This window comes from Actinacidiphila sp. bgisy167 (assembly GCF_057707665.1).
The window spans coordinates 1-57,671 of record NZ_JBYIQP010000017.1 but is presented as its reverse complement, the minus strand read 5'-3'; the positions used below and the strand labels follow the sequence as shown (position 1 = coordinate 57,671).

Annotated in this window: 44 protein-coding genes and 4 pseudogenes (1 of these 48 running past the window's edge); 20 read left to right on the top strand and 28 right to left on the bottom strand. The window is 71.2% G+C overall.

From position 1 onward, the window contains the following. Nucleotides 1-1,358, top strand: partial view of a serine/threonine-protein kinase gene (locus tag AC3ET4_RS09540; RefSeq protein WP_431948001.1) — the 3' portion only. Its footprint begins 244 nt before the window's first position; the window shows 1,358 of its 1,602 coding nt (coding positions 245-1,602); its start codon lies beyond the left edge, outside the window; the stop codon is at nt 1,356-1,358. Between the two features lie 773 nt (nt 1,359-2,131). Then, nucleotides 2,132-2,263 (top strand): annotated as a pseudogene (locus AC3ET4_RS09535) (hypothetical protein); the annotation flags it as partial. 183 nt (nt 2,264-2,446) lie between these two features. Here the strand turns inward: AC3ET4_RS09535 and AC3ET4_RS09530 are convergent. From AC3ET4_RS09530 to AC3ET4_RS09490, 9 genes are all read right to left on the bottom strand, one after another. Continuing rightward, complete coding sequence (locus AC3ET4_RS09530) at nt 2,447-3,076, bottom strand: YigZ family protein (RefSeq protein WP_431947999.1); 630 nt, start codon at nt 3,074-3,076, stop codon at nt 2,447-2,449. 232 nt (nt 3,077-3,308) lie between these two features. Continuing rightward, the gene (locus tag AC3ET4_RS09525) at nt 3,309-4,130 is read right to left on the bottom strand and encodes an alpha/beta fold hydrolase (protein WP_431947997.1); all 822 of its coding nucleotides are present in this window, start codon (nt 4,128-4,130) and stop codon (nt 3,309-3,311) included. A 19-nt stretch (nt 4,131-4,149) separates the two neighbouring features. Next, on the bottom strand, nt 4,150-4,719 hold the full coding sequence (locus tag AC3ET4_RS09520; protein ID WP_375118237.1) for a DJ-1/PfpI family protein: 570 nt from the start codon (nt 4,717-4,719) through the stop codon (nt 4,150-4,152). Further along, the gene (locus AC3ET4_RS09515) at nt 4,625-4,960 is read right to left on the bottom strand and encodes an FCD domain-containing protein (protein ID WP_431947995.1); all 336 of its coding nucleotides are present in this window, start codon (nt 4,958-4,960) and stop codon (nt 4,625-4,627) included. The genes AC3ET4_RS09520 and AC3ET4_RS09515 overlap by 95 nt, the downstream gene beginning before the upstream one ends. A gap of 600 nt (nt 4,961-5,560) precedes the next feature. Beyond that, nucleotides 5,561-7,486 carry a ThuA domain-containing protein gene (locus tag AC3ET4_RS09510; RefSeq protein ID WP_488175922.1) on the bottom strand — a complete coding sequence of 642 codons (1,926 nt, stop codon included), beginning with the start codon at nt 7,484-7,486 and terminating at the stop codon, nt 5,561-5,563. Between the two features lie 200 nt (nt 7,487-7,686). Next, entirely contained in the window at nt 7,687-11,613 is a 3,927-nt protein-coding gene (locus AC3ET4_RS09505) for a ThuA domain-containing protein (RefSeq protein ID WP_431947991.1), read from the bottom strand. Between the two features lie 212 nt (nt 11,614-11,825). Then, nucleotides 11,826-12,053, bottom strand: coding sequence for a hypothetical protein (locus tag AC3ET4_RS09500; RefSeq protein ID WP_431947989.1), 228 nt, complete (start codon nt 12,051-12,053; stop codon nt 11,826-11,828). A gap of 144 nt (nt 12,054-12,197) precedes the next feature. Further along, nucleotides 12,198-12,767 carry a DJ-1/PfpI family protein gene (locus tag AC3ET4_RS09495; protein ID WP_431947987.1) on the bottom strand — a complete coding sequence of 190 codons (570 nt, stop codon included), beginning with the start codon at nt 12,765-12,767 and terminating at the stop codon, nt 12,198-12,200. A gap of 89 nt (nt 12,768-12,856) precedes the next feature. Further along, nucleotides 12,857-13,591, bottom strand: coding sequence for a GntR family transcriptional regulator (locus tag AC3ET4_RS09490; protein ID WP_431947985.1), 735 nt, complete (start codon nt 13,589-13,591; stop codon nt 12,857-12,859). A gap of 393 nt (nt 13,592-13,984) precedes the next feature. Between AC3ET4_RS09490 and AC3ET4_RS09485 the strand changes: the two genes are divergently transcribed. From AC3ET4_RS09485 to AC3ET4_RS09450, 8 genes are all read left to right on the top strand, one after another. Beyond that, a complete protein-coding gene (locus AC3ET4_RS09485; protein WP_431947983.1) occupies nt 13,985-15,412 on the top strand; it encodes an extracellular solute-binding protein in 1,428 nt (475 codons plus the stop codon). Between the two features lie 80 nt (nt 15,413-15,492). Next, nucleotides 15,493-16,359 (top strand): carbohydrate ABC transporter permease, encoded by an 867-nt coding sequence (locus AC3ET4_RS09480; protein ID WP_431947981.1) that lies wholly within the window; start codon nt 15,493-15,495, stop codon nt 16,357-16,359. Beyond that, on the top strand, nt 16,359-17,270 hold the full coding sequence (locus tag AC3ET4_RS09475) for a carbohydrate ABC transporter permease (protein ID WP_431947979.1): 912 nt from the start codon (nt 16,359-16,361) through the stop codon (nt 17,268-17,270). The genes AC3ET4_RS09480 and AC3ET4_RS09475 overlap by 1 nt, the downstream gene beginning before the upstream one ends. Continuing rightward, complete coding sequence (locus AC3ET4_RS09470) at nt 17,270-18,337, top strand: ABC transporter ATP-binding protein (RefSeq protein ID WP_431947977.1); 1,068 nt, start codon at nt 17,270-17,272, stop codon at nt 18,335-18,337. The genes AC3ET4_RS09475 and AC3ET4_RS09470 overlap by 1 nt, the downstream gene beginning before the upstream one ends. After that, on the top strand, nt 18,337-19,413 hold the full coding sequence (locus tag AC3ET4_RS09465; RefSeq protein WP_431947976.1) for an ABC transporter ATP-binding protein: 1,077 nt from the start codon (nt 18,337-18,339) through the stop codon (nt 19,411-19,413). The genes AC3ET4_RS09470 and AC3ET4_RS09465 overlap by 1 nt, the downstream gene beginning before the upstream one ends. A gap of 271 nt (nt 19,414-19,684) precedes the next feature. Next, nucleotides 19,685-21,145, top strand: a complete 1,461-nt coding sequence (locus tag AC3ET4_RS09460) for an NAD-dependent succinate-semialdehyde dehydrogenase (protein WP_431947974.1) — start codon at nt 19,685-19,687, stop codon at nt 21,143-21,145. Continuing rightward, nucleotides 21,142-21,618: an Ldh family oxidoreductase gene (locus AC3ET4_RS09455; protein ID WP_431947972.1), complete on the top strand. Its 477-nt coding sequence runs from the start codon at nt 21,142-21,144 to the stop codon at nt 21,616-21,618. The genes AC3ET4_RS09460 and AC3ET4_RS09455 overlap by 4 nt, the downstream gene beginning before the upstream one ends. Nucleotide 21,619: 1 nt before the next feature. After that, nucleotides 21,620-22,855: an iron-containing alcohol dehydrogenase gene (locus tag AC3ET4_RS09450; RefSeq protein ID WP_431947970.1), complete on the top strand. Its 1,236-nt coding sequence runs from the start codon at nt 21,620-21,622 to the stop codon at nt 22,853-22,855. 498 nt (nt 22,856-23,353) lie between these two features. On the opposite strand, the gene AC3ET4_RS09445 is transcribed toward AC3ET4_RS09450, so the two are convergent. Then, complete coding sequence (locus tag AC3ET4_RS09445; protein ID WP_431947969.1) at nt 23,354-23,587, bottom strand: hypothetical protein; 234 nt, start codon at nt 23,585-23,587, stop codon at nt 23,354-23,356. 192 nt (nt 23,588-23,779) lie between these two features. Between AC3ET4_RS09445 and AC3ET4_RS09440 the strand changes: the two genes are divergently transcribed. Beyond that, entirely contained in the window at nt 23,780-24,187 is a 408-nt protein-coding gene (locus AC3ET4_RS09440) for a CoA-binding protein (RefSeq protein ID WP_431947967.1), read from the top strand. On the opposite strand, the pseudogene ligD reads toward AC3ET4_RS09440, so the two are convergent. From ligD to AC3ET4_RS09415, 5 genes and pseudogenes are all read right to left on the bottom strand, one after another. Next, nucleotides 24,184-24,680, bottom strand: a pseudogene (gene ligD / locus AC3ET4_RS09435) (non-homologous end-joining DNA ligase LigD). The gene AC3ET4_RS09440 and the pseudogene ligD overlap by 4 nt on opposite strands. 63 nt (nt 24,681-24,743) lie before the next feature. After that, the gene (locus AC3ET4_RS09430; protein ID WP_431947965.1) at nt 24,744-25,568 is read right to left on the bottom strand and encodes a GNAT family N-acetyltransferase; all 825 of its coding nucleotides are present in this window, start codon (nt 25,566-25,568) and stop codon (nt 24,744-24,746) included. Next, nucleotides 25,565-26,122 (bottom strand): YbaK/EbsC family protein, encoded by a 558-nt coding sequence (locus tag AC3ET4_RS09425; protein ID WP_431947963.1) that lies wholly within the window; start codon nt 26,120-26,122, stop codon nt 25,565-25,567. Before AC3ET4_RS09425 ends, AC3ET4_RS09430 begins: the two co-directional genes overlap by 4 nt. A 396-nt stretch (nt 26,123-26,518) precedes the next feature. Continuing rightward, entirely contained in the window at nt 26,519-27,295 is a 777-nt protein-coding gene (locus AC3ET4_RS09420) for an acyltransferase (RefSeq protein ID WP_431947961.1), read from the bottom strand. Between the two features lie 40 nt (nt 27,296-27,335). After that, nucleotides 27,336-28,256 carry a pseudouridine-5'-phosphate glycosidase gene (locus AC3ET4_RS09415; protein WP_431947959.1) on the bottom strand — a complete coding sequence of 307 codons (921 nt, stop codon included), beginning with the start codon at nt 28,254-28,256 and terminating at the stop codon, nt 27,336-27,338. A 54-nt stretch (nt 28,257-28,310) separates the two neighbouring features. Between AC3ET4_RS09415 and AC3ET4_RS09410 the strand changes: the two genes are divergently transcribed. Then, nucleotides 28,311-28,844 carry a gamma carbonic anhydrase family protein gene (locus AC3ET4_RS09410; RefSeq protein WP_431947957.1) on the top strand — a complete coding sequence of 178 codons (534 nt, stop codon included), beginning with the start codon at nt 28,311-28,313 and terminating at the stop codon, nt 28,842-28,844. A gap of 97 nt (nt 28,845-28,941) precedes the next feature. On the opposite strand, the gene AC3ET4_RS09405 is transcribed toward AC3ET4_RS09410, so the two are convergent. After that, on the bottom strand, nt 28,942-29,595 hold the full coding sequence (locus tag AC3ET4_RS09405) for a DedA family protein (RefSeq protein WP_431947955.1): 654 nt from the start codon (nt 29,593-29,595) through the stop codon (nt 28,942-28,944). A gap of 367 nt (nt 29,596-29,962) precedes the next feature. Beyond that, nucleotides 29,963-30,415 (bottom strand): DUF4442 domain-containing protein, encoded by a 453-nt coding sequence (locus AC3ET4_RS09400; RefSeq protein ID WP_431947953.1) that lies wholly within the window; start codon nt 30,413-30,415, stop codon nt 29,963-29,965. A 73-nt stretch (nt 30,416-30,488) separates the two neighbouring features. Between AC3ET4_RS09400 and AC3ET4_RS09395 the strand changes: the two genes are divergently transcribed. Both AC3ET4_RS09395 and AC3ET4_RS09390 read left to right on the top strand, forming a co-directional pair. Continuing rightward, nucleotides 30,489-31,481 (top strand): DUF8017 domain-containing protein, encoded by a 993-nt coding sequence (locus tag AC3ET4_RS09395; RefSeq protein WP_431947951.1) that lies wholly within the window; start codon nt 30,489-30,491, stop codon nt 31,479-31,481. Nucleotides 31,482-31,670: 189 nt separating this feature from the next. Further along, complete coding sequence (locus AC3ET4_RS09390) at nt 31,671-33,002, top strand: MFS transporter (protein WP_431947949.1); 1,332 nt, start codon at nt 31,671-31,673, stop codon at nt 33,000-33,002. Here AC3ET4_RS09390 and AC3ET4_RS09385 read toward each other — a convergent pair. Together AC3ET4_RS09385 and AC3ET4_RS09380 are read right to left on the bottom strand one after the other, a co-directional pair. Continuing rightward, the gene (locus tag AC3ET4_RS09385; RefSeq protein ID WP_431948073.1) at nt 32,942-33,736 is read right to left on the bottom strand and encodes a spermidine synthase; all 795 of its coding nucleotides are present in this window, start codon (nt 33,734-33,736) and stop codon (nt 32,942-32,944) included. The genes AC3ET4_RS09390 and AC3ET4_RS09385 overlap by 61 nt on opposite strands. A gap of 279 nt (nt 33,737-34,015) precedes the next feature. Further along, a pseudogene (locus tag AC3ET4_RS09380) lies at nt 34,016-34,262 on the bottom strand (DNA alkylation repair protein); the annotation flags it as partial. Nucleotides 34,263-34,318: 56 nt separating this feature from the next. Here AC3ET4_RS09380 and AC3ET4_RS09375 point away from each other — a divergent pair. The 3 genes from AC3ET4_RS09375 to AC3ET4_RS09365 all read left to right on the top strand — a co-directional run bounded on the left by AC3ET4_RS09375 (nt 34,319) and on the right by AC3ET4_RS09365 (nt 37,201). Further along, on the top strand, nt 34,319-35,005 hold the full coding sequence (locus tag AC3ET4_RS09375; protein WP_431947947.1) for a TVP38/TMEM64 family protein: 687 nt from the start codon (nt 34,319-34,321) through the stop codon (nt 35,003-35,005). Between the two features lie 355 nt (nt 35,006-35,360). Further along, on the top strand, nt 35,361-36,524 hold the full coding sequence (locus AC3ET4_RS09370) for a sensor histidine kinase (RefSeq protein WP_431947945.1): 1,164 nt from the start codon (nt 35,361-35,363) through the stop codon (nt 36,522-36,524). Then, nucleotides 36,512-37,201, top strand: coding sequence for a response regulator (locus AC3ET4_RS09365; RefSeq protein ID WP_431947943.1), 690 nt, complete (start codon nt 36,512-36,514; stop codon nt 37,199-37,201). The genes AC3ET4_RS09370 and AC3ET4_RS09365 overlap by 13 nt, the downstream gene beginning before the upstream one ends. 8 nt (nt 37,202-37,209) lie before the next feature. Here the strand turns inward: AC3ET4_RS09365 and AC3ET4_RS09360 are convergent, their stop codons facing one another. After that, nucleotides 37,210-37,773 (bottom strand): TetR/AcrR family transcriptional regulator, encoded by a 564-nt coding sequence (locus tag AC3ET4_RS09360; RefSeq protein ID WP_431947941.1) that lies wholly within the window; start codon nt 37,771-37,773, stop codon nt 37,210-37,212. A 177-nt stretch (nt 37,774-37,950) separates the two neighbouring features. Between AC3ET4_RS09360 and AC3ET4_RS09355 the strand changes: the two genes are divergently transcribed. Next, nucleotides 37,951-38,976: an aldo/keto reductase gene (locus AC3ET4_RS09355; protein WP_431947939.1), complete on the top strand. Its 1,026-nt coding sequence runs from the start codon at nt 37,951-37,953 to the stop codon at nt 38,974-38,976. A 680-nt stretch (nt 38,977-39,656) separates the two neighbouring features. Here AC3ET4_RS09355 and AC3ET4_RS09350 read toward each other — a convergent pair. Then, entirely contained in the window at nt 39,657-40,268 is a 612-nt protein-coding gene (locus tag AC3ET4_RS09350) for a flavin reductase family protein (protein WP_431947937.1), read from the bottom strand. 38 nt (nt 40,269-40,306) lie between these two features. Between AC3ET4_RS09350 and AC3ET4_RS09345 the strand changes: the two genes are divergently transcribed. Then, entirely contained in the window at nt 40,307-40,462 is a 156-nt protein-coding gene (locus AC3ET4_RS09345; protein ID WP_431947935.1) for a hypothetical protein, read from the top strand. On the opposite strand, the gene AC3ET4_RS09340 is transcribed toward AC3ET4_RS09345, so the two are convergent. The 7 genes and pseudogenes from AC3ET4_RS09340 to AC3ET4_RS09310 form a co-directional block, all read right to left on the bottom strand. Further along, complete coding sequence (locus tag AC3ET4_RS09340) at nt 40,428-45,860, bottom strand: non-ribosomal peptide synthetase/MFS transporter (RefSeq protein ID WP_431947933.1); 5,433 nt, start codon at nt 45,858-45,860, stop codon at nt 40,428-40,430. The genes AC3ET4_RS09345 and AC3ET4_RS09340 overlap by 35 nt on opposite strands. Then, complete coding sequence (locus tag AC3ET4_RS09335) at nt 45,857-47,650, bottom strand: amino acid adenylation domain-containing protein (RefSeq protein WP_431947932.1); 1,794 nt, start codon at nt 47,648-47,650, stop codon at nt 45,857-45,859. The genes AC3ET4_RS09340 and AC3ET4_RS09335 overlap by 4 nt, the downstream gene beginning before the upstream one ends. A gap of 985 nt (nt 47,651-48,635) precedes the next feature. Continuing rightward, nucleotides 48,636-48,884, bottom strand: a pseudogene (locus tag AC3ET4_RS09330) (cobalt ABC transporter ATP-binding protein); the annotation flags it as partial. Nucleotides 48,885-49,443: 559 nt separating this feature from the next. Beyond that, nucleotides 49,444-49,956 carry a DinB family protein gene (locus AC3ET4_RS09325; RefSeq protein WP_488175921.1) on the bottom strand — a complete coding sequence of 171 codons (513 nt, stop codon included), beginning with the start codon at nt 49,954-49,956 and terminating at the stop codon, nt 49,444-49,446. A gap of 111 nt (nt 49,957-50,067) precedes the next feature. Further along, nucleotides 50,068-50,424 (bottom strand): 5-carboxymethyl-2-hydroxymuconate Delta-isomerase, encoded by a 357-nt coding sequence (locus AC3ET4_RS09320; protein ID WP_431947928.1) that lies wholly within the window; start codon nt 50,422-50,424, stop codon nt 50,068-50,070. A gap of 147 nt (nt 50,425-50,571) precedes the next feature. Beyond that, the gene (locus AC3ET4_RS09315) at nt 50,572-51,645 is read right to left on the bottom strand and encodes an FkbO/Hyg5 family chorismatase (RefSeq protein ID WP_431947926.1); all 1,074 of its coding nucleotides are present in this window, start codon (nt 51,643-51,645) and stop codon (nt 50,572-50,574) included. A 319-nt stretch (nt 51,646-51,964) separates the two neighbouring features. Beyond that, on the bottom strand, nt 51,965-55,330 hold the full coding sequence (locus AC3ET4_RS09310) for an amino acid adenylation domain-containing protein (RefSeq protein WP_431947924.1): 3,366 nt from the start codon (nt 55,328-55,330) through the stop codon (nt 51,965-51,967). Nucleotides 55,331-56,284: 954 nt separating this feature from the next. Here AC3ET4_RS09310 and AC3ET4_RS09305 point away from each other — a divergent pair. After that, on the top strand, nt 56,285-57,514 hold the full coding sequence (locus AC3ET4_RS09305; protein ID WP_431947922.1) for an amidohydrolase family protein: 1,230 nt from the start codon (nt 56,285-56,287) through the stop codon (nt 57,512-57,514). Nucleotides 57,515-57,671 lie beyond the last annotated feature (157 nt).

Sequence of the window (57,671 nt, the reverse complement as noted above, 5' to 3'; positions counted from 1 at the left end):
ACGTCGTCACAATTCATCACATCGTAGACAGGGGGGATCTTCCGCACCCCTGGCTCGTGATGGAGCTGGTGACCGGCGGCTCCCTGCAGGACCGGCTGACCCGGGGAACGCTCACCCCGGTGGAGGCCGCCGGCATCGGCCGCGGCCTGCTGGCCGGGCTGCGCGCCGCGCACGCCGTCGGCGTCCACCACCGCGACGTCAAACCCGCGAACATCGCGCTGCGGCCTGACACGACACCCGTCCTCACCGACTTCGGCATCGCCTCCCTCCGCGACGCGACCCGCCTGACGGCCACGGGCGGCCTCATCGGCTCCCCGGAGTACATCGCCCCCGAACGCATCCGCGGCCAGGAGGGCAACCCCGCCTCCGACCTGTGGTCTCTCGGCATGGTGCTGTACGTCGCGACAGAAGGTGTCCACCCGCTGCGCCGCGAGACCACCATCGCCACCCTCGTCGCCGTCCTCGAGGAACCCGTACCGCCCCCGGTGCGCTCGGGACCGCTCAGCCCCGTCCTCACCGCCTTGCTCGTACGCGACGCCGCCGCACGCCCCGACGCGGACACGCTCGACCGGATGCTCGCCGACGTGGAACGGGGCGCACCGCCCGCGTCCCTGCCCGCGGCACCGCCGCCCGTGTCCTTGCCCGCGCCTGGCGGCGAGACACCCCCCGGCTTCGGAACCGCCCCCACGACGTACCTGCCGACCACGCCCCAGCCGTCCGAACCGCCCTCCGCGGCCCGTCGCGGACGTCGTGCCCGCCAGGCCGGGGCGGCGGTCGGCGCGGTGGCGGCGGTGGGCGTCGTGGGCGCCTTGCTGTTGACCCTTCTCCCGCAGCTCCATGGCGACGGGGACGCCGACGCCGCGGGCATGGGCAGCACCGCGGGCAAAAGCCCCAGCGCGCGCAAGGGCTCCGTCGGCTCCCCGACGGCGGCTGTGCCGGTGAAGCTGCTCTCTGCGGCAGGGGGACGCTTCATGACGGACGCCGCGAAGTCGGGCACTGGCGGCACCGAGGTGCTGGCGCTGCTCCTCTACGAGGACCACGCGGAGTTGCAGGTACCGAAGAAGACGGACGAGGCCCACTTCGACACCTACCTGTACCGCGGCGGCAAGCTCCAGAAGTCGGCCGAGGAGGGTTACCTCAACGACCCCACGACCGTCGACCTCTCGAAAGTCGACTGGGATGCGCTTCCGGCCCTGATGAGCCGTTTGGACAGGGAATGCACCATAGAGCACCCGACGCACAGCTATGTGGTCGTGCAGGGACCGGAGATGAGCTACGCCCGAAGCGACAACGACCGCGCCTGCGAGATCTACGCCACCCTCGAGGGCGAGGTCCAAGAGGTCCAAACAGGAGACTGACCTCTCCGGACGGGCGAACCCCGGCGTGTAGGGTGGCCGGCGCCGCCCGAGATCCCCCGTGTGTACGGTGGGCGCACTGACACCGGCGGCCGGGGCGGCCGTCATGGCGGCCGGCATTTTCTCCGCCGGTCTGCGGCTGGCCGGGTACGAGGGCGCCGCGCTGACGGCGCTCGCGCTGGCCTCGGCGGTGTGGGCCGGGTGCGCGGGCGCATTCGCCGCACGCCTGGCCCGGAGCGCGGAGCGCTGGTGGCGGGAGGCCGCGACACCCGCCGGGCTGACGGCCGTGGCGGCGACCTGCGTGCTCGGCACGTTTTTGTCGCTGCGGGGGTGGCAGGAGGCCGCGGCGGCCGCCCTGGCGCTGTCGGCGGTGCTGTGGCCGCTGCTTCTCGTGACGGTGGTCCGGCGCTGGGGATCCCGGCTGCCGGGCGCCGTCTTCCTGGTGTGCGTGGCCACGGAGGGCTTGGCCGTCGGCGCGGCGACCCTCGCGGGGCCGCTGCACCTGCCGTGGCTGTGCGGGACGGGCCTGCTGCTCTTCCTGGTCGGCCTGGCCCTGTACGCCATGGCGCTCGCCCGCTTCGACCTGCGGGAGGTCCGGGTGGGCGCCGGCGACCACCGGATCGCGGGCGGAGCTCTGTCGATCAGCGCGCTCGCCGCGGCCAAGCTGACGGCTGCCGCCGATCCGCACGGCCTTCTGCGCTGGGCGCCCGGCCTGCACCCTGCGCACTGTGGCGCTGGTCCTGCTCGCGGCCTGCCTGCTGTGGTTCGTGGCGCTGATGTACGCCGCCGAGGCGCGGTGGCCGCGCACCCACTACGACGTCCGGCGCTGGGCCACGGTGTTCCCGCTGGGGATGACGGCGGCGGCGAGCCTGGTCGTGGCGGACGCCGCCGCCCTCCCCGTCCTCGCGGACCTGGGGCACGCGCTGCTATGGGCCGCGGTCGCCGTCTGGCCGCTGACGGCGGCCGGTGCCGCCCGCGGGTCCTTGCGCGGCACACCGCCGACGGCGGGAATGGCCGCTCCGACCGTTGCGTCCGTGAGTTCGCCGCCGGCGGCCTGCCCGTCCCGGCGCCGCACCCGGCGGGGAACCTCCTCAGACCTCCACATAGGCGCTGCCCGACACCTCGACGCCCGCGGTCCCCGCGGAGGCGTCGGCGAGCCAGGTCCGGAATGCGGCCAGTTCCTCCTCCGGCACGCCCAGGTCGATGCGTACCTCCGCCGCATCATAGGAGACGCCGCGCACGGCGCGGCCCGCCGCGCGCAGGTCGTTCTCGAGTCGCCCGGCCCGCTGGTGGCCGGCGACGACGGTGACCAGCGCGAGCTTGCGCCGCTCCACTGTGCCGAGCTCGTCCAGGGCCGCCGAGACGGCGCCCCCGTAGGCGCGCGCCAGGCCGCCCGCGCCGAGTTGGATGCCGCCGTAATACCGCGTGACGACCGCGACGACGTCCCGGACCTCGCGGCGCAGCAGCACCTGCAGCATGGGCGTGCCGGCGGTGCCGCCCGGCTCGCCGTCGTCGCTCGCCTTGTGGATCCTGCCCTCGGCGCCGATCACAAACGCGTAGCAGTTGTGCGTCGCCCCGGCGTGCTCCCTGCGGACGCGGGCGATGAATTCCTGCGCTTCCTCCTCACCGGACACCGGCGCCAGCGCGCACAGGAACCGCGAGCGTTTGATCTCGCTCTCGTGGACGTGCTCACGTCCGATCGTCAGGTAGCGCTCCAGCACCCCGCCACCCTACGGGAACAGCGGGAGGCCTCCTCTGGTTCGCTGCCCAGGATCGGAATCGCGGGAGGACGACGTGCACGGAGACGGCGCGGCGGTTCGGGAGATCCTGACGGGCCTGGGGGACACATGGGCCGCAGGTGGCCTCGTTGCGCACCAGCAGAGCAGGATCGGCCCTGTGATGCGCCATGCCCATGAGGATCCCCAGCTGCTGGCTGCGGACCTGTCGCGGCGATCAGTCACCTCGTTCCCGGCCGAGGAAGCACGACAGGAGCCGCCTGAAGTCGTGCGGGTGCTCGAGCGCCGGCACGTGCCCGCATCGGCCGAACACGTGCAGACGGACATCGGCCAGGTGTTCGAGCAGGGGCAGGGCTGCCGCCCCGAGCGGGGTGACTCGGTCCTCGGCGCCGTGGACGAGCAGCACGGGCGCGCGCACCCCTGCCAGTGTTTGCGCCGAGAGGGTGAGCTCGTCGGCCCAACGTTCCCTGGGCGGAGGGAACAACGACGCGAATGCGGCCGCCCCCGCTCGCATCGCAGTTGCACGGGCAGCGACGGCCGACTCGGTCACGAGCGATTGGTCGAAGACGAGGCGACTCAGCATGTCTCGTGCCCCGAGCGGGCCGGCGGGGGCGGCCCAGACCGCGTCGAGATCGGCGGAGAGCGGCGCCCCGGGGGCGCCCATCGTCGAGACCGCCACGACACGGGTGACCTGCCGGGGACGCGCCGCCGCCAACGCCAGCGCCACTGCACCGCCCATGGAGTGGCCCACCACGGCGTAGTTCTCGACACCGAGAGCATCCATCAGGCCCGCGGCCTGCTCCGTCCACAGCCGGAGCCCACCCCTGGAGCCCGCCGGGACTGGTGTACGGCCGAACCCCGCCTGGTCAGGAGCCACCAGGTGCCAGGACGTGCCCAGCGCCTGTGCCGTCGTCGCCCAGGCTCCGGATCCGGTCGTACCGGGTCCGGAGCCGTGCAGCATCAGCACCGCGGGTCCGGTGCCGCTCTCCATGACGTGGACGGGGGAGCCGTCGACTGTGATGGTCCGAAGTGCCGTCACCGGGACTGGCCAGGCGTGCTCATGCCGATGCGGAGGTGATGGACTTAGAGAAGACCTCCATCATCGCCCTGCCGAATTGCGGCATGTCGGGCCATCCGCGGCAGGAGACGAGGTTGCCGTCCACGACGTCGGGAGCGTCGATGACCGTCGCGCCCGCGTTCTCCATGTCACCGGTGATGGGGGGGAAGCACGCCGTCTTCCGGCCCTTCAGCAGCCCGTACACCGCCGGCACCTGCGCGCCGTGGCACACCAGCGCGATCGGGAGGTTGCGCGCGAAGAAGTGCTCGGTGATGCGCCTGACGTCGGCGTCGACCCGGATCCACTCGGGGGCACGTCCCCCAGGGATGATCAGGGCGTCATAGCGCTCGACGTCGACCTCGGCCCAGGGCACGTCGACCGGCAGCTTCCGGCCGTTCTTCTCCACATAGGCGTCGGAGTTGGGGTCGAACTCGTGGATGACCAGCTGAACGTCGCGCATCGTCCGTGACGAGACGTCAACGTCCCAGCCGCCCTCCTGCACGCGATAGTAGGGATACATGGTGTCGAGCTCCTCGGCGGCGTCGCCGGTCAGGAGCAGCGCTCTGGGCACCTGCTTCTCCTCGCATCTGAGGCGGGTGAGGCGGATCGGATCCGATCTGATCCGACGGAGTCAGCATTCCCCGGCCCGGCCCGCCCGTCAAGCCTTTGGACCGTTCCGGCCGAACCCTTGGCCTCGCCGAACAACGTCGGAACCGCTCGCCGGACAGCAGGATGTGCCGACGCATGGCGTAGGCGGCGGCGTCGGGGTCACGGGCGGCGATCGCGGCCACGACGACTTCGTGCTCGGCCATGGCCACGTGAGTGACCTGGGTGTCGTGGAGAAGTGCACGGCGAGGACCACTCGGATCATATAGGAAGGGTGACGGACGTCAGCCATCCTTCACCCGTCGCGGAACCGCCCGCCATCGCCCTACGTCGATCAGTTGGAGCTCCTATGAGCATGCTCGACGTCCTGCCCGGTTCGCCACAGGGTCACACGAGGACCGAAGGACTTCTCGACTGACGGAAGACCCGTAGGGCGCGGCGACAGCCCGGCAATGCGCCCAAGGGTCACCGTCGTCGTCCCCTCCGATCGCGGACGCATCCGTTCTCCGCGTCGCGGAACGCGTTCTTCCAGTTCATTCGGCCGGCTCATCACGACCTCGCGATCGGCCTCCGTGAGCACCCCTTCCGGCGCAACGCCGTCGGCCGGGACCTCGTGTCCGAATGCCGCCCGCAGGGCGTCGACCCGACCGCAACACCGCTCCCTTGGGAGGATGGGTCACGTGCGGCACCTACCGATGTCTCGTCGATGATCACGAGAAGGTCGTGCATCAATCCGCGATAGTGGTACGCGCTCCAGCGTCAGCGCGGCGGGGGCGGCGAATCGCCGCCCCCGCCGCGTGAACGGGTCAGCGCTTGAGGTTCTGCATCCACTCCCGCAGCTCGCGCGCCTGCCGCGCGAGCTCGGAACGCGCCGCGGCGTCGCCGGAGGCCTTGTGGTTCGCCAGGGCGACGATCGAGTTCAGCGCCGGGATGGCGGTGGTGTACTCGCGTGCCAGGTAGCTGTCCCGCGCGATGTCCAGGGCGGCACCGGCGGCGTCCGCGGCGTCCGGGGTCAGCAGCCCAGCCGCTCGGTCAGCCTCGATCAGCAGGTTGGTCTCGCGGTACGACGAGCAGTTGGCGCCCTTGCGGCCGGCGGTCGTCTCGATCCCGCCGAGGATGATCCGCATGAACGAGTCGTCGTAGTAGTGCGTCCGGAAGTGGCCGAGGATGGTCGAGAACGCCTTGCCACCGCCCCAGTTCTGGCACCACGCGATCGGGTGGTCGCCGTTCATCAGCCGCAGCGGGTTGGTGGCCGCGTTGCCGCTGTTGAGGCTGCGCTGGTAGCTGTCCTCGTTGAGGCTCAGCAGCGTGTGCACGTCGCCCCGCATGTTGCGGTCGAAGTTGTAGAGCTCGTCGACCGTCAGCCACCGGGCAGGGAGATGCGCGGTCGCCGGGTGCGTCTTGTCCTCGGTCACCACCTCGGCGTGGATGCAGCTGCCGCACTGGCCGAACCCGTTCTGGCCGCTCGGATGGCTGGTGAAGAACCCACCGACGAGGTCGCCGTACCACGGCCAGGTGCCGATCTCGAACGAGTCGGCGGCGCCGTGGATGCCGACATAGCCGCCGCCCTGCTTCATGTAGGCCTCGAAGTTCGGCTGCTCGGTGGTCGCGTTGAGCGGACCCGGGTGCCCGACGTTGGACTCGAAGACGATCGTGTCGTACTGCTTGAGCGTGTCGAGGCTCAGGAACGGGCTCGTGGGCAGCGTGACCGTCGGGAGTTGCGGGTCGTAGACGTCGACGTTGAACTTGTGCGCGATGCCGAGCTTCTGGATCGCGGCCACGGTGTGCGGGATGTGGTCGTGCCGGAAGCCCGTCGTCTTGGAGAAGACCAGGACGTTGTATTTGGCGTCCGGTTTGTGCGGGAGAGGGGCGAGCACCGGGTCCGGGATGAACTTCGGGCCCTCCGCGGGCTCGGACTCAAGGCCCGTCGCGGGCTCCGGCGCGGGCCTGCCCTTGAGCTGGTCGATCAGGTGACGGGCATCGTCCACGAGAGTCTTGCGGGCCGAGCCGGGCGCGATCCGGTTGGCGATCGAGACGAACTCGTTCAGGACCTGGCTCGCGCTCTTGGCCGAACCGGTGTCGGCGAGCGCCTTCGCCTCGTCGAGCTTGGCCTGGAGCGCCTCACCGACCTCAGCCGGGACGCTGCCGGCGGTCACGAACCGGGTGATCAGCGTGCCGACGTCCGCGAACGAGGTCGTCACGATGAACGTCTGCGTGTACTTCGCGCTGTTGGAAGCAGCGTCGGAGAGGTGCACCGCGAGCTTGTGCACGCCGAGCGACAGGTCGGAGGTCTGCACCGGCAACGGCGGGACCAGCTCGCCGTCGAGGTACATGTTCAGCACGGCCACTCCGCCCGAGCCGGGGGTGGGGTCCGTGCGCGTCGGGATGAGCGTGGCGACGTGACCGACGTGACCATCGGTGATCGCCGGGTACGATGCGGCCGGCGCGCGTGTGTCGATACGGACCGAGATCGAGCGGAACGCCGCGACGTTTCCGGACGTGTCGACCGCGCGGTACCGGACGCTGGTGTTGCCCTCCTGCGTGATCACCGCCGACGCCGTGGCCGACGTCGGCGCCCCCTCGACGGGCACGTCGATATAGGCGGCGCCGCCGTTGAGCGAGTACTGGAACTTGGCGATGCCGACGTCGTCGGTCGCCGACACGTTCAGCGTCACCGGGCCGGTGTACCAGTTGTTCTGGCCGGTCGGCGCAGAGGGCGACAGCGTCGCCACGTTGATCGTCGGCGATGTCGTTTCCTCTGCCCACGACGGTGTCGCGGTGATGAGTGCGGCAGCCGTCATGAAGGCGGCCACTGCCGATGTGCGAAATTTTCTCCGCATGAGTGTCTTCTCTCTTGCCGCTGTGCCGGCGGGTTCGCTGGGTGCGGATGCCCGTGCCGACGGACCCAGGTCCGTCGGCACGGGCGGGTTCGCTAGGTGCCGATGCCTGCGCCGACGAACTCGGCCCAGTTGAGGTTGAACAGGTTGCCGCCCGTGGCGCCACCCGTGACCGAGCGGAACACCAGGAACAGCTCATGCGTCCCGGACATCGAGACCGGGAACGTCTGGCTCGTCCAGGTTCCCGTCCCGCCGGTGGACACGAGGTTGGCCGTGGTCAGGATCGGCCCGGTGACCGAGTCCTGACGGACCTCGATGGCCGCCAGCGGCGACCCGGGCGTGCGGCCGTTCGCCGCGTCCGCCGCGCGGAAAGTGATCGAATCGATGTTGGTCAGGTTGAACGGGCCGTTGAGCTGGAGCCAGTCGCCCGAGCCCAGGCTGCCGCGGTGCACGCCGGCGCCGCCGTCGGAGTTGTTCGCCGTGTTGGTGCCGGACTGGTTGACGACGAACTCCACCTCCTGGTGCTTCTGGCGGATCTGGTGCTGGCCGGTCGTGGTCAGCTGCGGGACGCCGCCCGGACCGCCGTGGTCGGTGTAGCGCGCCTGGACCACGCCGGAGACGTTGCCGCCGTGTGAGACGTCGTCGGCCTCCGTGTGGAGCACGCCCGAGCAGCCGTTGACGGACTCCTCGGCGTGGCCGTGCGAGTCGTGGCCGAGCACGAACGTGACCTCCACCTCGGAGCAGTCCACCGTCCCGTCCTCGGGGTCGGTGACCGTGACCGAGAACGGGATGTCGTCGCCGAACACGAACGTCCCGCCCTCCACCGGCGTGTTGACGACCACCGTCGGGCTCGTGTTGCCCACGGTGATCACGGTGCTGGTCGAGGTCTGCTTTCCGGACGAGTCGAGCACGGTCAGCACGGCCGTGTAGCGGCCGGACTGCGTGTACGTGTGTGCCGGGTTCGGGTCGGTCTCGATCGCCGAGCCGTCGCCGAAGTTCCACTCGTAGCGGATCGAGTCGCCGGGATCCTCATCCAGCGAGCCGGCGCTGGAGAAGTTCACGGTCAGCGGCGTTGCGCCGTCGGTGCGGTCCGTGGTGAGCACGGCCTTCGGCGCGCGCTTGCCCTTGACGTACTCCCACTTGTACATGCCCGCGTCGGGGCTGATGACGTTGAACCCGTTTCCGTAGGTCAGCAGGTAGAACGCGCCGTCGGAACCGAACTGCAGGTCCATCGGGTTGTCGCACTCGAACCGGAACGTGCCTGCCCCGGCGCTCGCACGGCTGCCGCAGTCCAGGAAGTTGTTGATCTTCTGGACGTGGTTGGTCTTCTTGTCGAGCTTGACCTCGCGCAGCGTGTCCTGCGTCCACTCGCTGATGATCACCGAGTCGTCGTAGTACGCCGGGAACTTGTGAGGGTTCGGGTTCTTCGGGTCGTAATGGTACTTCGCGACCCCGTGCGGACCGACGCCGCCGGTGAAGAGCTCGGGGAACAGCCGCGGGCATTCGGTCGTCGAGCCGGGCGCGATCGGGCCCGGGGTCGGCGCGTAGGAGGCCTCGCACGGGGTGCCGAGCGGCGCGGTCGGGTTGTTGTCGCGGTAGGAGTACCAGATGTCGGGGTCGGTGACCGGTGGGACGTCCCTCAGGCCCGGCTCGACCGTCGGACCGCCCTCGATGTTCCACAGCGAGTCGTTGCGCTGCGTCGGCCCGTCGCACTCGAACTTCTGAGGCGGGTTGTTCAGCGGCGTGCCCGCGGTGGTGGTGCCGGGCGCGAACTCGTGGAAGTTCCACTGGTAGTGCGCGAGGTCGCGCTTGTAGCACGTCGGCCAGCCGTAGTTCGACGGCTTGCGCACGATCTCGTAGCGACCGGTGCCCGACGGGCCGTGCGAGCGCTGCGGTGTCTGGGCGTCGGGCGAGTAGTCGCCGACGTAGGCCACGTCGTTCTCGTCGACCTGGATCCGGAACGGGTTGCGGAAGCCCATCGCGTAGACCTCCGGCCGCGTCTTGTCCCGCGGCTTGCCCGCGACCAGCGGGAACAGGTTGCCCGGCGGGATCGAGTAGGCGCCCGTGCCGGGGCCGAGGGCGACCTTGTTGGCGTCGGCGGCGGAGATGTCGCCGCTCTTGACCTTGATCCGCAGCACCTTGCCGCGCAGGTCGTTGGTGTTCAGCGCGGTGCGGCGCGAGTCACCGGTGAGCCGCTGGTACCAGCCGCCCGCCTGCGCCGTGCTGGTGGCGATCGCCGGCGTGGCGGTGCCGGTCAGGCCGGAGCCGTCGGCGGTGATCTGCGGCTGATCGGACTGCTGCTTGCCGCGGCGGAAGAACACGTTGACGTTCGACGTGTTGACCGGACCGCCGCTGGTCTGGATCTCGTCCGCCTCGATGTTCGAGAGCGCCTCGAGCGCCGCGTCGATCGCGTTGCGATCCGCGTTCCACGCGATCGGCTCCGTCGTCTGGCCCTCGAAGGTCAGCGTGAACGTGCCGCCCGTCGCGTTGGTGACGCGCACGGTCTGCTGCTCGTCGGTCTTCTGCGAGTTGTACGGCCCGTAGCCGCCGGCGTTGATGCCGCCCGCGGGCGTGTCGTCGCCGGTGACCATCCAGAGGTTGCCGTGCTTGTCGAAGTCGATGTCGCCCCCGACGTGGCAGCACTCCTGGCGGTTGACCGGCACGCGCATGATCTGCTGCTCGGAGCCCATGTCGAGGTGCGCCGGCGTGCTGTCGGTGGCGTCGACGAACTTGAAGCGGCTGAGCTGGAAATAGCCCACATACGGATCCCACGCGGTCTTGGACGCCGCCACGTTCGGTGGGGTGGTGTTCGGCGTGACCTGGGTGACGACTGATCCGTCGCTCAGCTTGACGTCGGTGACCTCCTTCGGCGAGTAGTAGAGGTAGACCCACTTGTTGGTCGCGAAGTCGGCGTCGACCGCCGGGCCGTAGAGCCCGTCCTCGCCCGCGGTGTAGATCTGCTGCGTCATCGGCAGGCTCGGGTCGGCGAAGTTGGCGACGACCGTGGTGACGCCCGTGGTCGAGTCGTGCATGCGCAGCGAGCCGAGGCGGTCCGTCTGCAGAACGCGGCCGTCCGGCAGCTGGTCGAAGCCGATCGGCTCCTGCAGGTTCGGCGGCGAGCCGATCTTCGTCTGCTGGTAGTTGGCCAGCACGGTGGCGCCGCAATCGCTGTAGTCCGGGTCGGCCTGGCCCGCGGCCCAGCCGATCGCGCCCTTGAGGTGCTTGGTGAGGCCGGCGTCGAAGCTCGCGGCCGTGTTGCCCAGGCCGGTGTAGAACGAGCGGCCGCCCTGGAAGTCCTTGCACCACGAGACCGGGTGATCGGCGCCCATCGTGCCCCCGGCGATCCCGTCGAGGTCGGCGCCCTGCGGCTGCGGCCCGAACGGGTCCTCGACGACGGTGTCGAGGACGTGTGACACACCGCGCACGTTCTTCGTGAAGTTGTACCACTCGTCGGTCCGCGACCAGATCTGCGGCAGATCCTTGGTCGCGTCGTGGACGCGGTCGGCGACCTTCACGTCACCCGACTGCACGTCGGTTTTGCCGGACGCACGCGTCCCCAGGATGTCGGTCAGGAACGACCAGGACTCGTCGGTCTCCACCGCCGAGCCGACGCCGACGAAGCCGCCGCCGTCACGGAAGTAGTCCTCGAAGTTCGAGCGTTGCGCGTCCGTGAGCGGGCTCGCGAGACCCGTGTCCAAGAACACGACCGCGCGGTACTGCTTCAGCTTCTTCTCCGTGAAATGGTCGCCCACGTCAGCGGGCCCGGGCGCCACGACCGTGAACTGACCGGGTCTGGCCGCATCCCGGATCGCGGCCAGGCCGGCCGACGACACCGCGTCCTGGGTGCTGCGCACCACGAGCACCTTGTAGCGGGCGTCTGGTGGTGCGGGCTTGGCGGCAGACGCGGACGGCTGCGGCAGCGCGGGTGCAGCGACGGGAGAGGACTCAGCCGCCGTGGGGTCCGCGGCGCTCACCGGCGTCGCGAGGAGCGTGAGGAAAGGGGCGATGAGGGCTAAGGCCATCGTGGTCGCGGTGCGACGCCTCGGGCGTCGTCGTCCGTTTTCTGGCAGGGCTGCGTCGAGCAGCCTGGCCCACGTTCGATGACGTGGTGACATGAAAAACCCTTCCTGCCTGGGGGATGTCAGGCACGGCGCGAACCGCCGCGCTTGTTGCCACGTGGTGGTAGCGGACAGTGCGGTTGCTGGAGGGTGCCGTCTCCAGGTCTGTGGGGCCGTCAGTAAGGTGTCGGCCTGGGTGAATCCGTGATCGCGGTCGGGTCGTCGATGATGTGGTCGATCACTGTGCTCGCCGCGCCGCGGAAGGCGGTGCCGAAGCTGGGCGTGCAGGCGACGAATCGGCACTGGGCGGCTGGAGCTGCCACCATGAGCCGTTGCAGCTGATCTTGTGCGTGTGGCAGCAGCCACGTGGCCGGCGAGGCGAAACAGCGTCCGATGACGATCACTGGCGGGTTGAACAGGTCGGCCAGGACCGAGCCGCCGGTTGGCCGGCAGCGCCAGAGGCCTGGCCTCTGGCGACCGGCGCATGACGATGGGGGTGGCACAGGTCGGCGAGCGGCTCGGGCCTCACCGGGACTGGCCAGGTGTGGTCATGCCGATGCGGAGGTGATGGACTTAGAGAAGACCTCCATCATCGCCCTGCCGAATTGCGGCATGTCAGGCCATCCGCGGCAGGAGACGAGGTTGCCGTCCACGACGTCGGGAGCGTCGATGACCGTCGCGCCCGCGTTCTCCATGTCACCGGTGATGGGGGGGAAGCACGCCGTCTTCCGGCCCTTCAGCAGCCCGTACACCGCCGGCACCTGCGCGCCGTGGCACACCAGCGCGATCGGGAGGTTGCGCGCGAAGAAATGCTCGGTGATGCGCCTGACGTCGGCGTCGACCCGGATCCACTCGGGGGCACGTCCCCCAGGGATGATCAGGGCGTCATAGCGCTCGACGTCGACCTCGGCCCAGGGCACGTCGACCGGCAGCTTCCGGCCGTTCTTCTCCACATAGGCGTCGGAGTGGGGGTCGAACTCGTGGATGACCAGCTGAACGTCGCGCATCGTCCGTGACGAGACGTCAACGTCCCAGCCGCCCTCCTGCACGCGATAGTAGGGATACATGGTGTCGAGCTCCTCGGCGGCGTCGCCGGTCAGAAGCAGCGCTCTGGGCACCTACTTCTCCTCGCATCTGAGGCGGGTGAGGTCGATCCGATCCGATCCGATCCGTTAGCATTCCCCGGCCCGGCCCGCCCGTCAAGCCTTTAGACCGTTCCGTCCGAGCCCTTGGCCTCGTCGAACAAACGTCGGAACCGCTCGCCGGACAGCAGGATGTGCCGACGCATGGCGTAGGCGGCGGCGTCGGGGTCACGGGCGGCGATCGCGGCCACGACGTCTTCGTGCTCGGCCATGGCCAAGTGAGTGACCTGGGTGTCGTGGAGAAGCCGGAACAGGTGCACGTGCGTGTGCAGGCGAGCGAGCGCTTCACGGATGACCTGGTTCTCCGCGCTCAGGGCGACGAGATCGTGAAAAGCGGCGTCGCGCAGCCCGAAGGCGCCATAGGCCACGGGCCCGCCGCCCCCCTCCAACTCCGCCATCTCCTCCAGCATGCGTCGCAGACCGGCCACCTGCTGCACGGATGCGCGTTCGGCGGATCTGCGCGCCGCCGCCGGCTCGAGGAGCAGGCGGAGCTCAAGCATGTCCTCGAATCGCTGACGGGTGATCTGGGGGGGAATGTGATAGCCGGCATGGGGCACACGCACCACCAGGCCCTCGGCCTCCATCCGGTTCAGAGCGTCTCGGATCGGCGTCTGCGAGACCCCCAGCTCTCGCGCCAGGACGTCGATCGTGACACGGGAGCCGGGCTCTATCCGTAGCGACATCAGCTGTCCGAGCAGCGTGTCGTACACCTCGTCGGCGAGCCGGCCACGAGATCTTCCCGGCGGCGTTCCGCCCGTCATGGCCCCACGGCCCCTCGCGATCATCGCTTCGTCGTCCATCGTGACTGTGAGGTCCTTTCTTACGTCTACGGGAACCGTTGACATCGGTCGCATACTGCGGGATGTTGATGCCCCCCGCTTGGATCGTATAGGAAAAGTGACGGACGCCAGTCATCCTTCACCCGTCGCGGAGCCGCCCGCCATAGCTCCGCCTCGATCAGCTGAAGCTCCAATGAGCATGCTCGACGTCCTACTCGGTTCGCCGCCGGGCCGCGCAAGGGCCGGAGGACCTCTCGACTGCTTGAAGCCCATCACGTCGCGGCGTACTCGTGACGCCGGTCTGCGGGTCAGCCCTTGCGGCAGCCGGCAACCCGCCTGAAAGCCCCGCAGCAACTGCTCGGCGAAGCACGCAGCAAGGCTCCAGAGCTCCCCACCCGGAAAGCAGGCGAGAAGATGCGGCATCCGAAGCGCATAAGACGACTGTCCGTTCCCCGTCGGACGGCGCAGTTGGCGACGGCGGCCATAGTGGTGGCCACGGCCCTGACGGCTTGCGGGCAGGACGACGGCGCGAATGCGAATAACGCCCCCAAGGCGCCGGCGACCATCCCGGAGCTCACCAAGAACCCGCTGACCCTCAAGTTCATCTGGTTCGACTGGCCCCCCGCCCACGCGCTGGAAGACTTCGCGAACGCGGAGTACACCAAGGAGCGGCCGAACGTGACCGTCAAGGTCAACACCGTGCCGAACGCGAACTGGCACGACGCGATGTTCACCCAGTTCGCAGCGCACAAGACCGACTTCGACATCCCGATCCTGGACTCGCAACACATCGGCGAGGCCGTGACGAACGGCAACATCCTCGACATCACCGACTTCGTCAAGAAGAACATCGACGTCAAGGCCTACAACCCGTACCTCCTGGCGGCCTACGGCCAGTACCCCCAGGCGGAGACCGGCAAGCGCGACGAGAACGCCAGCATGTACGGACTGCCGCTGCTCGGCGACACCTGGACGATGATCTACCGCAAGGACTTGATCGGCGACAAGCCGCCGCAGACGTGGGACGAGATGATCTCAGTCGCCGAGAAGTGCCAGGCGGACCACCCTGGCGTCAGCGGCCTGGCTTTCCACCAGGCCAACGGTTCGGACGCCGCGGCCGTAACCTACAACACGGTCAACAGCGTCTACGGCGGCAACCTCTGGGACTCCAAGACCCGCAAGATCGACGGCGTCATCAACGACGCTGCGGGCCAGGAGGCGATGGACGTCCTGGTCAACAAGATGAAGCCGCTGACCGCCGCGGGCTCCGGCAACTGGTTCATCGACGAGGTGAACGCGGCGGTCGCCCAGGGCAAGGCATGCATCGCGTTCAACTGGATCGCCGCGAGCGGCGGCCTGCTCGACCCGAAGCAGTCGACGCTCGGCACCACACGGGAGCAGATTCTCGACAAGCTGGGTTTTGCCACCCTGCCGAGCCAGAAGACGAACCTGGTGCCTCTCGGCGGCATGGGGATGCACGTGTCGGCCTACTCCCCCGAGGCGAACCAGGCGGAGGCCCTGAACTTCATGAAGTGGTTCGAGCGGGCTGACATCCAGAAGAAGTGGGCCGCGGCTGGTGGCGTGCCATCGCGTACGGACGCCCTGGAGTCGCCCGAGTTCCTCAATGCCGGGCCGTTCAACCAGGTGTACGCCGACTCGGTTCCGCGGATGCGGGACATGTGGAACGTGCCCGAGTACGCGCGCCTGGTCGACATCGAGAACACCAACGTGAACGCGGCTCTCAACGGCGCGAAAAAGCCGAAGGAAGCGCTCGACGACATCGCCAAGGAGCAGCAGGGCGTGCTCGACTCCGGCGGCCGCAAGGGCGGCGGCGGACTGTGAGTGACCCCACCTCTCTGACGACCGACCACCCCGGGCAGGTGGCGTCCGCGACGCCACCTGCACCGGGTCGGTCCCGCCGCTTGAGCGACCGCGGGCTCGCCGTGGCCTTCATCTCCCCCGCGCTGCTGCTGTTGCTCGCGATGTCGGTGTTCCCGCTGCTGTGGGCATTGTACCTGTCGTTCACCGACTACTCGGCCACCCGCGGGGGGCCGGCCCATTTCATCTGGTTCGAGAACTACATCGCCGTCCTGACGTCGGCGCAGGTCCACCTGAGGGCCTTGACGACGTTGATCTACGTGGTGGGCGCGGTCACCCTGCAGACCGTGCTCGGATTCGCCATCGCCTACCTGATCTCACGGCGCACGCACGGGCGAGGAGTGCTGACCACTGCGTTCCTGGTTCCGATGATGCTGTCGCCGGTCGTGGTCGGGTTGTTCTGGCGATTCATGCTCGACGCGCAATTCGGCGTGATCAACAGCATGCTCGGCTCGCTCGGCCTGGGGCAGGTGGAGTGGCTCACCCAGCAGCGAACGGCACTGCTGTCCCTGATCATGGTCGACACCTGGCAATGGACGCCGTTCATCATGCTCATCGCCCTCGCGGGCCTCACCGCGGTTCCCACGTACTTGTACGAGGCCGCCTCGATCGATCGGGCGTCCGAGTGGTTCCGGTTCCGCACCATCACTCTTCCGCTGGTGTGGCCGCTGCTCCTCATCGCGGTGTTGTTCAGGGCCATCGAGGCCTTCCGGCTGTTCGACCTCGTCTACATCCTCACCAGCGGAGGTCCGGGGGTCTCCACCGAGACGTTGTCGTTCCACGTCTACAAGGTCGCGTTCCTGGGCTTCAACACCGGAACCGCCTCGGCGTACGGGATCCTCATGGTCCTCGTCGTCATCGTCCTTACGCAGCTCTACCTGCGCTACTTGAACAAGCTCAAGGAGGACTGATGGCCGTCTCCGTCGACAAGGCCGTGTCCACGGGTCCAGACCGGGATCGCACTCCCCCCGCGCGCCGCTTCGGCGGCCGGGGCCGCTCCGCGCTGGAGGTCGCGCTGCTGACCGTGCTGGCCGTCGTGATGCTCTTTCCGGTGCTGTGGATGCTCGAGACGTCCATCAAGGAGAACCGGGACGTCTACGCGGTCCCGGCCAAGTTCTTCGACTTCAAGGTCACCCTGGACCATTTCAAGGACGTGTTCGTCGCCTCCGGCGGCGGTCGCTCGGCCCTGTCCGTCTCGTTCCTCAACTCCGTCGTGGTCGCCGGGGTCTCCACGGCGCTGGCCACCGTGCTGGGGGTCCCGGCGGCCTGGGCCTACTCACGCTTCGCCGTGAAGGCCAAGAAGGACCAGCTGTTCTTCATCCTGTCCACCCGCTTCATGCCGCCCGTGGTGGTCGTGGTCCCGATCTTCCTCATGTACCGCCAAGTCGGACTCATCGACAGCAAGCTCGGCCTGATCCTCATCTACGCCGCGTTCAACGTCCCGTTCACGATCTGGATGATGAAGGGGTTCGTCGACGAGGTGCCCGCGGAGTACGAGGATGCCGCCATGCTCGACGGCTACACCCGCTTGCAGGCGTTCTGGCGATTCACCCTTCCCCTGCTCCTGCCCGGCATCGCCGCGACGGCGGTCTTCGCACTCATCTTCTCGTGGAACGAGTTCGTGTTCGCCATCTTCCTCACCTCCAGCGACAGCGTGCGGACGGCCCCACCCGCCATCGCCGGCCTCATCGGTGGAACCACTGTGGACTGGGGTCTCGTCGCCGCCGCCTCCGTGGTGTTCGCCCTACCGGTGCTCGTCTTCGCCTACCTGGTGCGCAAGCACCTCATCGCCGGTGTGACGCTCGGGGCGGTGCGACGCTGATGGCGGGCATCGAGGTGACCACCCTGCACAAGCGCTACCCGGACGGGACGGTCGCAGTCGATCACGTGGACCTGTCCATCGGCGACGGCGAGCTGTTCGTGATGCTCGGCCCATCGGGCTGCGGCAAGACGACCACGCTGCGAGCCATAGCCGGGCTGGAGAGGCAGACGACGGGCGACATCCGCATCGGCGACACGCTCGTCAACGACCTGCCGCCCGCCGAGCGCGACATCGCCATGGTGTTCCAGTTCTACGCTCTCTACCCGCATCTGAGGACCCGCGACAACCTGGCGTTCCCACTGCGGGCCGAGGGACTGCCCAAAGCGGAGGTGCGCGAGCGGGTCGACGAGGCCGCCCGGCTGATGCGGCTCGGTCCGCTCCTGGACCGGCGACCGCACCGGCTGTCCGGCGGGGAGCAGCAGCGCGTCGCGCTTGCGCGCGCCCTGGTGCGGCGACCGCGCGCATTCCTCATGGACGAACCCCTCACCAATCTGGACGCGGAGCTGAGGGCGGACATGCGCACGGAGATCAAGCACCTGCAGGGGGAACTGGGGACGACGATGGTCTACGTCACCCACGACCAAGTCGAGGCGATGTCGCTCGGCCACAGAATCGCCATCCTCAACAAGGGCCGCGTCGAGCAGATCGGCACGCCGCTGGAGGTCTACGACCGTCCGGCGAGTCTTTTCTGTGCCGCGTTCATCGGCTCCCCGCCGATGAACCTGGTGGAGGTGGAGGTGGCCGACGGGAAGCTGCGCAGTCAGGGCGGACTGGTCCTCCCGCCACCGCCACGCCTGCCGCGCGACCGTCGCCTGGTCGCAGGCGTCCGGCCGGAGGCGCTGGAAGTCACAGCACCAGGGGCGGAGCGTTCGGCCCCGGCCCGCGTGGTCTCGGCGGAGTGGCTGGGAGACGAGATCATCTACGTGGTCGACCTCGGCGGCCGGCGCGACGTACGGGTTCGGATGCCACCGACTGTCCGTTTCGCCGCTGACGCGCCGGTCGGGCTGCGGCACACCGGCGGGCCCCCGCCGGTGTACGACGTGAGCACGGAAGAGCTGGTGGCCTGATGGGAACTGTGGCAGTGCAGGGGCTGTGCAAGTCCTTCGGCAGAGTCCAGGCCCTGGACGGGGTGACGCTGGACGTGCCGGACGGCTCGTTCTTCGTCGTGCTCGGGCCCTCCGGGGCAGGCAAGACGACCACCCTGCGAGCGATCGCCGGCCTCGAGCAGCTTGACGCCGGGTCGGTGCATCTGGACGGGAGGGACGCGACCGGTGACTCCCCGGCGGCACGCGACCTGGCCATGGTCTTCCAGAGCTACGCCCTCTACCCGCGCCTCACGGCGTACGAGAACATCGCTTCGCCGCTGCGGGCACGTCGTTGTTCTTCGAGCGAGATCGCCGCCGCCGTCGAGCAGATGTCGAGCCTGCTGCACATCGAACGTCTGCTGCAGCGTCGTCCCGCGCAGATGTCGGGCGGTGAGATGCAGCGCGTCGCCCTGGCCCGGGCGCTGGTCCGTCGCCCGCGCGCGTTTCTCATGGACGAGCCGCTGACGAACCTCGACCTCAAGCTCCGCGTCGAGATGCGCACCGAGCTCACCCGCATCCACCGGAGTCTCGGGGGAACCTTCGTCTACGTGACCAACGACCAGGTCGAGGCCCTGTCCATGGCCGACCAGGTCGCGGTCCTCAAGGAGGGGAAGGTGCAACAGGTCGGAACGCCGACCGAGGTGTACGAGCGACCGGCCAACCAGTGGGTCGCGGGCTTCGTCGGGAGCCCGCCGATCAGCCTCCTCCCCTGCCACGCCGAGGGGGATCGTCTGGTCGGGGCGGAAGGCTGGACGCTGCCGCGGCCCCGCTGGACCACGGCTGAGGACGGTCGTCCGCTGCTGCTGGGCCTGCGGGCAGAGGACCTGTCCATCGAGCAGCGTGGGGACGCGTCGTTGTCGGGTGAGCTCTACGGCCTTGAGCCGCTCGGTGACCGAACGGTCGTCGACGTCCGAGTGGGGACGGAGATCCTCAAGGTCAAGGCACGACCCACCGTCACGGGTACGCCGGGCGAGCGGCTGCTGGTCACGGTCGACCTGGACCGTGCGCACCTGTTCGATGCGGGCACCGGGCTGGCGCTGTCCCAGGCCGGGGGGTGACCGCGCAGGGCGGCGACGTCATCATGCGCCCGCACGTGGCAATCGAGTTTCGGCGGACCGTCACCGGTGAGCACGGCCTGACGACGCTGAAGCATGGCCCGAGAAGGCGGTCGGTGGCGGGGGGCGCCGCCCTGCAGCCGGGGCCGAGGCACGTTCGACCCGCTCGGCGACCTCGGCCCCGACGAGGTCGTGCGACCCGTTCGTCCACGCGCGTGGCGCGATCGCCGAGGTCACGCAGGACACCACCGAGAACATCACAGGAGGCGACGCTATGAGTGATCCGATGAACGTCCTGGCCCCCGAGCACCGGCGGCTCCGGATGGGCGACGCCTGGCGCGACGCCGCCGGCGGAGCCACCTTTGTCGTCGAGGATCCGGCCACCGGCAAGACCATCGCCGAGGTGTCGGACGCCGACGTCGTCGACGGGCTCGCCGCTCTGGACGCGGCGAGCAAGGCAATGGCGGGTTGGGCGGCGACACCGCCGCGAAAACGGTCGGAGTTGTTGACCGCGACGTACCGGGCACTGACCGAGCGATCCGAGGAGATCGCCCGGCTGATAACGCTCGAGATGGGCAAGCCGCTCGCCGAGGCTCGGGGAGAGGTGGCCTACGGCGCCGAGTTCTTCCGTTGGTTCGCCGAGGAGGCGGTGCGCGTCGAGGGGCGCTACAACACCGCTCCCACTGGTGGATACCGCATCCTCACCGTGCCGAAGCCGGTCGGACCGTGCGTCTTCGTGACGCCCTGGAACTTTCCGTTGGCCATGGGTGCACGCAAGATCGCTCCTGCGCTGGCGGCGGGTTGCACGACGATCACCAAGCCGGCAGCCCAGACGCCACTCACCATGCTGTTCCTGGCCCGCATCATGGAGGAGGTCGGCGTTCCCCCGGGCGTCGTCAACGTCGTGACGACCAAGCGTGCCGGCGAGGTGGTCTCAGCACTGCTGGCCGACCGTCGGACCCGCAAGCTCTCGTTCACCGGGTCGACCGAGGTCGGGCGCGTGCTGCTGCGACAGGCGGCGGACAACGTGCTGCGCACCTCCATGGAACTGGGCGGCAACGCGGCCTTGATCGTGTGTGCCGACGCGGACATGGACGTCGCGCTCGACGGTGCCATGGTGGCCAAGATGCGCAACATCGGGGAGTCCTGCATCGCGGCCAACCGGATCTACGTCGAGGAGCCGGTGCGCGAGGAGTTCACGGCGCGCCTCGCCGAGCGGATGGGCGCGCTCTCGGTGGGCCATGGTCTCGACGACGGCGTGGACGTCGGGCCGTTGATCGACGAGGCCTCGGTCACCAAGATCGACGAGCTCGTCGCCGACGCGGTCGATCGCGGCGCCCGTGTCGTGGTGGGCGGCGAGCGTCCGGATGGGCCGGGCCACTTCTACCCGCCTACGGTCCTGGTCGACGTGCCCGAAGACGCGCGGATCCTGCAGACGGAGATCTTCGGACCGGTGGCGCCGATCATCTCGTTCACGTCCGACGACGAGGTGATGGCGAAGGCCAACAACACCGAGCACGGCCTGGCCGGATACGTCTTCACCCGTGACCTCCAGCGGGCGCTCCGGTTCACCGAGGGGTTGGAGACGGGGATGGTCGGCATCAACCGTGGTCTGATCTCGGACCCGTCAGCTCCGTTCGGAGGCGTGAAGCAGTCCGGGATCGGCAAAGAGGGGTCGCACGAGGGCATCCTTGAGTACCTCGACGTCACCTACGCGGCGATCGACCTGCCGTGACCGGTTTGCTGCTCCGGGTGCCCGCCGGGGATCACCGCGCCCTGTGCGCACACGACCTGACCGGCCTCCACCCGTGGGGCGGGACCCGGGCCATGGTCGGCACGAATCCGCCGGCACCGGGGGACGTCGTCGACTCCGCCGGTGTGCGCGCCACAGACGCGGCCGCGGCGGTGGAGGGGGCGATCAGCCCTTTCGGCGGTCCCAGAGGCCACGCCCTCGCGCTCATGATCGAGGTGCTGGTCGCGACCTTGACTCGTACCGCCCTTGGCAACGATGTCCGCGGGACCCTCGACCCGACTGACCCGCCCAGCAGGGGCGACGTCTTCATCGCGATGGACCCGAGGGCGCCCGGTCACCTTATCCGGGAGCCCGGCGCGTGCCTGCGCCCCCCGGCAGCCGACGCCGTCCCGGTCTCGCGGGTGACCTGGACGCCCGCCCCGCACATCACCGCCGACGTTCCAGAGAGGCACTGACATGCTTGAGACCGTCCGCGGACCACGCCAGCTGATCGTGGGCGAAGGGGTCGCGCAGAACATCCCACGAGTGGTGGCCGAGTGTGGCTCGCGAGTCCTCGTCGTGACCGACCGGGTTCTTCTGGGGCAGCCGGGCGTGGCCGAGATCGTGGCCGCCGTGCGGGAGAAGGTCGACGTCGTCGGGGTGTTCGCCGACGCGACTCCGGACGTGCCACTCACCGATGTCGCCCTGGCCGTCTCGGTCGCCGCAGAGGTGGACGCCGACGTGATCCTCGCCATCGGGGGTGGCACGGTGATCGACCTCGCCAAAATCGTCGGCGTCATCCGGCGCCATGGTGGGACGCCGCGCGACTTCTACGGCGAGTCGAGGGTGCCGGGGCCGACGATTCCTCTCGTCGCGGTCCCGACGACGTCAGGCACCGGCTCCGAGCTCACGCCCGTCTCGGTGTTGACCGACCCGGACCGCGAGCTGAAGGTGGGGGTCTCCAGCGTCCACATCGTGCCCGACTTCGCCATCGTCGACCCCGAGCTCACCTATACCTGCCCTGCGACCGTCACTGCCCACTCCGGCATCGACGCGTTGTGTCACGCGGTGGAGAGCTACACCGCGCGACCCCGGGCCCACGGACCGCTCGACCCGGTGGAGCAGGTCTTCCTCGGCCGCAACCCGATCACCGATCACTACGCGCTCCTGGCCGCGAAGCGGATCGCCCGCAGCTTGCCCCGTGTCGTCAGGGACGGAGGCGACAAGGACGCGCGCGCGGACATGTCCTATGGGTCCATGCTGGCCGGGCTCGCGTTCTCCCACGCAGGCAACGCGGCTCCGCACGCCCTCCAGTACCCCATCGGCGCAGCCACCCACACACCGCACGGCCTGGGGGTCGGGCTGCTGCTGCCCTACGCGCTGGACGCGGCCAGGGATGCCATCGGCGACCGGTTGGCCATCCTCGCCGGGGTGTGCGGGCTCGACGTGACCGACGCCTCGGATGCCGAGGCCGCAGATACGTTCCTCACCTGGCTCGACGGGCTCCTTGCCGGCATCGGCATCCCGGCCACCTTGGCGGACATCGGCGTGGCGCGCGCCGACCTCCCGCGCTTCGCGGAGATGGCCAGTGGCGTCACCCGCTTGATCCAGAACCATCCAGGCCCGACCGACCCCGCCAGTCTGACCGCGATCCTCGAAGCGGCCTGGATCGGGGACCGGACCCGACACGTCCTGACTGCGGAGCAGAAATAGTGGCGGGCCTTTCACATGACGACGAGTTCCCTGCACCACCCTGGGTATCGGAATTGTCGGCCATGACTTAGTACTCCAGCGGTATTCGCGGCTTGACCTGGGGAAACGTCGAGTGGTGGGAGTGTAGCGGGCAGGATGCCGTCACGGACGGCTTCTGCCCGCTCGCCCCTCGCAGGAGTGCCCACGACGGCGAAGTCGTCCCGGCCGGGGAAGCCTCGCGTCGTGATCACCGACCAGGCGGCCGAGACCTGGGACCGCGACCTGGACCACCTCTTCACCACCATCCCATCGGGCACCACTTCAGCCGCGTCGAATCACGCCGCCGCATGCGGGACCACGTACGCGGACTGTTCGCCCCGGTGGCCCGCAAGAACAGCCGGCACCTTGCCGCACACGTCGGCCACGCCACCCCGACGGACTGCAGCAACTGCTCTCCCGAGCCCACGGGAACCCCGGCAACAGCCGCGACGACCGGCAGCCTCACATCGCCTCACACCGTCATCTGCGGCGGTACTCGTCATGGTCAAAGAAGCGGTCGGCCGGCATGTCCGATCGATGCTGGAGCCGGCCGTTCTTGCCCCGCACCCACAGGCTGTACTCCAAGGCCGCCTCCAAGGCGCCGCATCGAGCCCAGCGCTGAACGGCGATCCCGTGCGGCCGGCTCAGGCTGCGCCGTGGCGGCGCCCACCGCCGACGCATCAACACGCCGTCGTGGTGGTCGTACTCGGCCACCGGGCGCAACTGGACGGCAGCGCGGTCGTACTCGCGCTGCCCCTTCGCGCCCGCGCCGCAGGAACGGCGTTCCCGCCTGGCCGGGGCCCCGCGAGGGCGGGTCCGGGACGCCGGCGGCGGAAGAGGGAATCCCACCACGGCAGTACCGGTTGGAAGCTCTGGCAGACGAGTCACGGCCTCAGGAGGCAGAGCGTGTACGGCACCCCAGAGACGATCCGCAAGATCCTCACTCAAAGCGGCGACACCTGGGCTGTCGTCGGCTTGTCCTCGAACCAGCGACGAGCCGCCCATGGAGTCGCGGCCGTCCTGCAGCGCTACGGCAAGAGGATCGTTCCAGTTCATCCCAAGGCCGAGACGGTGCACGGGGAAAGGGGCTACCCGTCCCTGGCATCCATTCCGTTCAAGGTTGACGTCGTCGACGTATTCGTCAACAACGATCTCGCCGGGCACATCGCCGACGAGGCGGTCGCCGTCGGCGCCAACGCGGTCTGGTTCCAGCTCGGCGTCATCGACGAAGCCGCCTACGAGCGCACTCGCGCCGCCGGCGTCGACATGGTCATGGACCGCTGCCCGGCGATCGAGATCCCGCGCCTGGGCTAGCTTCCGGGCTCCTCCAGCTCCTCCAGTTCCGCCAGCCGCCGCAGCGTGGGGCCGAGGGCGCGGCGGCACACGCCGAGCTCCTTCCAGGGGTCGCCGTCCTCGTCGAGGCGGTCGGGGATGGTGCGCAGGGTCCAGCGGCGGGGCGGAGGGCGGGGTCGTCGGGTTCGGCCCAGTGCAGGGGCGTGGCGACCGGGGCGTGGGGGCGCGCGCACGGCGCAGGGGGCGACGGAGGTCTGGGCGTACGCATTGCGCTGGACGTCCGGGTAGAGCCGGCCGCGGCGGGCTGCCTTGCGGACCGCGGTGGTGAGCCGGTCCGGGTGGCGGCGGCCGGCACGGCGGACACCCGCCGGGCGAAGTCCCGTGCGACATCGAAGTCCGGGCCGCGGATCAGCGGCGCGACGACGTGCAGACCGCGCGAGCCGGTGGTCATCACGGCGGAGCCCGGCCCAAGCTCCCGCAGGAGGTCTCCGACGCGCACGGCGGTCCAGCACACGGCGGCGAAGTCGTCCTTTTCCAAGGCCAGGTCGAGGACGAGCCGGTCGGGGACGTCACGAGGTCAGGGGACGGGAAGCTCCGCGATGAGGGCGGTGCCGATCCGCCGGAAGCCGAGCCGGGCGTAGATCCGGGCGACGTCCTCGTCACCGGCCGCAAGGAACACCGTGGTCAGCCCGCGTTCACGGGCGTCCGCGACGAGCGCGCCGGTGACGGCGAGGGCCAGGCCGCGGCGGCGGGCGCCGGGCAGGGTGCCCACTCCGACGATCTCGCACACCCCGCCCACAGGGTTGTACTGGCCCGCGCACAGCGCCAGGCCGTCCTCGACGGCCGCGGCGTGGACGGTGAGCCCGGCCCGCACGCGGTCCTCGGCGGCGGCCACGAGGGCCGGTGCGGCGTGCAGCGGGAGCACGGCGTCGAGTTCGGCCCGCCCCGCGGCGCCGATCGCCGTGCCGGGCTGCGCGAATGCCAGGTGCGGGACGGTGAGCGCGCTCGGCAGCGCCGGATCGCCGGGCCCGAGCAGCCGCACGCTGACGCCCTCGGGGAGCTCCGCCTCCTGCGGGGCCGGGGCGAGCGGATCGAGCACCATCAGCGGATGCTCGTGTACGGCGAGGCCGGACTCCTGCGCCGCCGCCCGCAGTGCGGGGCTGGTCTCCGCGATCCACTCGAAGCACTCGGGCACGCCCAGTTCCCGCTGGCGGGCCCGCACCCGGTCCACGTCGGCCCGGCTGACGCTGCCGCCGTCCGCGTCCAGCCCCGGGCGCGCGTAGAAGGGCCAGCCGATGCCCTCGCGCACGAAGAGGGTGAGCGGGCCGTGCTCCTCGGCGCGGGCGCCCGCCCGCGGCACGGCGTCGTAGTAGCGCTCCAGACGGTCGAGGAGTTCCTTCACGCCGGCAGCCCCAGACCTTCGAGCACTTCGGCGCCGGGCAGCGACGCCAGCGCCTTGCCGGGCACGAGCAGTTTCCCGCGCCGCCGGCCACTGCCGACGATCACGTACGGGGCGTCCGCGACCGACGCGTCCACGAGCAGCGGCCAGTCGGCGGGCAGCCCGATCGGGGTGATGCCGCCGTACTCCATGCCGCTCTCGCCCACGGCGGTGTCCATCGGCGCGAAGGAGGCCTTGCGGACGCCGAGGTGGCGCCGCACGAGGCCGTTCACGTCGGTCCGCGTCGTGGCGAGCACGACACAGGCGGCGAGCGTCACCTGCTCGCCTCGCTTGCCCGCGACGACCACGCAGTTGGCGGACTGCTCCAGCGCGACCCCGTACGTCTCGGTGAAAACGGCGGTGTCGGCCTTCTCGGGGTCGGTGTCGACCAGCAGCAGATCCTCCACCGGCACCTGCCCGCTCCAGGCGGTCAGTGCGGCGGCGACCGGGGCCGGCAACAGGTCGAGCCGGTCCACTGCGGCGTGGACGTCGGTGAAGGTGCCGATGGGTGCGTGCATGTCCGGAACGCTAACAAACCCCGGGTGTCGGCGACGGACCGTCCCAGGTGGCGGGGCGGCCCGGGCGGCTCGTCCGCGCCGTGCAGGGCGCCGCCTGCGCTGGGCGGTGAGGCACCGTGGTCCGGCGGCGGCAGGGCGGCTCGGCCCGCCGTCGCGGCCACGTGCGTTGCCGTCCGCGGCGTGCGGAGGCGAGGCCCTCGAGTGGTCACCTGCCGTTCCGTCATGCGGGCGTGGCCGCCCGTCGCCGTGCCGGACGCGGCCGTTGCTGTCGTTGCTTCCGTTGCCCGCGCGGGCGCCGCCGATGTCCTCGTCCATGGCGGCACGATCGCCCCGGCCGCGGGCGGGTGGCAAGGTTCCATGCCGTTTCGGCAAGCGCCCACGCGGGGCCCGGAACGCTCAGGCCTCGGAGCCGAGTTTGTCCTCCAGCCCCGCGCGGAGTTCCGGGTCGAGTCCCGCGAGCGCGGCCAGTTGCTGATGCGTCGCGCCGGAGGGCACGGGCCGCGGCGCCGGCGTCCGCAGGGGCGGCTCCCAACCCCGCTCCGCCGTCCAGCGGCGGACGACCCGCGCGGGCGCGCCGGCCACCACCGAGTGGGCGGGGACCTCTCCCCGCACGATGGCCCCCGCCGCGACCACCGCGTTCCGCCCGATCCGCGCCCCCGGCAGGATCACCGCTCCCGCGCCGAGCCAGCTCCCGGAGCCGATCTCGACGGGCGCCGAACGCGGCCACTGGCGGCCGATGGGCTCGTGCGGGTCGTCGTAGGAGTGGTTGTCGCTGGTGACGTACACATACGGCCCGCAGTAGACGTCGTCGCCGAACACGACGGGCCGGGAGGCGATGACGTGGCTGCCGCGGCCGAGGACGACGCCGTTGCCGAGCCGGACGACGGGGTCGGGGCCGAGGTCGAGGCCGGGCATCATCCCGGCTGTCAGGGTGACCTGTTCGCCGATGATGCAGCACTCGCCGAGGTGGATCCATTCCTCGCCGAAGATCGTCCCCTGCGGGAACGCGAGCCGGGTCCCCGCGCCGATCCGGCCGAAGCGCAGCGGGCCGGGACGGTCGGCCGAGACGGCTCCCGCGTCCTGGACCCAGCGCCAGCCGCGGTGCACCAGGTGTGAGACGGCGCGGCGGCGGCAGGCCGCCACGGAGGAGAACACGTTCTCGTTCTTCGGCACCCGCTCACCGTACCGAGGGCGCCGGAGCGCGGCGCGAGGATCAGATGTGACGTGCGCCGCGTTCCGCCCAGGCGACGGCCACCTGCGCGGCGAGACGGACGTTGCCGCGCACGGCGGCGAGGTTCGCCTCCAGACTCGCCCCGCCGGTGTGCCGGACCAGGTGCCCGAGGAGGTACGGGGTGACCGCCTGGCCGGTGACGCCTTCGCGTGCGGCGGCGGCCAGTGCCTCCGTCAGCACCCGGTCGTGCAGGGCCGGGTCGAGCTGCTCGTGCTCCGGCACGGGGTTGGCGAGGATCACCGCGGAGGGCGGGCCGCCGAGGTCGTCCTGGGCGGCCATGACGCAGGCGGCCTCGTCGGGCGTCCGGACCGTCCAGTCGACCGGCTGCCCGGAGCGGCTGAGGTAGAAGCCCGGGAACCGCGTGGTGTCGTAGCCGATCACGGTGACGCCGAGGGTCTCCAGGCGCTGCAGGGTGGCGGGCACGTCGAGGATGGACTTCACGCCGGCGCACACCACGGTGATCCGGGTGCCGGCGAGCAGCCGCAGGTCGGCGGATTCGTCCTGCTCCTCCGTCCAGCCGCGGTGCACTCCGCCCAGGCCGCCGGTCGCGAACACCCGCAGTCCGGCGCGGGCCGCGAGGAAGGCCGTGGCGGAGACGGTGGTGGCGCCGCTCGCGCCGGTGGCGACCGCGACGGGCAGGTCGCGGTGGCCGAGCTTGCGCATCCCCTCGTCACCTGCGATCCGCTCCAGCCCCTTCGCGGTGAGCCCGATGCAGGGCGCTCCGTCCAGCACCGCGATCGTCGCGGGGACGGCGCCCGCCTCGCGCACGAGGGCCTCGAGCTCCAGCGCCACCTCGTGGTTGCGGGGGCGCGGCAGGCCATGGGAGATGATCGTCGACTCCAGTGCGACGACCGGGGCACCGGTTTCCAGCGCGAGGATCACTTCGTCGGAGAACGTCAGCACGCAGTACGCGCTACCCGCCCCGTGATCGGCGCAATCACGGCTACCGTGATCCCCATGCCGGAGAGAGCTCTGATCGCTGACGTCGCCGGACGCACCCCTCGGGTCGACCCCGCCGCCTTCACCGCGCCGACCTCGGTGGTGCTGGGCGACGTGACGATGGCGGCCGGCGCGAGCGTCTGGTACCACGCCGTGCTGCGCGGCGACTGCGAGGCGATCAGCGTCGGCGAGGGCAGCAACGTCCAGGACAACTGCACGGTGCACGCCGACCCGGGGTTCCCGGCCGTGATCGGCGCGGGCGTCACGGTGGGCCACAACGCGGTGCTGCACGGCTGCGTCGTGGAGGACGACGTGCTGGTCGGCATGGGCGCGACCGTCCTCAACGGCGCGCACATCGGCAGCGGCTCGCTCGTCGCGGCGGGCGCCCTCGTCCCGCAGGGGATGCGGGTGCCTCCGGGGTCGCTGGTGGCGGGTGCACCGGCGAGGGTACGCCGTGAGCTGACCGCCGAGGAGCGCGAGACGGTGCGGGCCAACGCCGCGCACTACGTCCGGCTCGCGGGCTCCCACCGAGCCGCCTTCGCCCGGGACTGAATCCGCGGGAACACCCGCGGGACGGGTGGGACCGACCGGCCCGGAACGCCGGACCGGCCCCCGCGGCCGCGGAGCGGGCCTCGCGGCCGGACCGGGCTCAGTCGGCGGCCGCCGCCACGGCCTCCGCCTCCGGGGCGGCCTCGTGGGCCTTGGCCGCTGCCGCCGCCCGGCGGCGCACGACGACGAACGAGCCGACTCCGACCAGCACGGCGGCGACCAGACCGAGCCAGGAGAAGCGCTTGAGCCATGGCTCCGCGACGATGCCCACGTAGTAGATGACGGCCGTGGTGCCGCCCGCCCACACGACGCCGCCGAGCACATTGGCGGTGAGGAACTTCCAGTACGGCATCTTCAGCACCCCGGAGAGCGGGCCGGCGAAGATCCGCAGCAGCGCGACGAAGCGCCCGAAGAACACCGCCCACATGCCCCAGCGGGTGAACGACGCCTCGGCGGTCGCGATGTGCGCCGGCGAGAAGTGCTTGGGGAAGCGCCGCCCCAGCCGGTCCAGCAGCGGCCGCCCGCCGCGGCGGCCGATGGCGTAGCCGATGGAGTCGCCCACGATCGCCCCGGCCGAGGCGCAGACGCCGACCACCCAGGGTTCCACGTGCCCTTGGGAGGCCAGCAGGGCCGAACTGACGAGGATGATCTCGCCCGGCAGCGGGATGCCCAGGCTCTCCAAACCGATCACCAGGCCCACCAGCAGGTAGACGCTGATCGGCGGGATCGTGCCGAGCCACTCCTGGACGTGCAAGGCCGCTTCCTCCCCTAGGCGGTCGGATGGGTCGTCGCGCACGTGCGCGCACGTCGTTGCAGCGTAGCCGACCCGGCCCGCCCTTCGTTCCACCGCATGCGGCTCCGCCCCGGGCAACGCGACAGCGGCCGGGGCCGCCTGGCGGAGGTCACAGACGGCGGCTGCGGCCGCACTGCTCGCGCCGAGGCGCGCGGTCCTCGTCGCGCCTGCCGCCGAGTCGGCGCCGAGACGGGCGTTTTCGGGCAGGTTCGGGAGGATTCACTCGGGTTCAGGAGGATTCGACCGTCTCGGAGCCCAACCGCGCCCCCGTTCCCAGCGGTTCCCGCCCGGTCCGCGGCCGCTTCCCGGCGCCACGGGGGGATCTCGCTCAGGCGCGGGGGCGGAGGGTCCAGACGATGGACATCTCGCCCGTGACCGCGCCGTCCTCGCGCTGGATGGCGACGGTGACGGGGAACTCCGGGCGTTGGCCCGCCTCGAGTTCGGCGAGGACGTCGGCGGCGGTACGCCCGAGCCGGGCGGTGGCGGTGACCGGGCCCATGGCGAGCTTCCGGTAGCCGATCTCGGCACGGACGGCGAGGGGTACGGCATGGGAGAGCCGGTCGGCGAAGGCGGCGAGGACGACGGCGCCGCTCGCGGTCTCCGCCAGGGTGAACATCGCGCCGGCGTGGGGGCCGCCGATGTGGTTGTGGTACGCGGGCTGGTCCGGAAGACGGACCACGGCATGCTCCGCGGTGGTCTCCAGAAACTCGATGCCGAGGGTGGCGGCCATCGGCACGGTGGCCGCCATGAGCGCGCCTATCTGGGACTGGTTCGTGGCCATGGGCCGGAGGTTACCAGCTGGTAATCACCATGGCCATGGAATCGTGTCCGCTCAACCCCTAGGGTTTCGAGGCATGTGGCCAGGACAGCAGCAGCCGGGGGGACCGCAGCATCCGCAGCAGCCCCCGCAGAACCAGCCCCCGTGGGGGCGCCAGCAGCAGCCCTCCCCGTACCGGCCGCAGGCTTCGCCGTACCAGCCGCAGCAGCACCCCGCCTACCACCAGCAGCCGACGCAGGCGTGGGGACCGCCGCCGGGCCCGGGCGGACCGACACCGCCCCGCGGGCCGCGGGGTGCGGTGACAGCGGTCGCGGCGGTGGCCGCGGCCGCGGTCGTCGCCGCGGGGGTGATGGTCGCGGTCAAGCTCACCGACGACGGCAGGCTCCCGCGGACGGCGCCGACCGCCGGCGGCTCGCCGACCGCCTCCGCGAGCTCCCCGGACTCGCCCGCCCCCTCGCCCTCCCCCACGGCGAGCGAGGACGACCGCCCCGGCCCGGACGACGCCCGCGGCAACCCCGGCGAGGCCGCCGTCACCCCGGTGGTGCCCGGCTGGCAGACCGTCGTGCGCGGGGACATGGGCGTCGCCTACGACGTCCCGAAGGGCTGGACGGTCAAGCCGCGAGACCTGCTCATCGGCTACGAGTGGGACGACAACCGCCTCGTCACCGGCGGCGCGTCCGTCCTCGACGAGAAGTGGTGCGGCCGCGAGGAGCGCGCGCTGGCGGGCGTGAAGGGCGGCAAGGGCGCCGAGAGCCTGAAGTCCGAGGCCGCCAACGTGGCGTACAACTGGGCGTACGGCAAGTACAACAAGGCCGGCGGCAGCGAACTCACCGAGGCCGCCCCCCGCGCCTACACCAACGCGCAGGGCGTGCACGGCTGGGTGGGCTCCACGCGCGCGACCGGGATGAAGGGCGAGTGCGCGGCCGACGGCACCTCGTACAGCTTCACCTTCCTCGGCAAGGACAAGGAGGTCCGCTCCTGGCTCCTGGTCGTGGACAGCGGCTACGAGGGCGCGCTCGACGCCGGGACGGTGGCGAAGATCCGCGACAGCGTCCGGCTGGTCGGCTGAGGCCGGCGATCGGGGCGGGCCGGCAGCACTCCGTCCGGCCCGGCCCGGCAGGGCCGACGGGCTCGACTCGGCTCACCGCGGCTCACCGCGGCGCACCACGGCCGCCGGCGGCGACACCGGCCCGCCGCCGGCCCCGACACCAGCCGAAAACGGTTTGCCAAACAGCGGCGCGGTGACGATAGTCCCCGGGTGAAACCCGACATCTCCCTGCGGCCGCGCTTCCCCGACTGGGCCGGCCGCAACTTCCGGCTCCTCGCCGCCTCCGCCTTCGTGACCGGGCTCGGCGCCTCGGGCGCCATGGTCGCCTCGGCCTTCGCCGTGCTGCAGGCCGGCGGCGGCGGTACGGACATCGGGCTGGTGGCCGCCGCGCGCACGGTGCCGCTGGTCGTCTTCCTCCTCATAGGCGGCGCCGTCGCCGACCGGCTGCCGAGACACCGGGTGATGGTCGCGGCCAACTGCCTCAACGCCGTCTCACAGGGCCTGTTCGCCGTACTGGTGCTGACCGGCCGGGCCGAGATCTGGCACATGGCCGTGCTCTCCGCGCTGGGCGGCACCGGGCAGGCCTTCTTCGCCCCCGCCAACGAGGGCATGCTGCTGTCGACCGTCGAATCCGCCCACGCGAGCCGTGCCTTCGCCGTGTTCCGGCTGGGCGTCAACGGCGCGAACGTCGGCGGCGCCGCGCTCGCCGGAGCGCTGGTCGCCTTCGCGGGGCCGGGCTGGGTGCTGGCGGTGGACGCCACGTGCTTCGCGGTCGCGGCCGGGCTGCGCGCCCTGCTCCGAGTGTCCCCCGCGGCGCTGCGCGACCCCGCGGAGCGGCGCGGCAGCCTGCTGGGCGATCTGCGCGACGGCTGGCGGGAGGTCGCCTCACGGCGCTGGCTGTGGGGCATCGTCGTGCAGTTCTCCGTCGTCAACGCCGTGATCACAGCCGCCGAATCGGTGTACGGGCCGCTTGTCGCCCGGGAGCACCTCGGCGGCGCCGGGCCGTGGGGCGCCGCACTGGCCGCGTTCGGCGCCGGGAACCTGCTGGGCGGGCTGCTGATGCTGCGCTGGCGGCCGCGCCGCATGCTGCTCGCCGGTGTGCTCTGCGTCTTCCCGTTCTCGCTGCCCGCCGCCGCGCTCGCCCTGGCGCTCCCGGTGCCGCTGCTGGCAGGGGCGATGCTGGTCGCCGGCATGTCGATCGAGGTGTTCGGCGTGGCCTGGATGATGGCGCTGCACCAGGAGATCCCCGAGGACAAGCTCTCCCGCGTCGCGGCCTACGACTGGTTCGGCTCCGTCTCCATGATCCCGATCGGCGCGGCCCTGGCCGGACCTGCCGCGGACACCTTCGGCCTGTACGGGGCGCTGTGGGGCTGCGCGGGACTGACGGTGCTGCTCACCGGCGGGGTGCTCACCCTGCCCGAGGTACGCCGGCTGCGCCGGGTGGACGAGCCCGAGGGCGGCCGGACGGTCGCGCGGGGCGGTCAGCCGACGCCGAAGGAGCCCTCGGGCGGGATCGGCGAGGGCACCGCGTCGGTGTCGTAGACCGGCCGCGCGCCCCGTCCGAACACCTCCAGCGCGTCGCCGTCCACCACCCGTGCGGGGAAGGCGTCGGACGCGGTGCGCCGCGCGAGGCGGTCCACCGGCAGCGGGGCACGGCTCGCGGCGAGCACGGTGTTCCCGAAGCGGCGGCCCCGCAGGACCGCGGGTTCGGCGATCAGGCACACGTGGCCGAACAGCGCGCGCAGGCCCGCGATCTGCGGCCGCAGGAAGTCGAAGGGCGCCGAGTCCGCGAGGTTCGCCAGGTACAGCCCACCGGGGCGCAGGACCCGGGCCGCCTCGGAGACGAACTCGTACGAGGCCAGGTGCGCCGGCACCCGCGAACCGCCGAACACGTCGGCGACGACGACGTCCGCCGACGCGTCCGGGGCGCCCTCGAGCCAGGCGCGGGCGTCGTCCGTGGTGATCGCCACGGACTCGCCGCCTCGGCCGAGCGGCAGCCGTGCGGCGACGAGTGCGGCCAGCGCCCGGTCGGCCTCCACGACGCGCTGCCGCGAGCCGGGCCGGGTCGCGGCGGTGTAGCGGGGCAGGGTCAGGGCGCCGCCGCCCAGGTGGACGACGTCCAGCGGCGCGCCCCCGGGCGCGGCCTCGTCCAGCACGTAGGCGAGGCGGCGCGCGTACTCGAACTCCAGGTGGGTCGGGTCGTCGAGGTCCACATACGACTGCGGTGCCCCGTCGACCGTGAGCAGCCAGCCCGCGGGCCGGTCCACGTCCGGCATGAGCCGGGCCGCGCCGAAGTCCACGTCCTGCGCCACGGGTATGCGTCCGTCGTCCTCCACACGGCGATTCTCCCAGCACACGCGGAGGCCTGAGGGGCGAACCCCCGGACCCCCGCGCTCACCCCGCCCGTGCTCACCCGGCGGGCTCACTGGGCGGGGCCCATCGGCCGTCCTGACCCGGCGGGGCTCAGTCGGCGGGGCTCAGTCGGCGAGCGCCGTCACCGTGCCCGCGCCCACGTGCGGCCGCCCTCGCGGATCGCGAAACCGAGCCCGGGAGGCCCAGCAGCGCAGTGCGACGGCCGCGCGGTCGGCGTCGTCCGGGCGCGGCGTGCCCGCGAGCACGGTGCGGGACAGGGCACGGCGGGCGGGCGCGGCGATGCCGAGGAAGGGGAACGCGTCCCGCATGTACGCGGCCGCCGGGGCGGGCCCGCTCCGGGTCGGCGGCGAAGCCGTACGCCGTGGTCAGCCGAGGCAGCACGAGGTCGGCGAGAGCGCTGCCCGGCACGACCGGGGCAGCGGCGGCCATGGCCCCACGGTAGGCGGCGGCACCGGAGCGCCGTCCTCCTCCGCTAGGCTCGCGGAATGTCCGAGGTCATGTCCGAGGCAGCCATCCTCTCCCGCCCTCGTCCACGAGCGGCGTCGTGGGCCCGACTGGCTCTGCTGGTCGCCCTCCTGTTCGGAGCCGCCGCCGCGGTGCTGGTCTGGGAGCCGCAGCGGCTGCTCGCCCACGGCTGGCCCGCGCAGCTCACGGGTGCCGCGGCCGTGGTGCTCTTCGCCGCGGGCTACGGGCTCTGCGCCCTCGCCTTCGTACCGCGCCCGCTGCTCAACGTGGGGGCCGGAGCGCTCTTCGGCGCCCAGGCGGGTCTGCCCTCGGCTCTCGCCGGCACGGTGCTCGGCGCCGGACTCGCCTTCGTCCTCGGCCGGCTCCTCGGGCGGGACGCGCTGCGCCCGCTGCTCCGCGGACGGGTGCTGCTCGCCGCCGATCGCCAGCTCAGCGAGCACGGCTTCCGCACGATGCTGGCGATGCGTCTCTTCCCGGGTGTGCCCTTCGCTGCGGCCAATTACAGCGCGGCGCTCTCACGGATGCGGCTGGCGCCTTTCCTGCTGGCCACGGCGCTGGGCAGCGTGCCCAACACGGGGGCCTACGTCCTCGCCGGCAGCCGCGCCACGACGCCGACGTCCCCGGTCTTCCTCCTCGCGATGGGTTTCATCGCGGTCACCGGGCTCGCCGCCGTCGTCGCCACAGCGCGCTCCCGCCGCAGGCGCTGACCGCGCCACCGCCGCCCGCCCCTTCTTCCCGTCCGCCCTGTCCCGCCGCTCTCCGCGGCGGGACGGAAACGTGGCGCGACGTGTTCGTCGCGCGGAGAGCCGCCCGAGGGCAGCGGCGCATTCCCCGCACAGGCGCGGGAATCGGGCCCGGGTCAATGCACGGCGCGTTCCCGGCGACACCACCGTGGAAGGCAATGGATTCCGCGGCGGGGAATCCCGAAATCCGTCCACGGGGTGTGGCTTCCCCGGTCCTTCAACGGCACGCGCCGGGCCTCCGCATACTTTGGTATAGAAGTCCGCCGGGGCGGTCCCTGTTTTTTGTCGCGTGCCGGGCCCCGCGTTTACGGTTGCGGGCGTGATCGACGTGAGACGGGCCTTGCGGGGGCATCCCCGGCTGGTGGACGCGGGTGTGGTGGCAGGCGCCGCCGCGGTGACGTTCTTCGTCACACAGCTCGAGGGGCTGGGCCTGTATGTGTACCCGCAGGCGTCCAGCCGGGCCTTCCTCAGCCTGCTGCCGGCCGGCCGGCTGCTCCAGATCTCCCCGATCCCCCTGCTGGCCTGCGTGGCCCTGTTCTGGCGCCGACGCCATCCGGTCGTGCTGACCCTGGTCCTCGCGGCGCTGGCGGTGGTCTGGCCCGTGGCCGCACCGCTGCAGGTGGCCCTGTTCACCGTGGCCGCCCACCGGCCCCTGCGGACGACGCTCCGGGTCGCCGGCCTGGCGCTGCTGCCGGTGGCGGCGCAGTTCCTGGTCCCCAGATACGCAGGCGCCCTCACCTTCAGCGCGACCGTCGCCGCCGTGGCGCTCGTGGGCACCACCGTCGGCTGGGGCCTGTACGTACGGGATCGCGCCGTGCGGGCGGAGCGGGACGCGGACCTGCGGGCCGAACAGGTCCGCCGGCACACCCGGGAGGAGATCGCCCGGGAGATGCACGACGTGCTGGCCCACCGGCTGACCCTGCTCAGCGTCCACGCGGGGGCGCTGGAGTTCCATCCGGGCGCGTCACCGGCCCAGGTCGCCGAGGCCGCGGGGGTGATCCGGCAGAGCGCCGGGCAGGCCCTGGAGGACCTCCAGGACGTGCTGCGCGTCCTGCGCACCCCCACCGTCGCCCCGCACGCCGAGCCGCCGCAGCCCTCCGTGGCCGACCTGGACCGGCTGGTCGAGGAGTCGCGCGCGGCCGGCGCCACCGTCGAGCTGCGGCGAGAGACGGCGGACCTGACCACCATGGACCCGGCCACGGGCCGCGCCGCGTACCGCATCCTGCAGGAAGCCCTCACCAACCACCGCAAGCACGCACCGGCGGACGGCCCGCTGCGGCTGTCGCTGACCGGCGGGCCCCGTGACGGACTGACCATCACGGCCCGCAACCACGTGCGGCCGGAACGCACCGCGCGTCGCGGGGGTGGCGGCCAGGGCCTCGTCGGGATGGACGAGAGGGCCACGCTGGCCGGCGGCCGTATGCGCCGTACCAGTACCGCGACCGACTTCGGCCTCGAGATCTGGCTGCCATGGAACAGGTGACCCGCGTCCTGATCGTGGACGACGACCCGCTGGTGCGCTCCGGGCTGCGCATGATGCTCTCCGGCGCTGAGGACATCGAGGTGGTCGCGGAGGCGGCGGACGGTACGGAGGTCCTGCCCCTGGTCGACGCGCACCGGCCCGACCTGGTCCTGATGGACATCCGGATGCCGCGGATGGACGGCCTGCGCGCCACAGCGGAACTACGGCGCGGGACCCGCCCGCCCGAGGTGCTGATCCTGACCACCTTCACGACGGACGGCTACGTCCTGGAGGCGCTGCGGGCCGGTGCGGCGGGCTACGTCCTCAAGCACACGCCCCCCGCCCAGATCGTCGCCGCGGTGCGCAACATCGCGGCGGGCGAGCCGGTCCTCTCGCCGGCCGCCGTCAAACAGCTGATCGGCGCCGTCACCGCGGCCGACGGCACCGCCGCCGATGACAGCCCCGCTGGGCGGCCCGACGACCGCGGTGAGGCGGAGCGGCTGCTCGGGCTCCTGGGGCCGCGGGAGCGGGAGGTGGCGCTGGCGGTGGCGCAGGGCAGCACCAACGCCGAGATCTCGGCGTCGTTGTACATGAGCGTCCCGACGGTGAAGGCGCACGTGTCCCACATCCTCACCAAGCTCGGGCTGAACAACCGAGTGCAGATCGCCCTCGTGGTGTACCGGGCCGGCCTCGCCTGACGGCTGGGTCAGTCCGCCAGGCGCAGGCCGTCGACGAGGAGCCCGACCAGGCGGCGCGCGTCGTAGCGGGGATCGCTGTCCGCACCGATGCAGAGGTTGCCGACACCGCGCATGAACCCGTAGGCCTCCACGTCCGACCGGATCTCGCCCGACGCCGCGGCGGCGGCCAGCAGTTCGGCGCAGACGGGCAGGAGGCGGTCGAGGAAGTAGGCGTGCAGCGCCTCGAAGCCCGCGTTGTCGGAGCGCAGCACGGCGGCGAGCCCGTGCTTGGTCACCAGGAAGTCGACGAAGAGCTCCACCCATCGCGCCAGCGCGGCGTGCGGGCTCGCGCTGCCCGCCAGCAGCGCGGGTCCGGCCTCGGCGCAGGCCTCGACCTGGTGCCGGTAGACGGCGATGATCAGATCGGCCCGGGTCGGGAAGTGGCGGTAGATCGTGCCCGTCCCCACACCTGCCCGGGCGGCGATGTCGCGCACCGGGGCCTCCACGCCCGAGGCGACGAAGGCCGCGGCAGCCGCCTCGAGCAGGCTCTCCTCGTTGCGCCGGGCGTCCGCCCGCCTGGCCCGCTCCACCACTGTGCCGCTCCCTCCGCGACGCACCCTTGTCAAAACGGAACCTCGTTCCGTATCGTTGCCGGAACGAGGTTCCGTTTGACCCATCATGCCAGGGCTCGCCACGCGGAACCAACGCGTCGCGCCTGCGCCACGCAGGCCCGTCCCACACCACCCACCCTCATCAGGGAGAACACAGCCGTGCAGTACCGCACTTTGGGCCGCACCGGTGTGCGGGTCAGTTCCCTCGCGCTCGGCGCGATGAACTTCGGCCGCATCGGGCGCACCACCCAGGACGAGGCCACCGCCCTCGTCGACCAGGCCCTCGAGGCCGGGATCAACGTCATCGACACCGCCGACGTGTACAGCGCCGGCGAGTCGGAGGAGATGGTCGGCAGGGCGCTCGCTGGCCGCCGCGACGACGTCGTGCTGGCCACCAAGGCGGGCCTGCCGATGGGCGACGAGCGCAACCACCGCGGCGGTTCGCGCCGCTGGCTGGTCACGGCCCTGGAGGACAGCCTTCGCCGACTGGGCGTCGACCACGTCGACCTCTACCAGATCCACCGGTGGGACCCGGCCACCGGCGACGACGAGACCCTGGCGGCCCTGACCGATCTGCAACGGGCGGGCAAGATCCGCTACTTCGGCTCCTCCACCTTCCCCGCGTACCGGATCGTGCAGGCCCAGTGGGCCGCCCGGGAGCACCGCCTCGGCCGCTACGCCACCGAGCAGCCGGGCTACTCCATCCTCCAGCGCGGCGCCGAGTCCCATGTGCTGCCGGTGACGCAGGAGTACGGCCTCGGTGTCCTGGCGTGGAGCCCGCTGGCCTCGGGCTGGCTGTCCGGCGCGATCCGTGAGGGCCGGGAGATCACCACCAGCCGCTCGGCGTTCATGCCCGAGCGCTTCGACACCGCGCTCCCCGCGAACCGGGCCAGGCTCGAGGCGGTGGAGAAGCTGGCGGCGCTCGCCGCCGAGGCGGGCCTGACCATGGTCCAGCTCGCCCTCGGCTTCGTGACGGCGCACCCCGCCGTCACCGCCGCGATCATCGGCCCCCGTACCCCGGAGCACCTGAGGGCCCACCTCGCAGCCGCGGACACCGTGCTCTCCGCGGACGTGCTCGACGCGATCGACGAGATCGTCGCCCCCGGCCTCGACCTCGCCCCGCACGAGAAGTTCGACACCCCGCCCGCCCTCCTCGACCCTTCGCTGCGTCGCCGCAGCGTCTGACACCCACCGGCCCGGTCCTGGCAGGGAGCCCGGGCCGGGCCAGGGCCGGATGCGCGACGACGCCGGTTGCGGCGCCGTCCTGCCGGAGGCCGACTCGAGAGCGTCCGCGGTCCTCGGTGCGCGAGCCCACGATGTCCTGCGGCAGGACGCTCCGGCGAAGCTTCATGCCGTTTCGGCGACACATCGCGGGACAAGGCCCGTGCCCGGTCGACGGCACGAGGCCCGGACGAGACGTCGGGACCAAGGCGGCGTGCGGCGCGGCGCGGCCGTCAGTCGGCGGAGGGTGGGGCGGCACCGAGCGCACCGTGGCTCACGGGAGTGGCGGCCGGCGGTGCTGCGGCCCGAGAAGGACGATGCGGCTACCGCTGAAGGCCGGACGAGCGCGGGTCCTGGAGGAGCCGGGCCGGGCGGGCGGTGGATGGGCGAGCGGGAGCCGGACCTGATCACGGCGCGATCAGGCCCGGCTGGCGGCGGCCGCCGAGGTGGTGTCCTGCTGCGGATCGCGTTCGGCGCCGCGCGACGGTGTTCGGCCGGCGGACCGGCGATGACGGGCGACACAGGCTCCGGGCGGTGGTCCCGCAGCCCGCCGACCGGCGGGGCCCGGGCAGCGACGACGTCAGGGTGCCGGCCTGCGCCCACACGCCCGCGCGCTCCGCGACACCGCGGCCGCCCTCGGCGCGCTACCCCCTCGCACCCGGCCAGTCGGCGTAGCGGATACGGGAGATCTCCAGGACCTCGCCCGTGGTACCCCATTCGTCCTTGCCGAGGCGGGCCAACGGGCGCAGCTTGCGGACATCGGGGTGCCCGTCGACCAGCGCGGCCTCGGATACGGCGGCGTGGACGACGCGGCCGAAGACCACGGTCGAGTCGCCGAGGGTCACGGTGCTGTGCAGTTCGCACTCAAGGGCGACGGGCGAGGCGGCGACGCGGGGCGGCTTGACCGCGCGGCTGGGCTCGCGGGCGATGCCGACCGCGTCGAACTCGCTGACGTCGCCGGGGAAGTCCGTGCCGGTGGCGTTGATCTGCTCGAAGAGGTGCTCGGGCGCGAGGTTGACCACGAACTGCCGGGTCTTCTCGATGTTGCGCAGCGAGTCCTTCCGCCCCACCGAGGTGAACTGCACGACGGGCGGGCTGACGCAGGCGACGGTGAAGAAGGAGTGCGGTGCGAGGTTGGCCGTCCCCGACTCGCTGAGCGTCGAGACCCACGCGATGGGGCGCGGGACGACCACCGAGGTCAGGAGCTTGTAGAAGGGGTTGCGGCCCATGGCCTCGGGATCGAAGTCGATACGCATGATCGCCAGTATCCACCTCGAAGGGTGGGGATCATAAGGTGGCTCCCGCCGCGGACATGGCGTCCTGGGCGGACCGCACCGCCGCGGGATTCGAGCTGCGCCACGAACCGGGGGCCCACCTCTTCATCCGTGAAGGGTGGGCCCCGGTCGTCGACGCCGTCACCGCCGTGCTGCGCCCCCGCCTGCTGGGCTGAGCAGCGCCGAATCCGCCTCGTCCTGCAGGGCGTCCGCCTGGCTCTGCAGGACGTCGAGGTCCTCGGAGATGACGCTGCCGGTGGGGATGTCGGGCAGCCTGTCCTCGATGCGCCTCAGCGGGCGGTAGCGCAGCCCGATGACGCCCCAGCAGGACAGCAGGAGCCCGCCCGTGATCATGAGCAGGCCCATGCCGCGGTTCGGTCCGTCGCCCAGCACCGCCTGGAACACGCGGTTCCCGCTGACCAGGGGGCCGAAGACGTGCTCGTTGAGCACCGGGGTCAGCAGGAAGCCGAGCGGCATCATGGCAGTGGCCAGCATCTGGTTGGTCGCCACGACCCGGCCCTGGAGCTCCAGGCCGACCTTGGCCTGGATGATCGCCAGCCAGTGCGCGTTGAGCACGGCGTTCAGTGCCCACCACAGGAACAGGCCGATGCCCATCAGCACGGGCGCCGGCCGCAGGCCGATCAGGGCGGTGGCCAGGCCCATGCCGACCGTGGTGGCGATCATGCCGTCGGCGCGCCGGCGGGTACCGCCCCAGAAGGCCATGGCCAGTCCGCCGACCGCCGCGCCCAGGCCGCCGGCGGCGGTCACCAGGCCGAGGACGGCCGGGGTGCTGAAGGAGAGCACCAGCGGGGCGGTGAGCACCGTGGTGGTGGCGGTGATGTAGTTGACCACCACGAAGAAGACCACCATCGCCACCATCGGTTTGCGGCGTGCGATGAAGCGCCAGCCGCCGGTGATGGCGGAGCCGAAGGTCTCCCGTCGCTTGCGGAAGAGGCGGTCCGGGAAGCGCACGGCCAGCAGGACCGCCGCGCCGCCCGCGAGACCCACGAGATCCAGGGCGATCACGCCGCTGAGACCGGCCAAGGTGATCAGTGCTCCGCCGAGGACGGGTGCGATGAGCGTGCTCAGCGCGGTGCCGAGTTGGGCCACGCCGTTGGCCTGCGCCAGGTAGGGCTTCGGCACGAGCTGGGCGACGGCCGCGAGGTAGGCGGGGCGCTGGAACGCCGCGGTGAGCGAGGTCAGTCCGGCGAAGAGGGCGATCTGCCAGACCTGGAGCGCGCCTGCCGCCGCGACCGTGGTGAGCGCGGCCAGCGCGGTGCCGTAGACGGCTGTGCAGGCCAGCATGACCTTGCGCCGGTCGTACCGGTCGGCCACGGCGCCGCCGAGGGGTGCGGCGAGCACGGCGGGCAGCAGGGCCAGCATGGTGATCATCGAGTAGTAGGCGACGTTGTGGGTGCGCTGGTAGACCCAGACGCCGAGGCCGAAGGCGGTCAGGCTCGCGCCCGTCAGCAGGATCGTCTGGCTCAGCGCCAGCAGGCCGAATCTCCGGAGGTCGCGCAGGTCCTGGCCGGCGGGCCGGCGGGGACGGGCCGGGGCGGCGGTCGGCGTACTTCCGGGTGCGGTGCCGGCGGCCGGACGCTCCGTGAGCCGTCCGGAGATGAGGTCCGCGAGCTCACCCGCCTGGTGCTTGACGAAGTAGTGGCCGGCGTCGGGGATCCGGGCCAGGTCGACCCGGTCCGCGAAGGCGTACCACTCGGCGTACCGCTCCTCGGACAGTTCCGTGGTCCGGTCGCGGTCGCCGATGACGCACAGCACGGGCGTGCGCAGGCGCGCCGCTTCGGGGGTGCCGAGCCGGGCGCTGAACCAGTCCACGGCCTGGCGCACGTCGTGCCGAACGCCGCGGATCACGGCCTCCTCGGTGGCCTCCTCCAGTTGGCCGCCGAGGGCGGACAGGACCTCGCGGTAGGCCCGGTCGGAGGTCCAGCGGTCGCTGGGGAACCAGCGGTCCACCAGAGAGGAGAGGCGTCCGGGCAGCCGGGCCGTGGGGAAGGACGCGCCGAGGACGACGCCGGCGAGTTCGGTGCCGCGCGCCTCGAGTTCCAGGGCGAGGCCGACCGCTGTGGCCGTGCCCACGCAGTGCCCGTACACCAGCACGGGGCCCTCGCGTCCGGCGAGTTCGTCCCGGCAGCCGTCGATCAGCTCGGCGAGGCTCGGCATGACCTCGTCCGGACGGGCCGGGTCGTGCCCCGGCGGTTCCAGCGCGAGGACCTCCGCGTCGGGGTGACGCGCCGCCAGCTCGGCGGCGAGCGGTCCGTACGAGGCGGCGGAGCCGCCCGCGTACGGGACGCAGAGCACGGTCAGGCCCACGGCGGTCCCCTGCGCCGGTCCGGCCAGTCGCTGGAGCAGCCGGGTGTCGCGCTCGGCGGGCCCGTCCAGGAACAGCGCCAGGTCGCGCACGGTGGGGCGGGTGAACAGGTCGATGACCCGCAGGTCCGGGTCGATGGCGCGGGCGGCCCGCAGGGCGCGGAAGGAGTCGCCGCCGAGGGCGAAGAAGTCCTCGTCGACGTCCAGGTCGGCGTCGGGGAGTTCCAGCACCTCCTGCCAGGCGGCTGCGATGCGGCGCTCGGTGCCCGTGCGCGGTGTGACCCGCTCCGCCGCGGCCTGGGCCGTCGGCTCCGGCAGGGCGGCGCGGTCCACCTTCCCGTTGGGGGTCAGCGGGACGGCGGGAATGGCAATCAGCGCTGTGGGCACCATGTGGCTCGGCAGGTCGGCGCGCAGCGCGGTCCGGGCGGCCTTGATGTCCAGCGGCTCGTCACCGGCGGGGACGAGCCAGGCCGCGAGGTGGCGCTGATTGCCCGAGCCGACGGCCAGGACTACGGCCTCGCGCACTCCCGGCAGGGCCCGGCAGGCGGCGGCGACCTCGCCGAGTTCGACCCGGTATCCACGGATTTTGACCTGGTCGTCGAGGCGGCCGAGGAACTCGATGAGTCCGTCGGCGCGCACGCGCACGCGGTCACCGGTGCGGTAGCAGCGGCTGGTGCCGTCCAGGGGGTCCGGGACGAAGGCCCGTTCCGTGGCCTCCGCGTTGGCGAGGTAGCCGCGGGACACGCCGGGGCCCGCGATGAGGAGTTCGCCGGGGACGGTGGGCGGCAGTGGCCGTCCCGCCGGGTCCACGACGTAGCAGACGTGGTTGGGGAAGGGAGTGCCGAGCGGGGCCACCGGTCCCCCGCGCCGGTGCGGGTCGACCTGGCCGAGGTCGCAGCCCAGGACCGAAACGGTGGTCTCGGTCGGGCCGTAGTGGTTGTGCAGCACCAGGTCGGGGCGGGCGGCGCGGATGCGGTCGGCCAGTTCCCACGGGCAGGGCTCGCCCGCCAGCACCAGGGTGCGGCGCGGCAGGACGGCCGTCAGGTCGCCGTGGGCGGCGAGGAGTTCCACGTGGCTGGGCACCATCTTGACCACGTCCACCGGGTGCGTGGTGAAGTACGCGGCGAGCCGTTGCGGGTCGGTCGCGGTCTCGCGGTCGACAAGATGCAGGGTTCCGCCGCTGATCAAGGCGCCGAAGACCGACAGGTAGCCGAGGTCGGCGGCGGCGGTGGACAGTAGGGCGAAGGAGCGGCCGTGGCCGTCGACGCGTTCCAGGCCGCCGTGCGTGTAGTGCACGAGGCTGCGGTGCTCGACGGCGACGCCCTTGGGCGTGCCCGTAGAGCCCGAGGTGAAGATGACGTACGCGAGGTCGTCCGGGGAGGTCCCGGTGCCCGGCCGCGTGTCCGGAAGCGTCGCGTCGGCGACGGTCTCACCGATCACGGTGAGCCGGGTGGCGGCGGCGCGTCCGGTGAGTTCGTCCTGGACGAGCAGGTGTTCGCTGCCGGAGGCCGCCAGCGTGGCCGCCAGCCGCTGGTCCGGGTAGGACGGCTCCAGCGGTACGAAGGCCGCTCCCGCCTTGAGGGTTCCGAGGACGGCGACCGCCAGGTCGAGACCGCGTTCGGCGAGGACGGCGACCGGGTCCTGGGGTCGGACTCCGGTCGCCAGCAGCCGGTGGGCCACGCGGTTGGCCCGGCGGTCCAGCTCGGCATAGGTCAGCGATCCCTCCGCGGCCACCACCGCCACGCTGTCGGGAGTGCGGTCCGCCCAGTCCTCGATCACGGCGTGCACGGGGCGGTCCAGCGGGAAGTGCCGGACCGGACCGTGGACGACGCCGGCGCCGGGCTCGTCGAGCGCGAGGGAGCCCACGGGGGCGTCGGGGTCGGCCAGCAGCGCGTCGAGCAGCCGCAGGTACCAGTCGGCGAGCCGTTCGGCGCTGTCGCGCTCGAAGCGCTCGGCCCGGTACTCCAGAACGCCGCTGAGGGTGCCATCGGACTCCCGCTCGAAGAGCTGGAGGGCGAGGTCGGCCTTGACCGAACCGGTCGGCACCTCGCGGAACTCCGTGGTGAGGCCCGCGAAGCGTTCGCTGACGTCGGGCCGGCGGTAGAGGTTGGCCATGGTGTCGAACAGGGGGTTGGCGCCTGCCGCGCGCTCCGGGCGCACCCGTTCCACGACGCGCTCGAACGGCACGTCGCCGTTGCCGATGGCGTCGAGGACGGTGCTGCGCACGCGGTCGAGAAGCGTCCGCCCGGAGGGGTCGCCGGACAGGTCCGTGCGCATCACGACGGTGTTGACGAACAAGCCCACCGCCCGGTCGCTGCCGGGGGTGCGACGACCGCCGTCGGGAACTCCGACGGGGATGTCCGTGCTCCCCGAGACGCGGGCCAGCAGCGCCTGCCAGGCCGCGAGCAGCACCATGAAGGGTGTGCAGCCGGTCGAGGAGGCCAGTGCGAGCAGCCGCGCGCGGACCTCGGCGGAGAAGACCAGCGGCACCGCGCCGCCCAGGTCGGAGGGGACCGGGCGGTGCGGACGGTCGGCGGGCAGGTCGAGTCCCGCACCGCAGCCGGACAGCCGTTCCTCCCACCAGTCCAGGCGGGCGTCCTCCAGTTCCGCGGGCAGCCGGTCGGCGACATCCGCGTACTGCGGCGCCGCCTGCGGTACAGGACCGAGTCCGCGGCGGGCGGCGTACAGCGCGGCCAGGTCGGCGATCAACAGGCCGTTGGACCACGCGTCGGTGGCGATGTGATGGACGACCAGCAGCAGCGCATGGTCCTGCTCGCCCACGGTGAAGCAGGCCGCGCGCAGGGGGCACTCCTTCTCCGGCGCGATCGGCCGGCGGACGCGTTCGCCGACCTGGCGGTCCAGTTCCTCGTCGGGGTCGGGGTGGGCGGTGAGGTCGACGTCCTCCACGGGAACGTCGGCGACGGCGCGGGTCCGCAGCACGGGCCTGGGACCGAAGGCGTCCACGACGCCGCGCAGCACCCGGTGCCGCTCGGCGAGGTCGCGCACCGCTCCGAGCAGGGCCTCCCGCTCCAGGGGGCCGCGCAGCCGCAGCAGCACGGGCACCAGATAGGCCGGGCTGTCGGGCTGCAACTGTGCCTGGAACCATAGGCGTTCCTGGGCCGTGCTGAGCGGCTCGGGGGCGCCGTCGTCGCGGGGGGCACCCTGCCGGGCGGCCGCGGCCCGAGTGGCCAGCAGGGCGCGCAGCCGGTCCTGGTCGGTGCCCGGCGAGTGGACGGGGGACGTCGTCATCGGGCACCGCCTTCCGCGTCGAGGGGCGGCAGAAAGACCCCGAGCCGGTTGTGGATCTCGGCGGCCACGCGTGCGCCCCGCAGGCTGTGCCCGCCGAGCGCCACGGAGCGGGCCTGCGGATCGCCTGCCTCAAAGGCCTGCGGGAGGACCTCGTGCCCGATCGACGCCACGGCGTCCGGGTCGTCCTCGGCGGAGGCGCCCGTCCGGCCGGAGCGTTCGCGTATCAGGCGCTCCAGCAGCGGCCGTCCGCCGTCCATCCGGCCGGGCCGTGACGCGGACCGCTGCGCGTTCAGCTGCTCCTCGGCTCGCTGCCGCAGGAGTTTGCGGTCCCGCTTGCCGCTGCCGCTGAGGGGGAGTTCGGCGGCGATGAGGAAGCGGGTCGGCACGTAGGCGGGCGGTACCCGGTCGGCCAGGTGCTCGCGGAGCCTGCGGGGCAGCCCGTCCCCGGCCGGCGTCCCGGCGCCGTCGGCGGTGGGACGGACCCAGGCCACCAGTTCCACGTCCTCACCCACCGTGGCCGCCACCACGGTGCCCTCGGCCACCTCGGGGTGACCGTTCAGGTGGTGTTCGACCTCCTGCGGCTCTATGCGCTGGCCGCGGATCTTCACCTGGTCGTCGACACGGCCCAGGTACTCCAGGCCGCCGTCCACCCACCGGACCCGGTCGCCGGTGCGGTACCAGACGGGCACCGACGCGTTGGCGTCCGCGGGGACGAAGGCCCGCTCCGTCAGGTCCGGCCGGTTGAGGTAGCCCAGGGCCAATGGCATGCCGCCGATGCGCAGTTCGCCTTCCTCCCCGGTGGGCACCGGCTTGCCGTCGCCGCCGAAGATGCCGAGGACACAGTTGTCGACAGGCAGCCCGATGAGGACCCGGTCGACGTCGGCGGCCTCTTGCGGACAGGTCCAGTGCGTGACGTCGATTGCCGCCTCAGTGGGGCCGTACAGGTTGTGCAACCGGGCGGGCAGGCTCGCGGTGAAGTCGCGTGCCACGGCGACGGGCAGGGCCTCGCCGCTGCAGAAGACATGTCGCAGCGAGGTGCAGTCCTGCGCCCCGGGACTGCGCAGGAACTCGCGGAGCATCGACGGCACGAAGTGGCACACGGTGATCCGGTGGTCCTGGACGGCGCGCGCCACCAGAGCCGGGTCGCGGTGCTCCTCCGGCGGCAGGAAGACGCAGGTGGCCCCGGAAATCAGCGGGAGCCACAGCTCCCAGCCGGAGACGTCGAAGGTGACCGGGGTCTTCTGCAGGATCCGGTCCTCCGGCACGATGCCGTAGGTGTCGCGCATCCACAGCAGCCGGTTGCACAGCGCCAGGCTCGGCAGCACGACGCCCTTGGGCGCGCCCGTGGAGCCGGAGGTGAACAGAACGTACACAGGCTGGTCGTCGGCCACCTGCGGCAGCGGATCCGCCACGAACCCGGGGCCGCCGGATGCCACCGCGACACGTGATGCGTCGACCTCGACCGTGCGCAGTCCGTGCTGGGCCAGGACCGGTCCTGCCTGACCGCCGACGAGCGCCACCCGGCTGCCCGCGGTCTCCAGGACGGCGGCCAGCCGGGCCGGCGGATCGTTCGGGTCGACGGGCAGGTAGGGCAACCCGGCCTTCAGGACGCCCAGCAGCGCCGCGAGAAGCCCGTTGCTGCGGGGCACGGCCACCACCACCGGCACACCCTCCGGAGCCCGGTCCCGCAGGGTCCGGCCGATGGCGTCCGACCACGCGTCGAGCTGCCGATAGGTGAGGACGTCCACCCCGGACCGGACGGCCGGGCGGTCAGGGTGCCGCTCCGCCACGTCCCTGATCAGACCTGGCAAGCCGGTCGGACAGCCCCTCATGACCTTGGGTCCCGCAAGTTCCACGGATCCGGCACCCGAATTGTGTTGCACGTCCTCTGCTCCTCTCGCCCGGACAGGGCCGCGAGTCACACTAGGAACAGCCGGTCGAACGCCACAGAGGTGCTGATGAGACCTTAACAATCGCGCCTTTCAGACCTCTTGCCCGTTTTCACCTGAATGTTCCGGGAAGTGCGACGGGCGTGACGGCAGCTGTGGCGAGTCAGGAAGACAGCCGTTGCAACGACGGGGGGCAATCGATCCATGAGGGCCGACTGGGCGATCGGGGCCGCACGCCCCGGCCGCCCTGGGCTGTGCCCCTCGAAAGAAGGGGGAATCGGGTGGGCCCAATCCGGAGGACCGAGCCCGGGCACCCCGCGGGCCGGTGCCGGCGAGCCGCCGCGGCCGTCATCTGAGGCCGCTCCCATTCTTGATGGCGCCCTGACGACAGGTCCGGGCGGCCACCGCTTCCCGGCGTCGGCATGCGGGCGGGGTTCGTCCGCCGTACCGCGCCTGGCCCGCGACACGGCGGCCCGCGCGGAGGAGGAGCACCATGGCTGAGGCTCTGGGTGGCGAGGTCGCTGTCCGCGTCGTAGGTCGCGAAGGAGGCGCCTGCGACGGAGTCGGTGCGGGAGGTTCCGGGCCGCGGGGTCCATGGCGGTGTCGTCGGTGTAGGTGGTCGTCGACGGTGCGGAGTCGGTGGTCTTCGTCACGCGCGCGAAGGCGGAACCGCACGGCTCTCCCGTGTCGTTCCGCAACCCTGGTACCGCGGGCCGCGCTGCTGACGGCATGGTGACGACATCGGTGACGCACGCCACGGGGCATCAGGAATTCGTCAAGCTCGCCCGGCCCGGCGTCAAGGCCCCGCCGTTGCAACCCCGCGCCCACCAGCACAGCGCGACAGTCGCCCTCGTGCTCGTGGTGCTGGTCACCGGGCTCGTCGAGATCCCCTGGCGGCGAGCAGTTTCGGCGGGGCGGCGGCAGGAGCAGGGCGGACGGGGCCCGGGTCGTACCCGGCCAGGCTGGTGCATAGCGGCGCCGCACGGCGCCGGGCGTCGTGCACGGACAGCGGCAGCGGGTCCCAGCCCGCAGCGCGTCCGAGTTCCGCGATCGGGGGCGCGATGCCGGCGTCGCGGAGGATGCCGGGGGGTTCGCCGATCACCGCGTGTCCGTCGCCGGGCAGGTGGATGACGCGCACGACTGTGTCGAGGGTGCCGGTTCCCTGGGACCACGATGGTCTGCTCGTCCAGGGCGGTGGAGATGTCGTCGATCAGCCGGGTGGCCATGCTCGGGGCTTTGGGCACCGACGAGCAGGCCACCAGCAGCACCGCCACGAACGGGTGACACTTCCCGCGTCGCGAGCGCGGATCAGCCAGCGTCTGCAGCCGCAGCGCCAGCGGACCGATCGACCGATGCTGACGGCTGGGCGACTTGGTCAGGCAGACGGTGGCAGACTGGCGGCACATCGAAGCTCCTTTGGACGAAGGCGACTTGGGAAGGTCACCTCCACAACGGAGCTTCGTTGCGTTGCGCACTCGGCAGACATCGTCACATCGCCGTGACCTGCACACTCACAAGATCACTCAGACTTTGAAATCGCCCTGGCCGCACTCGTCCTCAACGGACGGCCCGGGCCGGCATTCTGGAAACGATCTCCGTTGAGAAAACCTCACTCGGTCGCCGGAACCACTTGTGGATCGCCTCATCGGCGAGTTCGTTCGTCTCGGATTCCGGCGATGACAGGATGGAGCCGCCTACGCGTGTTCCAGCTGGCGGCGAATATCGAGTCGGTGATGCCGCAACTCGTGCAGCGTGTGCACTGCGAACCAACGCAGGGATCGCACGGCCGTCTCGGGGTAGGGGACGCTCAGAGTGCGTTCCCAGTCCGCGGGTCCGAGCTGGTCGAGTCCGTGGGTGAACAGCAGGGCGGCGTCGTGCAGTTGACGAGCGACATCGGCTGGTTCCTGCTGAATGTATCCGTCGTGTTCGACCCGCTCGTCCCGCCCCATCGGCTCGGTGACCGGCGAGTCGCTGCGTCGCGCGGCGAGTAGCCGTTCTCGCTGGACGAGCAGTACATCGCGCATGTGACAGGCGTACTCGAGGGGACTCCAGACCTGGGGCGCGGCGCGTCGTCGGAGTACGACAGGGTCGGCGCGCAACAGTTCCACGCATTCGGAGACATAGTGGTGGGTCAGCACCGACACTTTCTCGGCCAACGCCAGATCGTACTCGTAATCACATTCCGTACAGTGCAGCATCGTATCCATAATATCTAATCCCGCCCCTCGGAGTGAGGGGAAACGATTGTCTCGCTTATCCGCCGTTGAAGCCTGATGACCTCGGGACCCTGGCGCACACATTCCCGCCCATGGCCGAGATCAGGGGAGAACGAGCTGATAATACCCCTGCAGTTCCCGAATCTCAGTGGTTACTTGGATGGAGCATGCGCTGGGGATCGCGAGGTGCTCCTTGAGCAGGCCCAGTATCAGCTTTCCCAAGCGTTCCTTCAGCTCCTCAGGACGGCCTGGCAGGATGTCGACAATTGCGTGAACCATGTGGTGGTTAGGGCTTCCGTCGCCGACAACAGTCTCGTCGAGGGCGAGGAACCGGGTCTTGAATCCCCCCAGCGCGCTACTGATCAGGTCGGAGGCCGCAGCGTGCGCGGCCAAGGCGAACCCTCTCCTATCGAAACCCGCCGCCAGCGCTTTCGGGTACTGGACCGTTATCTGTGGCATGCCGACACCTTCCCGTGATCGAAGAACCCACCAGTAGCGCGGCGGTGTGACCGTGGGTCGAACGCGTCCGAGCCGCTCAGCTCGGACGCAGTGGTCGAGCCCGCCGCGGTCACCGCGCCGCCCGCCTCACCCTGCTCCGGCCACGGCCTACTCGCCGGCATTCCCGCCCGATTCGGAGCTGCCCGGCTCCCGACCCGATACCCCGGCACCATCGACATCCGACATCAGCTCAGCGGCGACTCGCACATCCGGGTCCGAACTGGCCGGGCGTTGCCGGCACACCCCCTCGATCTCCACGAGCAGGTCGGGCCGGCACACGTCGACGTTGAAGTAGGCGATCTCGGAGTCAGCGCGGAACACCTGCGCGCAGATGTCGCGAACGGTGGCAAGGTGCTCGGGATCGCGGACGTAGACCTTGACTTGGTCGAGATCCCGCACGGCGTAACCGTGGCCTTCCACGCCGTGCCGGCGCAGATTCTCGCCACCGACGAGTGCGTCGATGTTGCAGAGGGTCTCGAGGGTCTGCCGTGTGACGTCGTCCGCGTGCACGGTGTCCTCACCCAGGATGCTGGCCGTGCCCGACACGAACACGCTCGCCGTCTGCTGCCCCTGCAGGAACGTCGCGCGGGCGAAGCTCGGAGACTTCGGTCCATACCGTGCCGGGTACCGGTAGGCCGGGGTCTGCCGCGGATTTTCCAGGTGGACGGTCCGGCCCTGTTTCGCGGCAAGGACACAGAGGTCGATGCCGGGACTGAGCGTGCCGATTCCGGTGGCGGCCGGCAGCTGCGGGAACTGTTCGGCCCAAGCAGCGAATGCTTCGGCCCGGCCGACGCAGAAGTCGCGGTAGATCTCAACGCCTTCCGCGTTCGGGCCGGTGATGTCGCCGATCAGGTTCCACATGCGTACCAGCCGGGTATAGCCGCTTTCCCACACGAACCGCAGGGCGTCCTCGTACAATTCGCGTACACGCTCCCGGTACACCGGCTGCGGTCCGAGACGTACGGCGTAGAACAGGTACTCGCCGTCCTCGGCATAGACAGCGTCCCCCGACGTGCCGGAGCGCCCGGGCCGGTCGGTCTGCCAGACCTCCTCGAACGGAGCGCCACTCCCGTTCGCCATGTGGGTGGTCAGGCAGGGGATCCCATCGACCAAGGTGGGTTCGGCCGGTCTGTCGGCGAAGATGATCCGCCCCAGCACACTGCCGCCCGACGCGTCGGCCACACCGGCAGTGCCCGGGACCAGCTCGGACCGCAGCCCCCGCACACGGTTCCGAAGTCGTGAGTGATTCAACGTATCTCCAAAGCTTGATTCTATGACGGCGGCGCCCGCCGCGAGGCGCAGCAGGGCGCATCTGGATCGGGTTCCGGTCCGGCGAATTCGACCGGCCCACACCAGTGGAACGGCATTCAGGACGGGTCGCAGCAAGCCCGGGTTGCCTGCGTCCTCGGCCATGCGATGCCGCATCGGTTGACCACCGGACAACTGCCGAGTGTTGTCGGCCGCTGCTGGTCGTTGCCGGAGGATGTGCCGGGGGCCGCGCTCAGGGCGCGACGCCCTCCTCGGTCGCCAGCGCGGCGAGTGCCCGCTGCTCGACCAGCGTGGCCAGATCGGCCAGCACAGGAAGCTCGAACACGGTGCGGACGGAGACGTCGACGCCCAACGCGTCGAAGATCTCCCGGGCCACCCGGATCGCGGTCAGCGAGTTGCCCCCGCAGTCGAAGAAGGAGTCGGAAGCGGCCACCCCCTGCACTCCGAGCACCTGTTCCCACGTTGTCGCCAGAAACTCCTCCACCACGGTCGCGGGCTCCACCCGCTTGCGCCCCGCCGGCTCGCGCTGCGCCCCGGGGAGCGCATCAGGCTCATGCGACGGCGGAACGGGCATCGCGAGTGCCGAGCAGACGCGGTCGGGATGGGCGCTGCCCTCGGTGAGGACCTGGCAGAATCCATCGAGCAACGCCGAGGCGGTCGCCTGATCGAAGCGCTCCACGTCGTAGCAGAGCTGCACCTCGGTCCCGGCGGCCGTGTCGTTGACGAGGAAGGTGGCTTCGTTGGGAGCCGCGCCGGAGTCCCGCTCGCCGAGCACATGGAGCTCCGCGGCACCTGACCGCAGGCGTACCGGCATCCCGGACGGGCGTACCGACAGGACCACCGGGGTCAGCGGTACTCCCGGTGGCCGCACCACGCCCGCGGCGTCGGCTGCCTCCAAGAGTGTCGCGGACGGCAGATCGCGGTGCGTCAGTGAGCGGTTGCGCGCCAGCGCCGCCTCTGCCACCACCGTCCGGAAGCTCTGCTCGGGTTCCCACCGTACCCGGACGGGAAGGGTCGCGATCAACGGACCGACCACGTGATCGAGTTCCACCACATCGCGTCGCGCCGCCGGCACCCCGACGAGAATGTCACGGGTACCGGTCCACCTGGCGAGCAGCACGTCCAACGCCGCCAAGTACACCGCGAAGGGGCTCAGCCCACTGAGCGAACCCAGCTTGCGCACCGCGTCGACCGTCTCCGGTGCGAGTGGACGGCTCAGGCGCTTTCCCCGGCAGCTCAGGGCACCGTTGCGGGCGCGGCGGGACACGTCGTACGGTGGCCGCGCGCCGGCCAGTTCCTTCGTCCAGAACTCCCGATCGGCGGTGGCGTTCGCGGCGAACAACGTTTGTTCCCAGCGGGCCACGTCACTCAACTGCACGGCTGGTTCCGCCATCGACTGCTCGGCCTCGGCCAGGTGCGTGGCCAGTTCCTGCAGAAGGATGCCGCCGGACCAGCCGTCGAAGGCCACATGGTCCACCCCGATGACCAGGGTGGCCGTGTCCTCCGCGGTCCGGACCAAGGTGGCGCGCAGATGCGGCACGTCGACGTCGAGCGCGAAAGGCTGCCGGGCTGTCTCGTCGAGGACGGAGTGGATCTCCTCGTCGCCCATGGCCTGCGCGTCGTACTCGGTGAACGGGACCTCGGCCGGCGGGCGGACCTCGCCCGTCACCTCCGTCCCGTTCACCCGCACCACCGTGCGCAGCGCCTCGTGTCGAACGACGAGAGCGTTCAGGGCGGCGGTCAGGGCGGCCGAGTCGACCCGGCCGGTGATGCCGATCGCGAACGCTTCTGCAGTGGCGCCGGGGAAGCCGCTGACCTGCCGAGTCATCCACAGCTGGCGCTGCATGTCGGTCAACGGCACACTCGTGGCGCCGAAATGCCGCATCGGTGGTGGTAGAGCCGTCCCGGCATCAGCCAGCCGGCGCGCCAGGCCCGCCACGGTCGGCTCGGCCAGGAACGCTCCGGGCTGGACCGCGGTGCCCAGTTCCGCACGGACGCGGGCGACCACCCGGGCGGCGGCCAGCGAATGGCCACCCAGAACGTCGAACCGGTCCGACCGGCCCACCCGGAGCAGGCCCAGCACGTCCGCGATGATGGCGGCCACCTGCTCCTCGACCGCGCCGTGCGGCTGCTCACCGTCGCCGCCACCGGTGCCGGTGGCGGGGATGGGAGGCAGCGCTGCCCGGTCCGCCTTGCCGCTCGAGTTCAGGGGCAGGTTCTCCAGCACCATGATGCGAGCGGGGACCATGTAGTCGGGCAGCCTGTCGCGCAGGTGATCGTGAAGCTCGGCCTCGGTGACCGGCGCGGTCCCCGCCGGCGCCTCCACATAGGCGTGCAGCGTGCGGACGCCCTGGGGGTCCGCCGGGGCGGTGGCCACGGCGTTGCGCACGCCCGGGTGCGCGGCCAGTGCGGACTCGACCTCGCCGAACTCTACCCGGAAACCGCGCACCTTGACCTGGTCGTCCAGGCGGCCGAGGTAGTGCAGGACACCATCGACGCGGCGGACGAGGTCGCCGGTGCGGTAGCGCCGCGCACCCAGGGAGGCGGGGTCCTCGACGAATCGCTCGGCGGTCAGCTCCGGCGCGCCGAGATAGCCGCGGGCGACGAGTGGTCCCGCCACCCACAGCTCGCCAGGTGTCCCGTCGTCGACCACCCGCTGATCGGCGTCGCGGACGGTCAGCTCGCTGCCGGCGACGGGCTGTCCGATGGGCGGGTTCCCCTTCTCCGCCCGGCCGATGACGTGTGTGGCGCAGAAGACGGTGCACTCGGTCGGCCCGTACACGTTGACGACGGTCTCCACTCCCGGCTGTGCGTACAGGCGATCGACCAGCGAGCGAGTGGCCACCTCGCCGCCGAGGTTCACCCGGCGCACCCCGCTGGGCAGTGGCTGTTCCAGCAGGGCGGCGATCGCGGAAGGCGGCGCGCCGATCATCGTGACCTCGTCGCGGGCCGGTAGCGTCGGCAGGGCGAGGATGTCGTCGGCCAGGACTACGGAGCCTCCGGTGCTCAACGGCCCGAAGATCTGGTGGACCGATGCGTCGAAGCTGAGCGATGCAGTGGCCAGTCCCGCGCGCAGATGCGCGGGATCGCTCGTGCGTTCCACCCACCGCAGGAAGGCGACCACTGAGGAGTGCTCGACCGCCACGCCCTTGGGTGCGCCGGTGGAGCCGGACGTGAACAGGACGTACGCGAGACCGTCCGCTTTGACAGGGGCGCCGCCGCTGTCGTTCAGGTCCTCGACGATGACGGGCTGGGCACCAGTCGCCGCGCAGGTGGGGGCCAGCTCGCGGGTGGTCAGCACGTACCGGATCGCCGCCAGCTGGACCATTTCCTTCAGGCGGGACAACGGCATGAGCGGGTCGAGCGGGACGTAACCGCACCCTGCCCGCCACACCGCGAGGATCCCCGCGACCATCCGCTCATCGCGGGGGAGACAGACACCGATCAGGTTCGCCGCGGGCTCGGCCAGGCCCTGCGCGAATCGGGCGGCCATGGCCGTCAGCTCCTGGTAGCTGGTCCGGCGTTCGCCTGCGATGACCGCTGTGGCGGTGGGAACACGTTCGGCCTGAGCGGCCACAAGATCATAGACAGTCGTCATTGCGTTCTCTTGGAGAATCGGGGGAGGGATGGTCCGGTTCACCGGCCTGACCCGGTGGCGTCGGAGGCCGACCTGACGCGGTTTCTTCTCGGCGTGGACCGTCCCGGCACCAAGTTCAGCAGTACCTGTGCGCGACGGGATAGCCCGGCTTCGGCATTCATACGAAGAACTAACGGGCGCCGAGTTGCGGCAACCGGATCACGCACCGGTCAGGATCACCAGCGCAGGCGGGCAGGGGATCTGGGACTACGTGACCAGGCCCGCGGGTCGGACCCCACCCCGCTCGCGATGACCCAGCAGGCCCGGACTACGAGAGTGTCCAATAGGCGGCGGATCCGATGATCAAGGAGATGCCTGATGAGCGAGACCATCACCGAGCACGAGGCCGTGGCCGAGACGTGTGACGGCCTGCACATCCCGTTCCGAACGCGACAGACGAGTTAGCATGCCATTAGCGGCTCTTGTGTTGTGCTTCGCACCCTCTATAGGTTTCGCCCTGAAATCAGCTACGAGCAAGCGGAGCACATGTGCGGCGCCAACTGGACCCTGCCATAGCCGAGGTAGCAGGTCGACGGACGTCCCTTTCCTTCCCTGCCGAGTGCCCGGGCCGATCAGGGAAGTGTCCAGGATGAGGCCGACGGCCGTCCGCCGTCGAGTGCGGCACCGAGCGGCTCACGTGTGCACAGCTTGAGGCGTGGTCCGACGAACTGGGCCGTGCTCTCCGCGCCGAGACTCCGTCAGGACTGACCGTGGCGGTCGCCGTTCCGCGGGGTGTTCAGCTGCCCGTCGTCCTGCTCGGCGCGCGTTCGCCTGGCTGCACAAGTTCAAACAACTTCGCATCCGCTACGAGCGACGCGCCGACCTCCAGCAAGGTCTCCCCCAATGTGCCCGCAGCATCATCTGTCTTCGACGGCCTCGGGCGGCATTCTGAAACAGTTACTTAAGGTCAAGTGCATGTCTATGGTGAACGAAACCGCACATCACGGCACCACGGTGCTGCGGGCGTCACGGCTGTTCGACGGCGAAACGGTCATGCCGTGGGACGACCCCGTCGTGATCCTCGAAGGAACGACGATAGTCGGAATCGGCCGTACGGCGGATCTGCGGCTTGGAGAGACCGTCGTGGACTTTCCGGGCGCCACCCTCATTCCCGGTCTGATCGATCCCCACGTGCACCTCGCCTTCGACGCGAGCCCCGACCCGGTGAAGTCACTCGCCGATCGCGACGACGACGCTGTCGTGGCCGCGATGCGCGTCGCGGCCACGACAGCACTGCGCGCTGGCATCACGACCGTGCGTGACCTCGGCGACCGAAACTTCCTGTCACTGGCCCTGCGAGGCGCGACGGACCTGCCGACCATCGTGGCGGCCGGGCCGCCGCTGACCACCGTGGCCGGGCACTGCCATTTCCTCGGCGGTGAGGTGGGGCCCAGCCCCGCCGAACTCCGGGTCGCGGTGCGTACCCATGTGGAACGTGGTGTCGACATCGTCAAGATCATGGCCAGCGGCGGCACAATGACGTCGGCCAGCTTCCCGGAGCAATCACAGTTCGCCCGGGAAGCCCTGCGTGCTGCTGTCATGGAGGCGCACCGGCACGGGATCCCCGTGACCGCGCACGCGCACGGTTACGACGCTGCACTCGACGCGATCGAGGCCGGGGTGGATGGTGTGGAACACGCCGGTTTCTGGTCGGCCGAAGGAGTCGTCGCGCCGGGGCCTGAACTCGTCGAGCGGATCGTCTCCCAGCGCGTCGCGCTCGGCGCCACCGCCGGAGCGCTACCCGGAACTGGCTCGGTGGTGCCCGCGGCCGTATCCCGGAGAATGCCTGAAATCATAGCCAACTTCGCGGCCCTGCACGCGGCGGGAGCGGTGATCGTCGCGGGCACGGACGCGGGGATCGGCCCGTACAAACCGCACGATGTGCTCCCGTACGCGCAGGATCGGCTGGCCGCATACGGAATGGACCGGATGGCCATCCTGCGGAGTATGACGTCGGTCGCCGCCGGTGTCTGCGGTCTCGGCCACCGCAAGGGCAGGCTGAAGCCGGGGTACGACGCCGATGTCGTTGTCGTACGGGCCGATCCGATCGGCGACCCCTCCGCCCTGCACCGGATTGCGGCAGTCTATTCCCGCGGCACCCGAGTCGATCCGCAACGCCGGCACCAGGGCCCTGCCTCACACTGAGCGCAGATGCGAACCTTCATGGTCCACACCCACACGTGTCATTCCGCTCCTACCCGGTCGATGTTCAGTGTGCGCGATATTGATGAGTACGAACTGATCAGGGCTTGATCAAGTTCCATATTGATCCGAAACGGTTTGGGTTCTGGGTCGTTGGTGA

Excerpts from the sequence above, each read along its gene's own strand:
- AC3ET4_RS09515 (WP_431947995.1), bottom strand. The coding sequence starts at position 4,960 with ATGGCCGAGCACGAAGTCGTCGTGGCCGCGATCGCCGCCCGTGACCCC.
- AC3ET4_RS09505 (WP_431947991.1), bottom strand. The coding sequence starts at position 11,613 with ATGGCCTTAGCCCTCATCGCCCCTTTCCTCACGCTCCTCGCGACGCCG.
- AC3ET4_RS09490 (WP_431947985.1), bottom strand. The coding sequence starts at position 13,591 with ATGGACGACGAAGCGATGATCGCGAGGGGCCGTGGGGCCATGACGGGC.
- AC3ET4_RS09485 (WP_431947983.1), top strand. The coding sequence starts at position 13,985 with ATGCGGCATCCGAAGCGCATAAGACGACTGTCCGTTCCCCGTCGGACG.
- AC3ET4_RS09475 (WP_431947979.1), top strand. The coding sequence starts at position 16,359 with ATGGCCGTCTCCGTCGACAAGGCCGTGTCCACGGGTCCAGACCGGGAT.
- AC3ET4_RS09470 (WP_431947977.1), top strand. The coding sequence starts at position 17,270 with ATGGCGGGCATCGAGGTGACCACCCTGCACAAGCGCTACCCGGACGGG.
- AC3ET4_RS09465 (WP_431947976.1), top strand. The coding sequence starts at position 18,337 with ATGGGAACTGTGGCAGTGCAGGGGCTGTGCAAGTCCTTCGGCAGAGTC.
- AC3ET4_RS09460 (WP_431947974.1), top strand. The coding sequence starts at position 19,685 with ATGAGTGATCCGATGAACGTCCTGGCCCCCGAGCACCGGCGGCTCCGG.
- AC3ET4_RS09450 (WP_431947970.1), top strand. The coding sequence starts at position 21,620 with ATGCTTGAGACCGTCCGCGGACCACGCCAGCTGATCGTGGGCGAAGGG.
- AC3ET4_RS09425 (WP_431947963.1), bottom strand. The coding sequence starts at position 26,122 with ATGCACGCACCCATCGGCACCTTCACCGACGTCCACGCCGCAGTGGAC.
- AC3ET4_RS09410 (WP_431947957.1), top strand. The coding sequence starts at position 28,311 with ATGCCGGAGAGAGCTCTGATCGCTGACGTCGCCGGACGCACCCCTCGG.
- AC3ET4_RS09400 (WP_431947953.1), bottom strand. The coding sequence starts at position 30,415 with ATGGCCACGAACCAGTCCCAGATAGGCGCGCTCATGGCGGCCACCGTG.
- AC3ET4_RS09395 (WP_431947951.1), top strand. The coding sequence starts at position 30,489 with ATGTGGCCAGGACAGCAGCAGCCGGGGGGACCGCAGCATCCGCAGCAG.
- AC3ET4_RS09385 (WP_431948073.1), bottom strand. The coding sequence starts at position 33,736 with ATGCCGGACGTGGACCGGCCCGCGGGCTGGCTGCTCACGGTCGACGGG.
- AC3ET4_RS09375 (WP_431947947.1), top strand. The coding sequence starts at position 34,319 with ATGTCCGAGGTCATGTCCGAGGCAGCCATCCTCTCCCGCCCTCGTCCA.
- AC3ET4_RS09365 (WP_431947943.1), top strand. The coding sequence starts at position 36,512 with ATGGAACAGGTGACCCGCGTCCTGATCGTGGACGACGACCCGCTGGTG.
- AC3ET4_RS09350 (WP_431947937.1), bottom strand. The coding sequence starts at position 40,268 with ATGCGTATCGACTTCGATCCCGAGGCCATGGGCCGCAACCCCTTCTAC.
- AC3ET4_RS09340 (WP_431947933.1), bottom strand. The coding sequence starts at position 45,860 with ATGACGACGTCCCCCGTCCACTCGCCGGGCACCGACCAGGACCGGCTG.
- AC3ET4_RS09325 (WP_488175921.1), bottom strand. The coding sequence starts at position 49,956 with ATGGATACGATGCTGCACTGTACGGAATGTGATTACGAGTACGATCTG.
- AC3ET4_RS09320 (WP_431947928.1), bottom strand. The coding sequence starts at position 50,424 with ATGCCACAGATAACGGTCCAGTACCCGAAAGCGCTGGCGGCGGGTTTC.
- AC3ET4_RS09310 (WP_431947924.1), bottom strand. The coding sequence starts at position 55,330 with ATGACGACTGTCTATGATCTTGTGGCCGCTCAGGCCGAACGTGTTCCC.
- AC3ET4_RS09305 (WP_431947922.1), top strand. The coding sequence starts at position 56,285 with ATGTCTATGGTGAACGAAACCGCACATCACGGCACCACGGTGCTGCGG.